The sequence below is a fragment of the Faecalibacterium sp. An77 genome (genome assembly GCF_002161315.1).
Lineage (GTDB): Bacteria > Bacillota > Clostridia > Oscillospirales > Ruminococcaceae > Faecalibacterium.
Genome location: NZ_NFHK01000012.1, coordinates 1 through 55,609 on the forward strand (window position 1 = coordinate 1; position 55,609 = coordinate 55,609).

52 protein-coding genes, 1 tRNA gene and 2 pseudogenes (1 of these 55 cut by a window edge) are annotated in these 55,609 nt (G+C 61.8%); 15 read left to right on the plus strand and 40 right to left on the minus strand.

The features are described 5' to 3' along the window. Positions 1 to 140: 140 nt before the first annotated feature. Both B5G28_RS05925 and B5G28_RS05930 read right to left on the minus strand, forming a co-directional pair. Complete coding sequence (locus B5G28_RS05925) at positions 141 to 2,657, minus strand: excinuclease ABC subunit UvrA (protein WP_087246838.1); 2,517 nt, start codon at positions 2,655 to 2,657, stop codon at positions 141 to 143. A 160-nt stretch (positions 2,658 to 2,817) separates the two neighbouring features. Continuing rightward, a complete protein-coding gene (locus tag B5G28_RS05930) occupies positions 2,818 to 4,812 on the minus strand; it encodes an FAD-dependent oxidoreductase (protein ID WP_087246840.1) in 1,995 nt (664 codons plus the stop codon). Between the two features lie 162 nt (positions 4,813 to 4,974). Here B5G28_RS05930 and B5G28_RS05935 point away from each other — a divergent pair, with 162 nt between their 5' ends. Then, complete coding sequence (locus B5G28_RS05935) at positions 4,975 to 5,802, plus strand: MerR family transcriptional regulator (RefSeq protein ID WP_087246842.1); 828 nt, start codon at positions 4,975 to 4,977, stop codon at positions 5,800 to 5,802. Positions 5,803 to 5,954: 152 nt separating this feature from the next. On the opposite strand, the gene B5G28_RS05940 is transcribed toward B5G28_RS05935, so the two are convergent. From B5G28_RS05940 to B5G28_RS05950, 3 genes are read right to left on the minus strand one after another with little or no spacing between them, the layout of a single operon-like run. Then, on the minus strand, positions 5,955 to 6,518 hold the full coding sequence (locus B5G28_RS05940; RefSeq protein ID WP_087246844.1) for a chromate transporter: 564 nt from the start codon (positions 6,516 to 6,518) through the stop codon (positions 5,955 to 5,957). After that, the gene (locus B5G28_RS05945; RefSeq protein WP_087246846.1) at positions 6,515 to 7,081 is read right to left on the minus strand and encodes a chromate transporter; all 567 of its coding nucleotides are present in this window, start codon (positions 7,079 to 7,081) and stop codon (positions 6,515 to 6,517) included. Before B5G28_RS05945 ends, B5G28_RS05940 begins: the two co-directional genes overlap by 4 nt. Then, complete coding sequence (locus tag B5G28_RS05950; protein ID WP_087246848.1) at positions 7,078 to 7,362, minus strand: hypothetical protein; 285 nt, start codon at positions 7,360 to 7,362, stop codon at positions 7,078 to 7,080. Before B5G28_RS05950 ends, B5G28_RS05945 begins: the two co-directional genes overlap by 4 nt. 285 nt (positions 7,363 to 7,647) lie before the next feature. Here B5G28_RS05950 and B5G28_RS05955 point away from each other — a divergent pair, with 285 nt between their 5' ends. Then, positions 7,648 to 8,601 (plus strand): pyruvate kinase, encoded by a 954-nt coding sequence (locus B5G28_RS05955; protein WP_087246850.1) that lies wholly within the window; start codon positions 7,648 to 7,650, stop codon positions 8,599 to 8,601. A 134-nt stretch (positions 8,602 to 8,735) separates the two neighbouring features. Here the strand turns inward: B5G28_RS05955 and B5G28_RS05960 are convergent, their stop codons facing one another. Further along, positions 8,736 to 9,689: a hypothetical protein gene (locus B5G28_RS05960; RefSeq protein WP_087246852.1), complete on the minus strand. Its 954-nt coding sequence runs from the start codon at positions 9,687 to 9,689 to the stop codon at positions 8,736 to 8,738. Between the two features lie 365 nt (positions 9,690 to 10,054). Between B5G28_RS05960 and B5G28_RS05965 the strand changes: the two genes are divergently transcribed. Further along, positions 10,055 to 11,197, plus strand: a complete 1,143-nt coding sequence (locus tag B5G28_RS05965) for a M20/M25/M40 family metallo-hydrolase (RefSeq protein WP_087246854.1) — start codon at positions 10,055 to 10,057, stop codon at positions 11,195 to 11,197. A gap of 118 nt (positions 11,198 to 11,315) precedes the next feature. Here the strand turns inward: B5G28_RS05965 and B5G28_RS05970 are convergent, their stop codons facing one another. From B5G28_RS05970 to B5G28_RS06020, 11 genes are all read right to left on the minus strand, one after another. Then, complete coding sequence (locus B5G28_RS05970; RefSeq protein WP_087246856.1) at positions 11,316 to 12,227, minus strand: MurR/RpiR family transcriptional regulator; 912 nt, start codon at positions 12,225 to 12,227, stop codon at positions 11,316 to 11,318. Positions 12,228 to 12,310: 83 nt separating this feature from the next. Beyond that, the gene (locus B5G28_RS05975; protein ID WP_087246858.1) at positions 12,311 to 13,753 is read right to left on the minus strand and encodes a 6-phospho-beta-glucosidase; all 1,443 of its coding nucleotides are present in this window, start codon (positions 13,751 to 13,753) and stop codon (positions 12,311 to 12,313) included. Position 13,754: 1 nt separating this feature from the next. Beyond that, on the minus strand, positions 13,755 to 15,134 hold the full coding sequence (locus B5G28_RS05980; RefSeq protein WP_087246860.1) for a PTS transporter subunit EIIC: 1,380 nt from the start codon (positions 15,132 to 15,134) through the stop codon (positions 13,755 to 13,757). Positions 15,135 to 15,434: 300 nt separating this feature from the next. Then, positions 15,435 to 16,358 carry an ROK family protein gene (locus B5G28_RS05985; protein WP_087246862.1) on the minus strand — a complete coding sequence of 308 codons (924 nt, stop codon included), beginning with the start codon at positions 16,356 to 16,358 and terminating at the stop codon, positions 15,435 to 15,437. A 2-nt stretch (positions 16,359 to 16,360) separates the two neighbouring features. After that, the gene (locus B5G28_RS05990; protein ID WP_087246864.1) at positions 16,361 to 17,062 is read right to left on the minus strand and encodes an N-acetylmannosamine-6-phosphate 2-epimerase; all 702 of its coding nucleotides are present in this window, start codon (positions 17,060 to 17,062) and stop codon (positions 16,361 to 16,363) included. A 27-nt stretch (positions 17,063 to 17,089) separates the two neighbouring features. Continuing rightward, complete coding sequence (locus B5G28_RS05995) at positions 17,090 to 17,542, minus strand: YhcH/YjgK/YiaL family protein (protein WP_087246866.1); 453 nt, start codon at positions 17,540 to 17,542, stop codon at positions 17,090 to 17,092. A 102-nt stretch (positions 17,543 to 17,644) separates the two neighbouring features. After that, entirely contained in the window at positions 17,645 to 18,583 is a 939-nt protein-coding gene (locus tag B5G28_RS06000) for a dihydrodipicolinate synthase family protein (protein WP_087246868.1), read from the minus strand. Between the two features lie 40 nt (positions 18,584 to 18,623). After that, positions 18,624 to 19,472, minus strand: a complete 849-nt coding sequence (locus B5G28_RS06005; RefSeq protein ID WP_087246870.1) for a carbohydrate ABC transporter permease — start codon at positions 19,470 to 19,472, stop codon at positions 18,624 to 18,626. A gap of 15 nt (positions 19,473 to 19,487) precedes the next feature. Next, positions 19,488 to 20,414, minus strand: a complete 927-nt coding sequence (locus B5G28_RS06010) for a sugar ABC transporter permease (protein ID WP_242962107.1) — start codon at positions 20,412 to 20,414, stop codon at positions 19,488 to 19,490. A gap of 164 nt (positions 20,415 to 20,578) precedes the next feature. Beyond that, positions 20,579 to 21,931, minus strand: coding sequence for an extracellular solute-binding protein (locus tag B5G28_RS06015; RefSeq protein WP_087246872.1), 1,353 nt, complete (start codon positions 21,929 to 21,931; stop codon positions 20,579 to 20,581). Between the two features lie 196 nt (positions 21,932 to 22,127). After that, positions 22,128 to 22,988, minus strand: a complete 861-nt coding sequence (locus B5G28_RS06020; RefSeq protein WP_087246874.1) for a MurR/RpiR family transcriptional regulator — start codon at positions 22,986 to 22,988, stop codon at positions 22,128 to 22,130. Positions 22,989 to 23,226: 238 nt separating this feature from the next. Between B5G28_RS06020 and B5G28_RS06025 the strand changes: the two genes are divergently transcribed. From B5G28_RS06025 to B5G28_RS06040, 4 genes are all read left to right on the plus strand, one after another. Further along, positions 23,227 to 23,904 carry a DUF624 domain-containing protein gene (locus tag B5G28_RS06025; RefSeq protein ID WP_087246876.1) on the plus strand — a complete coding sequence of 226 codons (678 nt, stop codon included), beginning with the start codon at positions 23,227 to 23,229 and terminating at the stop codon, positions 23,902 to 23,904. Positions 23,905 to 23,948: 44 nt separating this feature from the next. Beyond that, positions 23,949 to 25,040 carry a Xaa-Pro peptidase family protein gene (locus B5G28_RS06030; protein ID WP_087246878.1) on the plus strand — a complete coding sequence of 364 codons (1,092 nt, stop codon included), beginning with the start codon at positions 23,949 to 23,951 and terminating at the stop codon, positions 25,038 to 25,040. Positions 25,041 to 25,350: 310 nt separating this feature from the next. Then, on the plus strand, positions 25,351 to 25,794 hold the full coding sequence (locus tag B5G28_RS06035) for an OadG family transporter subunit (RefSeq protein WP_087246880.1): 444 nt from the start codon (positions 25,351 to 25,353) through the stop codon (positions 25,792 to 25,794). Positions 25,795 to 25,821: 27 nt separating this feature from the next. After that, positions 25,822 to 27,018 carry a sodium ion-translocating decarboxylase subunit beta gene (locus B5G28_RS06040; protein WP_087246882.1) on the plus strand — a complete coding sequence of 399 codons (1,197 nt, stop codon included), beginning with the start codon at positions 25,822 to 25,824 and terminating at the stop codon, positions 27,016 to 27,018. A 78-nt stretch (positions 27,019 to 27,096) separates the two neighbouring features. Here the strand turns inward: B5G28_RS06040 and B5G28_RS06045 are convergent, their stop codons facing one another. The 12 genes and pseudogenes from B5G28_RS06045 to B5G28_RS06095 all read right to left on the minus strand — a co-directional run bounded on the left by B5G28_RS06045 (position 27,097) and on the right by B5G28_RS06095 (position 36,789). Beyond that, a complete protein-coding gene (locus B5G28_RS06045; RefSeq protein ID WP_087246884.1) occupies positions 27,097 to 27,930 on the minus strand; it encodes a Cof-type HAD-IIB family hydrolase in 834 nt (277 codons plus the stop codon). 198 nt (positions 27,931 to 28,128) lie between these two features. Beyond that, positions 28,129 to 29,058, minus strand: coding sequence for a hypothetical protein (locus B5G28_RS06050; protein WP_087246886.1), 930 nt, complete (start codon positions 29,056 to 29,058; stop codon positions 28,129 to 28,131). Between the two features lie 35 nt (positions 29,059 to 29,093). Then, positions 29,094 to 29,285: a hypothetical protein gene (locus B5G28_RS06055; RefSeq protein WP_087246888.1), complete on the minus strand. Its 192-nt coding sequence runs from the start codon at positions 29,283 to 29,285 to the stop codon at positions 29,094 to 29,096. 2 nt (positions 29,286 to 29,287) lie between these two features. Beyond that, positions 29,288 to 29,734: a hypothetical protein gene (locus B5G28_RS06060; protein ID WP_242967474.1), complete on the minus strand. Its 447-nt coding sequence runs from the start codon at positions 29,732 to 29,734 to the stop codon at positions 29,288 to 29,290. A gap of 120 nt (positions 29,735 to 29,854) precedes the next feature. Then, complete coding sequence (locus B5G28_RS06065) at positions 29,855 to 30,631, minus strand: sulfite exporter TauE/SafE family protein (protein WP_087246892.1); 777 nt, start codon at positions 30,629 to 30,631, stop codon at positions 29,855 to 29,857. Beyond that, the gene (locus tag B5G28_RS06070) at positions 30,628 to 31,062 is read right to left on the minus strand and encodes a MarR family winged helix-turn-helix transcriptional regulator (protein ID WP_087246894.1); all 435 of its coding nucleotides are present in this window, start codon (positions 31,060 to 31,062) and stop codon (positions 30,628 to 30,630) included. The genes B5G28_RS06065 and B5G28_RS06070 overlap by 4 nt, the downstream gene beginning before the upstream one ends. A 164-nt stretch (positions 31,063 to 31,226) precedes the next feature. After that, positions 31,227 to 31,802, minus strand: coding sequence for a hypothetical protein (locus B5G28_RS06075; RefSeq protein ID WP_087246896.1), 576 nt, complete (start codon positions 31,800 to 31,802; stop codon positions 31,227 to 31,229). A gap of 415 nt (positions 31,803 to 32,217) precedes the next feature. Beyond that, positions 32,218 to 32,850, minus strand: coding sequence for a glycoside hydrolase family 25 protein (locus B5G28_RS06080; RefSeq protein ID WP_087246898.1), 633 nt, complete (start codon positions 32,848 to 32,850; stop codon positions 32,218 to 32,220). A gap of 190 nt (positions 32,851 to 33,040) precedes the next feature. After that, positions 33,041 to 33,661, minus strand: coding sequence for a cytidylate kinase-like family protein (locus tag B5G28_RS14985; RefSeq protein WP_242967480.1), 621 nt, complete (start codon positions 33,659 to 33,661; stop codon positions 33,041 to 33,043). Beyond that, positions 33,662 to 34,864: pseudogene (locus B5G28_RS06085) on the minus strand (cation:proton antiporter); the annotation flags it as partial. A 73-nt stretch (positions 34,865 to 34,937) separates the two neighbouring features. After that, the gene (locus tag B5G28_RS06090) at positions 34,938 to 35,576 is read right to left on the minus strand and encodes a TetR/AcrR family transcriptional regulator (RefSeq protein WP_087246902.1); all 639 of its coding nucleotides are present in this window, start codon (positions 35,574 to 35,576) and stop codon (positions 34,938 to 34,940) included. 184 nt (positions 35,577 to 35,760) lie between these two features. Next, positions 35,761 to 36,789 (minus strand): YeiH family protein, encoded by a 1,029-nt coding sequence (locus B5G28_RS06095; protein WP_087246904.1) that lies wholly within the window; start codon positions 36,787 to 36,789, stop codon positions 35,761 to 35,763. Positions 36,790 to 36,916: 127 nt separating this feature from the next. Between B5G28_RS06095 and B5G28_RS06100 the strand changes: the two genes are divergently transcribed. Beyond that, on the plus strand, positions 36,917 to 37,795 hold the full coding sequence (locus tag B5G28_RS06100) for a LysR family transcriptional regulator (protein ID WP_087246906.1): 879 nt from the start codon (positions 36,917 to 36,919) through the stop codon (positions 37,793 to 37,795). Positions 37,796 to 37,872: 77 nt separating this feature from the next. Here B5G28_RS06100 and B5G28_RS06105 read toward each other — a convergent pair whose 3' ends face one another. The 4 genes from B5G28_RS06105 to B5G28_RS06120 are packed head-to-tail and all read right to left on the minus strand — an operon-like array spanning position 37,873 to position 40,567. Then, positions 37,873 to 38,721 carry a DUF4097 family beta strand repeat-containing protein gene (locus tag B5G28_RS06105; RefSeq protein ID WP_158099586.1) on the minus strand — a complete coding sequence of 283 codons (849 nt, stop codon included), beginning with the start codon at positions 38,719 to 38,721 and terminating at the stop codon, positions 37,873 to 37,875. 20 nt (positions 38,722 to 38,741) lie between these two features. After that, entirely contained in the window at positions 38,742 to 39,506 is a 765-nt protein-coding gene (locus B5G28_RS06110; protein WP_087246909.1) for a hypothetical protein, read from the minus strand. Further along, positions 39,500 to 40,198 carry an ABC transporter ATP-binding protein gene (locus B5G28_RS06115; RefSeq protein ID WP_087246911.1) on the minus strand — a complete coding sequence of 233 codons (699 nt, stop codon included), beginning with the start codon at positions 40,196 to 40,198 and terminating at the stop codon, positions 39,500 to 39,502. The genes B5G28_RS06110 and B5G28_RS06115 overlap by 7 nt, the downstream gene beginning before the upstream one ends. Further along, positions 40,199 to 40,567 (minus strand): GntR family transcriptional regulator, encoded by a 369-nt coding sequence (locus B5G28_RS06120; protein WP_087246913.1) that lies wholly within the window; start codon positions 40,565 to 40,567, stop codon positions 40,199 to 40,201. A gap of 329 nt (positions 40,568 to 40,896) precedes the next feature. Here B5G28_RS06120 and B5G28_RS06125 point away from each other — a divergent pair, with 329 nt between their 5' ends. Beyond that, positions 40,897 to 41,325 carry a PPC domain-containing DNA-binding protein gene (locus tag B5G28_RS06125; RefSeq protein ID WP_087246915.1) on the plus strand — a complete coding sequence of 143 codons (429 nt, stop codon included), beginning with the start codon at positions 40,897 to 40,899 and terminating at the stop codon, positions 41,323 to 41,325. A gap of 234 nt (positions 41,326 to 41,559) precedes the next feature. On the opposite strand, the pseudogene B5G28_RS06130 reads toward B5G28_RS06125, so the two are convergent. Together B5G28_RS06130 and B5G28_RS06135 are read right to left on the minus strand one after the other, a co-directional pair. Then, positions 41,560 to 42,012 (minus strand): annotated as a pseudogene (locus tag B5G28_RS06130) (MATE family efflux transporter); the annotation flags it as partial. 85 nt (positions 42,013 to 42,097) lie between these two features. After that, the gene (locus tag B5G28_RS06135; RefSeq protein ID WP_087246917.1) at positions 42,098 to 42,337 is read right to left on the minus strand and encodes a hypothetical protein; all 240 of its coding nucleotides are present in this window, start codon (positions 42,335 to 42,337) and stop codon (positions 42,098 to 42,100) included. 467 nt (positions 42,338 to 42,804) lie between these two features. On the opposite strand from B5G28_RS06135, the gene B5G28_RS06140 reads away from it, so the two are divergent. Then, on the plus strand, positions 42,805 to 44,073 hold the full coding sequence (locus B5G28_RS06140; RefSeq protein ID WP_087246918.1) for an SLC13 family permease: 1,269 nt from the start codon (positions 42,805 to 42,807) through the stop codon (positions 44,071 to 44,073). Positions 44,074 to 44,352: 279 nt separating this feature from the next. Here the strand turns inward: B5G28_RS06140 and B5G28_RS06145 are convergent, their stop codons facing one another. From B5G28_RS06145 to B5G28_RS06155, 3 genes are all read right to left on the minus strand, one after another. Beyond that, positions 44,353 to 45,681 (minus strand): solute carrier family 23 protein, encoded by a 1,329-nt coding sequence (locus B5G28_RS06145; protein ID WP_087246920.1) that lies wholly within the window; start codon positions 45,679 to 45,681, stop codon positions 44,353 to 44,355. 338 nt (positions 45,682 to 46,019) lie between these two features. Beyond that, positions 46,020 to 47,114, minus strand: a complete 1,095-nt coding sequence (locus B5G28_RS06150; protein ID WP_158099587.1) for an NTP transferase domain-containing protein — start codon at positions 47,112 to 47,114, stop codon at positions 46,020 to 46,022. Continuing rightward, positions 47,056 to 47,397, minus strand: a complete 342-nt coding sequence (locus B5G28_RS06155; RefSeq protein WP_087246924.1) for a LysR family transcriptional regulator — start codon at positions 47,395 to 47,397, stop codon at positions 47,056 to 47,058. Before B5G28_RS06155 ends, B5G28_RS06150 begins: the two co-directional genes overlap by 59 nt. Positions 47,398 to 47,668: 271 nt before the next feature. Here B5G28_RS06155 and B5G28_RS06160 point away from each other — a divergent pair, with 271 nt between their 5' ends. The 5 genes from B5G28_RS06160 to B5G28_RS06180 all read left to right on the plus strand — a co-directional run bounded on the left by B5G28_RS06160 (position 47,669) and on the right by B5G28_RS06180 (position 53,633). After that, positions 47,669 to 48,457, plus strand: coding sequence for an FAD binding domain-containing protein (locus B5G28_RS06160; protein WP_087246926.1), 789 nt, complete (start codon positions 47,669 to 47,671; stop codon positions 48,455 to 48,457). Positions 48,458 to 48,460: 3 nt separating this feature from the next. Beyond that, the gene (locus B5G28_RS06165) at positions 48,461 to 48,940 is read left to right on the plus strand and encodes a (2Fe-2S)-binding protein (protein WP_087246928.1); all 480 of its coding nucleotides are present in this window, start codon (positions 48,461 to 48,463) and stop codon (positions 48,938 to 48,940) included. Beyond that, positions 48,930 to 51,218, plus strand: coding sequence for a molybdopterin cofactor-binding domain-containing protein (locus B5G28_RS06170; protein ID WP_087246930.1), 2,289 nt, complete (start codon positions 48,930 to 48,932; stop codon positions 51,216 to 51,218). Before B5G28_RS06165 ends, B5G28_RS06170 begins: the two co-directional genes overlap by 11 nt. A gap of 158 nt (positions 51,219 to 51,376) precedes the next feature. Further along, positions 51,377 to 51,452, plus strand: a tRNA-Ala gene (locus B5G28_RS06175). Between the two features lie 435 nt (positions 51,453 to 51,887). After that, entirely contained in the window at positions 51,888 to 53,633 is a 1,746-nt protein-coding gene (locus tag B5G28_RS06180; protein ID WP_158099588.1) for a YfjI family protein, read from the plus strand. Positions 53,634 to 53,901: 268 nt separating this feature from the next. Here B5G28_RS06180 and B5G28_RS06185 read toward each other — a convergent pair whose 3' ends face one another. Beyond that, positions 53,902 to 54,264 carry a hypothetical protein gene (locus B5G28_RS06185; RefSeq protein WP_087246934.1) on the minus strand — a complete coding sequence of 121 codons (363 nt, stop codon included), beginning with the start codon at positions 54,262 to 54,264 and terminating at the stop codon, positions 53,902 to 53,904. Positions 54,265 to 54,344: 80 nt separating this feature from the next. Continuing rightward, positions 54,345 to 55,609, minus strand: the 3' portion of a protein-coding gene (locus B5G28_RS15180) for a leucine-rich repeat domain-containing protein (protein ID WP_087246936.1). It continues 751 nt past the right edge of the window; 1,265 of the gene's 2,016 nt are visible here — the last part of the coding sequence; the start codon falls outside the window, past its right edge; it ends in the stop codon at positions 54,345 to 54,347.

Consider the following 55,609-nt stretch of genomic DNA (forward strand, 5'->3'; position numbering starts at 1 on the left):
GGCTCCAGACAAAGACTGGCCTGGCTCCGCTCTCGCTTCGCCAGGCCAGTCTTTAATTCGCTTGTTCTACCCCTTGCAGGCCTCTTTTTTGTACTGTCCGCACAATATGGGGCGGTTCACCTGCATCGGGCAGCTTTTTCTTATGCGTTTTCCAGACGGAGGCATTCTTTCAGATACTGACCGGTGCGGCTGGCCGGGTTTTGGGCCACCTGTTCGGGGGTGCCGGCGGCCACAATCCGCCCGCCAGCCTTTCCGCCGCCGGGCCCCATATCCACCACATAGTCGGCATTCAAAATCATATCCAGGTCGTGTTCGATGACAACCACCGTGGCCCCTGCCTTAATCAGCCGCTGGAACACCCCCAGCAGCACCCGCACATCCAGGGGATGCAGGCCGATGGTGGGTTCATCAAAGACAAACACGGCGTCGCCCTGGGCTTTGCCCATCTCGGCGGCCAGCTTGAGCCGCTGGGCCTCGCCGCCCGACAGGGCCGGCGTCGCTTCTCCCAGGGTCAGGTAGCCCAGGCCCAGATCGTCCAGCACCTGCAGCTTGTCCGTCACCTTTTTGTGGCCCGCCAGCCGCTCCAGGGCCTGCTTCACCGTCATTCCCATCAATTCAGGCAAAGAGACGCCGGGGTCGCTCCCAGCTGCCTTCTTGGGACGGCAGCGGACCGCAGAGGCGGCTTTTCCGTAGCGGCGGCCGCCGCAGTCGGGACAGACGATTTCCACATCCGGCAAAAACTGGACGTCCATGGTGATCTGGCCGGTGCCGTCGCAGCCGGGGCACCGGAGGGAACCGGTGTTGTAGGAGAAATCCCCTGCCTTGTACCCCCGGGCCTTTGCCTCGGGCGCGGCGGCAAACAGACGGCGCAGATCATCCAGCACTCCGCTGTAGGTGGCCACGGTGGACCGTACATTCACCCCGATGGGGGTGGCGTCGATGAGGTCGATCCGCTGGACGCCGGGGGCCTCTGCGGCTTCCACATGACCGGGCAGAGGCTGGCCGGCGGTCTTCGCTTTCAGGGCGGGGATCAGGCTCTCCAGAATCAGGGTGGTCTTGCCTGAGCCGGACACCCCCGTCACCGCAATCAGCCGCCCTTTGGGCAGATCCAGGTCCAGCGCCTGGACGGTATGAAGGGGCCGGGTGGACAGCCGGATATGCCCCTGATCGAACATTTCTTCCACAGATGCCCGCACCCGGGCCGTGGATTTCTCCTGCCCGTTCAGAAAACCGGCAATCAGGGACCCCGGCGTACTTCCCACCTGCTCCACAGTCCCCTGGGCCAGCACCCGGCCGCCGTATTCCCCCGCGCCGGGGCCCATCTCGATGACCCAGTCGGCGGCTTTCAGGACCCGGACGTCGTGGTCCACCAGAACCACCGAGTTTCCGTGGTCGATCAGGTCCTTCACCACCCCCAGCAGCCCGTCCACATTGGAGGGGTGCAGGCCGATGGAGGGCTCATCCAGCACATACAGTACCCCGGTGGTGCGGTTGCGCACCGCACGGGCCAGCTGGACCCGCTGCCGCTCGCCGGTGGACAGGGTGGCGCCCGCCCGGTCCAGGGACAGATGCCCCAGCCCCAGCTCCATCAGCCGCTGGGCGGTGTGGAGGAACTGGCGGCAGATGCTCCCCGCCATCTCCTGCATGGGCTGGGGCATGGCCGCCGGCACTGCCTCCACCCAGGGGATCAGCTCGTCCAGGGTCATGGCGGTGACCTCGGCCAGATTTTTGCCGCAGAGCAGGCTGGACCGGGCCTGTTCGCTCAGCCGGGTCCCGCCGCAGTCGGGGCAGTCGGATTGTTTCAGAAACCGTTCCACCCGCTTCATGCCCTTGTCATCCTTCACCTTGGCCAGGGCGTTTTCCACCGTATAGACCGCGTTGAAATAGGTGAAGTCCAACTCCCCCGCCGATGCGCCGTTCTTGGGCCGGTAGAAGATGTGTTTTTTCTCCGCCGGGCCGTGAAACACAATCTCCCGTTCCTTCGCAGTCAGTTGGGAGAAAGGCACATCGGTGCGGACCCCCATCTCCCGGCAGACGTCGGTCATCAGGGACCACATGAGGGAATTCCAGGGAGCCACAGCCCCCTCATCGATGGTGAGGGATTCGTCCGGCACCAGGGTGGACTCATCCACCGTCCGCACCACGCCGGTTCCCCCGCACCGCTTGCAGGCGCCCTCGCTGTTGAAGGAAAAACTCTCGGCGCTGGGACCGTCAAAGGACACCCCGCACACCGGGCAGACCAGCGGCCGGCCCGCCGCCACATTCAGAGAGGGCGGCACCCGATGGCCGTTTGGGCAGCAATGGCTCCCCAGGCGGGAGAACATCAGCCGCAGCGGGTTAAGCAGCTCGGTGGATGTGCCGAAGGTACTCCGGATGCCCGGCACCGCGGGCCGCTGATGGAGGGCCAGCGCCGCCGGGATGGATTCAATGGAATCAATGTTTGCCTCCGCCGCCTGGACCAGTCTCCGCCGGGTGTAGGCCGACAGGGCTTCCAGATAGCGGCGGGACCCCTCCGCATACAAAATCCCCAGCGCCAGTGAGGATTTGCCCGAGCCGGACACCCCCGCAATCCCCACCAGCTTGCCCAGAGGAATGTCCAGGTCGATGTTTTTCAGGTTGTGGACCCGCGCGCCCCGTATCTCAATATGATCTGCCATCTTCCAGCCTCCCTTATCCTGTATCGACCCTATTATAGCAGACTTTACCCCATAAAAACAGCACGGAAACCAGCCCGTGCAAAAGGCTCATTTCCGTGCTGTGCGGTTTTATGAAAGAAGGTTTCTCTGCAAAGGTTCAGTCCGGGACCGGCGGGGCAGATCAGATGCCGCTGGTGGCGGCGATCCGGCCTGCCCGGCGGCCAAAGGTCACGGTGCGGCCGCAGGCGGCGCCGGTGGACAGGTTGGGATAGGTGCCCGAGAAGTATGCGCCCGAGTCATTGCCCACCACGTACAGGCCGGGAATGGGCTGGTTGTTGGTATCCACAGCGTTCATGTTCTGGTCGATCTGGATGCCGTCCATGGTGCAGAGGATGTAGCCGGTGTTCTTTGCGCCGTAGAAAGGAGCCTTGCGGACGGCGCTCAGGCGGAAGGGCTCCTTGCCGAAGTCCTCGTCCACGCCCTTGTCGTACAGCTCATTGTAGCGCTCCACTGTGGCTTCCAGGGTGTCGGCGGGCAGGCCCAGCTTCTCGGCCAGCTCGGCGATGGTGTCACACTTGAACAGGAAGCCGTCCTCGATCAGGCCGGGCAGCATCCCTTCCACCACCTGATAGGTCATATTGGGGTCTGCGCCGTTGGGGAAGGCAAACATACGGCTGCAGCCGTGGGTCTTGAAGGACTGGATATAGGTTGTCCAGTCGGAGTCAAAAATGGTATAATGGCAGTGATCCTCGTTGAACTCGTCGGCGTGGAGGATGCCCTCATAGGTGCCCGACTCGTTGAAGAACCGCTCACCCTTGGAGTTGACCTTCAGGAAGGGCTGGCTGCCCATCCAGAAGAAGCCGCTCTCGCCGCCCTCGGTCTGGGCGCGGCCGGGCACAGCGTCCGGCTTGAGGGCTGCACGGTCAAACATCATCATGCTGTGGGTCTCGTCGAACTTGCCGCCGGCCCAGATGCAGGCTTTGATGCCGTCGCCGGTGCAGCCGGGAATGGAACCGTTGCGGCCCACAATGGCCAGGTTCTGGGGCTGCAGGGCATCCATCATCTCATAGTTCATGGAGTAGCCGCCGGTGCAGACGATGACGCCCTTGGAAGCGTTGATGCGGACGTAGTCCCCGTCCTCATTCTGGGCGATGACGCCGGTGACCCGGCCATCCTCCTTGGTCAGCTTGACCATGGGGGTGTTGTAGCGGAATTCCACGCCCAGGGTCTTGGCGTAGTCGGTCAGGACTTTGGCGCCGTCCAGCTCGTTCCCCTCGCCGTCGTCGCTGCCGGCCCAGCGGGGCGAGTGGCCGGTGGCAAAGTGGACGTACCGGGAACCCTCGTCGTCGCCGCCGGCCTCATGCCACAGCTCGACGCCGCGCTCGGCCAGACGGTCGCCGTACCAGTCGATGGCCTCGCCCGACTCCTCGGCCCACAGCTTGACCAGGCGCTGGTCCAGGCGGCCCGCTGCAATCTTGGTCATCTCGGTGATGTAATCAAACTTGTCGATCTTGGTGCCCCATTCCTTCTGGTAGCGGCTGTCGATGGCGCCCAGGTCGTCCCGGACGCCGCCCGAGGTCAGCTTGTCGATGACCAGGGTCTTGGCGCCGTTCTCCCCTGCGCTGCAGGCCGCGAACAGGCCGCCGGTGCCGCCGCCCACCACCAGGACCTCGGTGTCCAGGGTCTCGACGATGTCGCTGTCGGCGATCTCCGGCTCATGGCCCAGCCAGGCGGGAGTGCCATCGTCCACCACCGGCGTTTCCTCTTCCTCGGTGGCCAGGCCCATGGCCTGCTCGATGCAGCTGGCGGCCGCCTTCTTGACGGCGTTGGAGGTTATGGTGGCGCCCGAGACGGTGTCGATCTCGGAGCTCTGGGCGGCCATCAGGGCCTCCTGGAACTGCTCGGCCGAATCCACCGCCAGCTGGATGGTCTCCTTGGAGGTATCCACCTTTACCTCGGTGATGGCGCTGTCGCTGAAGGTCATGGTCACCGTCACGGCGCTGGTGCCGGTCTCGGTGGCCGAGTAGGTGCCGGGGGTGTAGATGCCGGCATTGCCGGCGGCAGAGGAGGCCGCGCCCTTGTCATTGGTGCAGGCGGCCAGAGCGCCGACGGTGGCTGCGCTCATGGCGGCGGCAGCCGTCGCCCGCAGAAAGCCCTTGCGGGAAATCTTTTCCATAGTTGTTGCTCCTTCGTTTTTTCGTGTTTCCTGTTCGGCCTGTGATCCAGGCCCGGACGGTTTGTTACTTCCTTAACCATCCATTCGCCCATTATTGTACACTTGACAGCAACCCGCAGGTCAAGAGCCTTGTCACCTTTTGCGCGCAGTCAGGAGGAAAACATGCATTCTGAGTCACATTCTCCCAAATACCGGATCGGCGAATTCGCCAAACGGATGGGTGTGTCGCCCCACTTCCTGAAATACTATGAAGAAACCGGCATCTTGAAGCCCGACACCCAGGAAAACCACTACCGCTTTTACAATTTGTGGGACGCCAGCGTCATTCTGGAGTGCAAGCGGATGAAAAACATGGGTTTCTCTGTGAAGGAAAGCCACAAGATCGTCACCGACAGCACCGCCGCCGACCTGGAGCAGATGCTCCAGATCCACCAGCAGGCCCTGACCGACGAGCTGAAGCAAAAGCAGCTGATCCTGGAAGCCCTACAAAACATGAGGGCAGACCTCAGGTTGTGCCAGGCCGGGGAATGGCAGATCCGCACCGTGCCGCCTGTATGGTTTCTGCCCCACACCCTGGAACAGCAATTTGTCAGCGACGCCGGCACATACACCCAGCTGGACCGATGGGTGGAGGCCATGCCGGTGGTGCATTCGGCCCAGCGGGTCACGCTGGACCAGCAAAATCACTGGCAGCCCGAGTGGGGATTCTCGGTCCCGGCGGACAAAGTCGAGGCCGCAGGGCTTATGCCTGAGCCTCCCGCCGTCCTGCTGCCCGCCGGCCGGGTTTTTGAGCAGTATCTTTCCTATCCGGTCCACCGCGAAACGGCCCAGGAGGAGCACAATCAACAGTACGCCCGGGCTCTGGAGCACATCCGCCGTCTGAACCTGATTCCCGGCCGCACCATCCTCAAAGAAATAGTCAGCTACACTTTGCAGAACCACATCCGCCAGTCCTATTGTATCCTCCGCGTCCCGGTGGAGGAGCCCTGACCTTTTGTACAGCAAAACAAACGCCCCTGCGCCTTGTTGTTCAGCGCAGGGGCGATCTTTTTATAGAGATTCAGCTCGCTCAGGTCATGGATGGTGAAGTCCTGCCGGGACTCCTTCAGGGACTGGTGCACCCGGACCGCAGCCAGGCCGGCTTAAAAACCCGCCAGTGCCGCCGCCAGCTTCAAAACGCCCGCCAGCACCATAACTGCAATGGCGTTCATCTTGCCCTTTTGGAGAAGGAAAACGCTGATCCCAAAGATAACCACCAAAACCCAGTTGGTGCTCGCCAGACGGATCACCGCTCCCGAGCCCCAAAAGGCAGAAATCAGAATCGAAATTCCCGCGGCGGCAATCATGGCCACCACCGCCGGGCGCAGGGAGGCCAGCACCCCCTGCAGCAGATCCAGGCTGCGGTATTTGAGGTATAACCGGGCAATCAGGGTGACGATGATGCAGGAAGGCAGAATGCAGCCAAAGGTGGCCGCCAGCGCGCCGGGAATCCCGGCGATTTTGATGCCCACAAAGGTGGCCGCATTGATGGCGATGGGGCCGGGGGTCATCTGGGAAATGGTGATGAGGTCGGTGAACTCCGACATGGCCAGCCAGGCGTGCTGGTCCACAATCTGGCTTTGAATCAGCGGGACGGCGGCGTATCCTCCGCCAAAGCTGAAGGCACCGATTTGCAGAAAGCTCCAAAACAGCTGCAGCAGAATCATTTGGACCCCTCCTTCCGGCCGAGCAACGTCCGCACCACGCCCAGCAGGGCGCAGACCAGAACCACAATCACCACATTCACTTCAAAGAAACAGGTGGCGGCAAAAGCGGCCATCATAATCAGGATGGAGGATGTATTTTTGCTCTTGACCACGTCGGCCCCCATCTCCCATACCACCGAGGCAATCACCGCACCCACGCCGGCCTGCATTCCTTCCAGCATCTGTCCGATGATGAAATTGGTGCGGAACAGATCATAAAAGACCGACACCGCCGAGATGATGACAAAGGGCGGGATGATGGTGGCCACAATGGCCACCAGAGCCCCCAGCATACCGTCCAGCTTGTAGCCCACCACAATGGCGCCATTCACCGCAATGGGACCCGGGGCCGACTGGGCGATGGCCACCAGATCCAGCATTTCGTCCTCCTCGATCCAGTGGTATTCGTCCACAAACTTTTTCTTCATCAGGGTGACGATGACATACCCGCCCCCAAAGGTAAATGCGCTCAGGTAGAGGGTGGAAACAAACAGCTTGGTGAGCACTTTGACCCGATCCTTCATGCCGTCCTCCTTTTGACCACAGGTTTGTATTTCAGCAGACCCATTATAATCATCCCGGCCCGGGCGGACAACCCCCAAAATGCGACGTTCTTTGCCCCTGGCGTTTTGGGGCGGATCCGTCGGCCGGCCCTTTCGCGTTGGGGCATCATGCCAATATCCGCCAAAATTCCCACAGCGCCATGCTTTTTGACCCGAACCACCATCAACGGCCCCTCTGCCCCGCCCGGACAAAACAACGCAGTGACGTTCTGTATCGCCGCTCCGGGAGTCAAATCGCTCATCCAGAGCTATCCCCATCGGCACCTCACGGGCGGTGATGCCGGGCCCGGCTCACACCGACCGGCGGATGGTTTTTTCACGATACCGGAGACTCACTTTTCTGAACGGTGCACACAAAGCCGTCCCCTTCCCCCGCCCTTGCAGTCTGCCCCCTTCTGGGCTATAATGAAATTTAAGCGAAACCCCGCCCAAAACAGCTTTGTCCGGATTCATTCCGGCCCGGGCCGTCTGCGGGCGGTACAGACCCAACGCATCCATCATCAACCAACCGAAAAGAGGGATTTTCTTTGGAATATTACGGCACCATCGGCCCGGCCTGCGCCGATTCCGATACTCTGCAGAATATGGTCGAAGCCGGCATGACCGGCATTCGGATGAATCTCTCCCACGGCTCTCTGGCCGAGCATGCCGACTGGCTGGAACTGATTCACCGGGCAGGCATCCCCGAGCTGCTGATCGACCTGCAGGGCCCTGAGCTGCGAATCGGCCGCCTGACCGAGCCGGTCTTTTTGAAGGCGGACGGTCCCCTTCTGCTGGGGGCGCAGGGGATTCCCTGCCCCACCGCTCTGGTGGAGGCGGCCGCGCCGGGCCAGGAACTTCTGCTGGACGATGGCCGGCTGCTGGCCCGGGTGGACGCCGTATCCGGCGGCACTTTGCACTGTACCGTCCTGCGGGGCGGGCTGCTGGAAAGCCGCAAGAGCATTGCCGCGCCGGGTTTGGAAATCCACTCCCCCACTCTCACCGCCGAGGACCTCCAGAATCTGGACATGGCTGTCTCCTGTGGGGTGACGGGGGTGATGCTGCCCTTTGTCCGCGGCACCGAGGATCTGCGCATCCTGCGCCAGGCTTTGAACCAGGACGGCGGCGAAAAAATCCGCATCTTTGCCAAAATTGAAAACATGGCCGGCGTCCAGGCGCTGCCCGAACTGCTGCCCCTGGCCGACCACATCGTGATTGCCCGCGGGGACCTGGGCAACGCCATGCCCCTCTGGGAGCTGCCCGCCTGTCAAAAGCGGCTGGCCGCTGCCTGCCGCCAGGCCGGAGTCCCCTTCATGGTGGTGACCCAGCTGCTGGACAGCATGTGCGCCCGGGCGGTGCCCACCCGCGCCGAGGTCTGCGACATCTACAACGCCGTTCTGGACGGGGCGTCCAGCCTGATGCTCACCGGCGAAACCGCAGCAGGCCGCTGCCCGGTGGAGGCCATGCAGTATCTGGTCCGGACCGCCCGCACTGCACTCTGAGTTTTTCGGCGGACAAGCCGGAGAACACAGTGTGTTTTCTCCCTTCTGCTCTACAACATCAAACGGCCGGGACCAGAAATCTGTCCCGACCGTTTTTCTTTTGATTTTGACTTGATGCCGGGGCAGAAAGCGGTTTATTCGGCCTGCTCCATCTCCCTTTTCCGCCAAATGACAATCCAGGCCCCCGCATACACCGCCAGATACGCCACCGACAGCCCCATGATGAGGGTATATTTCCGCTGCAGGCCTGCGGTGTAGCTCTCCGCGGTCTGATCGGCTTCCACCGTGATGTAGGCATCCTCCTCGGGGATGGACAGGACCCGCCGCTCCACCGGTCCCTCCTCATATTTCTGCTCTGCCAGCGTCCGAGCCGTGCTGCCTTCCACCTGCCACCGGTAGCCGGAGCCGTCGGTGGTCTTATAGTAAACCATGTAAACAATTTTGGTGGGATGGGTCCGCCCATACCGCCCGGTGGCGTTGTTTTTCACCGAAATGGGGAGGATATCGTAGGGCACAAAGGTATGCACCCCTTCGTCCACATAGCTGTCCGCCGGGCGGATGGAACCATAATCCCGGACCCCGACATAGAGACTGGCCGCCGCCAGAATCAGCAGCGGAATGCTGACCACTCTCCCGAGGTTTTTCGCCTTCTCCATCCAGGCAGCTGCCCGCTCCGGGCGAGCTGCGGGCACTTTTCCTTTCTCTTTGAGGGCGGCACTGCGGCGCCGGAACAGCTTCACGCAGAGGAATCCCACTCCTACAACGGCCCACACCACCGCCAGAACCATAGTCAGCGGAACCAGAAAAACCAGGATAAAACCATTGGAGAGCAAAACCGGGAAACAGGCCATCAGCAGTCCCCAGCCCGCCAGTCCGCCCAGCAGGTTCATTCCCAGCCACAAGTGCCAGCAGTTCAGCTGCAGCCGCCGGGAAAACAGATTCCCCGCCAGAACAAAATAGACCGCTGCCGCCGCAGGAAACCCATAGAGAAACCACCTCATATCGTTCCCCGCTGCGATCAGAAAACTCGCCAGCAGTGCGCCGGCATACAGCACAGCCGACCCCAAAACAGCCGCGGCTTTTTTCATCTTGTGTTCCTCCTTTTGTCCGCACCTTTTGCCCAAAATCCGCGCCCGTTACCCCGCGTCCGCCGGGCGGGCGCCCCACGGCCTGCCTTCATCAAAGAGCGGGCGCTTCGCGCCAATTGGAACCAATATCTGCTTTTGCAGTTATTATACCATGTCCGCCAAAGCGGACAAAAACCAATCCACGCGCAGCGTGCACCTCTGGGTCAAATAACCGCTTCTGCGGTTATTATACCATCGCTTTTCTGCATCGTCCATCCTGCGTTCCGTCCCCGGGCATGGAAACCGGCTTTTTCTATTCTTGCAGGACGGCGCCCCGACCGGTATAATGAACCTGAACACACCGACCCAAGATGGAGGAACCCACTATGACCCCTGCCCGTCAAACCCAAATCGAAGCCTATGCCCAGGCCTGCCGTCAGGAACAGGCCGACCTGCTGTGCACTCTGGGCCGGATTCCCTCCCCCTCCCGCAGGGAGGACCGTCGCGCCGTCTTCTGCCGGGACTGGCTGCAGGCCCAGGGCGCACAGGATGTCACCATTGATTCGGCCAAAAACGTCATCTGCCGTCTGGGCCCCAGAGACTGCGCCTCCTTTGTGGTCTTTGCCGCCCACACCGACATTGTTTTCCCTGACCTGGACCCCCTGCCCATGCAGGAGGAGAGCGGCAAACTCTTTGCCCCCGGCATCGGGGACGACACCGCCAACCTGGTCAATCTCCTGCTGGCCGTCCGGTATCTGATCCAACATCAGGTGCAGCTGCGCCAGGGCGTCCTGATTGTGGCCAACGCCTGCGAGGAAGGGCTGGGCAATCTGGACGGCACCAAAGCCCTGTTCGCCGCCTACGGCAACCGGATTGGGGCGTTCTATTCCTTTGACCTCTACATGCCTCTGTGCTGTGACACAGCCGTGGGCTCCTATCGCTACCGCATCACCTGCAAAACCCAGGGCGGGCACTCCTACGTCGATTTCGGGCGGCCCAGCGCCATCCAGCTGCTGTGCGGTCTGGTGGGAGAACTGTATCAGATCCAGCCCCCTGCCCAGGCCAAAACCACCTTCAACGTGGGCCGCATCGAGGGCGGCACCACCGTGAACTCCATTGCACAGGAGGCCTCCATGCTGTACGAGTTCCGCTCCACCGACCAGAGCTGTCTGGACCAGATGGAGCAGAAGTTCCGTCAGGCGGTTGCCCACTGGGAGGGCCGCGGCGGTGACTTCGAGGTGGAATTGCTGGGGGTGCGTCCCGGCAACGGGCCCCTGGACCATGAGGCTCTGGCCCGGTTCACCCGGCAGAGCGACGAGATCATCCGCACCTTCACCGGGCGGGAGCCGGTCCACACCCCCAACTCCACCGACAGCAACGTTCCCCTTTCTCTGGGCATCCCGGCCAACACCATCGGCACCGTGGACGGCGGGCTGCCCCACACCCGCCAGGAATGGGTAAACCTGGACAGTCTGCCCACCGGTCTCAAAATCGTCCTGGCTCTGATGCTGGAATACGCGCAGGAATGAGACTTTCCCGGGCCAGGCGGGCTGTCCCCTTCTGAATAAAAACGCGGAGGAATCGCGCTGCACCCAAGGGGCAGCCGGTTCTTCCGCGCTTTGTTTAGGACGGGACGGCGTCAGGCCGTCATCCGTGTTCCAGGTCTTTTTTCTGTTCCAACAGGGCCGGAATGGTGGTCCGCCGCTCCTGCTCCAGCAGCTGGCTGGTATGCAGTTTCCGGTCCAGATTGGCCTCGTAATCCCGGGCAAAATAGCAGGAAAACAGGACGTTCAAAATATAGAGAATCGAGTTCTCGGTGGCGAAGGTAGAAATCTTGCTGTACAGCCGCTCCCGGGAAGAGATGCTGAAGGTATACCGGGCCGCGCTGCGCAGCAAATTTTCCCCCGCGCTGGTGATGGCAATGATCGGCACCCCTGCCCCCTGCAGGATGGGCAGGATGGCCCCCGTCTCCTTGACGCCGCTGTTGCCCGAGTAGGAGATCACGATGGCGCAGTCGGTCTTTTGCAAGGCACTGGCCAGCAAGCCGAAGGTCCCCTGGACCGGGATATCCACCACCCGGCCGATGCTCAGCATTTTGCGGGCAAACAGCTCCCCCAGCAGGCTGTTGGGACTGATGCCGAACAGGCCGATCCGCCGGGAACGCTTCAACAGGTCCACCGCTTCGTCCAGCGGGGCATGATCCAGCAGGTCGGCTGTATCCAGGACGCTTTCCACCTGCAAAGAGCAGATCTGGTTGATGATATCCTGGCGGCTCGACTGGGCGGTAAAGGGAAAGTTGGGGTCGATGTCGGTGTAGTGGGATTCCTGGTATTTCTGTTCCTCCACAAAGGCCTTGAGAAAGGCCCGCCAGCCCGAAAACCCCAACTCTTTGGCAAAGCGGACCAGGGCCGCCTTGGAGGTATAGGTGGCGTCCGCGATCTCCTGGATGGAGTAGCGGTAGAGATGGGATTTCTCCTTTAAAATAAACTCGCCGATGTTCTTCCGGGTGCCGCCGCCATAGAGGACGGCTGCCTCCTCCACCCGCTGGATCAGATTCACACACAACACCTCCTGGCAGAAAGACCGCCCGTTCCGATACGCCTATTGTATCAGGTCCGGGCGGTCTTGTCGATTGGTTTTTCTCAGGCTTCTCCCAGGTCAGCTCCGTTGGTGGCAATCACCTGCTTGTACCAATAGAAACTCTTTTTGGGGATGCGGCGCTTGGTGCCGCGGCCTGCGTCGTCCATGTCCACATAGATAAAGCCGTATCGCTTGCTCATCTCGCCGGTGGAAGCAGACACCAGGTCAATGCAGCCCCAGCTGGTATAACCCAGCAGCTCGACGCCGTCCTCATTCACCGCCTTCTCCATGGCCTGGATATGGCGGCGCAGGTAGTCGATCCGGTAGTCGTCCTGAACGGTTCCGTCCGGCTCCAGGGCATCCCGGGCGCCCAGACCGTTTTCCACGATGAACAGCGGTTTCTGGTAGCGGTCGTAGAGGTTGTTCAGGACAATCCGCAGACCGGTGGGGTCGATCTGCCAGCCCCATTCGCTGGACTGCAGATGGGGATTGCGGAGGGTGGTGGCGGCGTTGGTGGTGACGGCGGCGCCTGTCCTGGACAGGTCGGCCGCGGTGCACCGGCTGGAATAATAGCTGAAGGAGACAAAATCCACCGTTCCCGCCGCCAGGGTTTCCAGATCCCCCGGCTCCATCCGGGGCGTCACGCCTAGGCGCTCCATTTTCTTGAGGGCATAGGGGGCATACCGGCCCCGGACCTGCACATCGCTGAAAAAGTAGTTGACGTGGTCCTGCTGGATGGCGGCCAGAACGTCCTCGGGGTCGCAGCTCCAGGGATAGTACGTGCCGCCGGCCAGCATGCAGCCGATCCTGGCCTCAGGGTCGATGGCGTGGCCCAGCTTCACCGCCCGGGCGCTGGCCACCAGTTCATGGTGGGCCACCTGGTATTTGACCCGGTCGGGGTCCTCCCCCGGCCCAAAGCAGACGCCTGCGCCTCCAAAGGGCAGGTGCATCAGCATATTGATTTCGTTGAAGGTGATCCAGTATTTCACCCGGCCCTTGAAGTGGCGGAACAGCACTTCGGCGTACCGGACAAAGGCGTCGATGGTCTTGCGGCTGCGCCAGCCGCCGTACTGGTTCAGCAGATACACCGGCAGCTCAAAGTGACAGATGGTGATGAGGGGTTCGATGCCGTATTTCCGCAGTTCATCCACCACCTTGTCGTAGAAGGCCAGGCCGGCAGGGTTGGGCTCGGCCTCCTCCCCGGTGGGGAAAAGGCGGGTCCAGCTGATGGAAAAACGGTAGCACTTGAAGCCCATCTCCGCAAAAAGGGCGATGTCCTCTTTCCAGTGGTGATAAAAGTCGATGGCCTCATGGCTGGGGTAATACTGTCCGGCCGGCAGGGTGCGGGGGTCCAGCAGGCCTTTGGAGACGGCGGCGCGGTCCGGTCCCCAGGGCACCAGGTCAATGATGCTGGGACCCCGGCCATCGGCATCGTAGCCGCCCTCGCACTGGTTGGCGGCGGTGGCGCCGCCCCAGAGGAATCCATCCGGGAATCGGTTTGCCATCTCAGTTTTCCTCCGTCTTTTCAAATTTCAGGGACAGGATATAGGTGACAATCGCCGTGACCACCGCAGTGATCACCAGCGCAATGATGATGTTGTAGAAATACATCATGGTATCGTCGCCGATGTACAGCAGAATGGCGGGCAGGCCGGAGGAACCGGTGGCGAAGCGGTGGGTGTGGGTCAGACCGGCGTAGAGGCCGCCGCAGGCGCCGCCGATCATGGCGGAGATCAGGGGGTACTTCTTGGGCAGATTGACGCCGTAAAGCACCGGCTCGGTGATGCCCATCAGGGCGGTGATGCCGCCGGACGTGGCCACCTGGCGCTCCTTGGTGTTTTTGGTGCGGAGGCTGACCACCAGGGCCGCCACGCCCTGGGCAATGTTGGAGCAGACGCAGCCGGGTCCAAAGATGCTGTCGTAGCCCAGCTCCGCCATCTGCATGACGCCCAGGGGGGCAACGCCGTTGTGGAGACCAAACATGACCATCAGGGGCAGCAGACCGCCGATCAGGACGGCAGGGGCCCAGCTGGCGTTTTCGGCCAGGAAGTTAAAGACCAGGGCCAGGTACTCGCCCACCACGCTGCCGATGGGGCCCAGAACCGCCAGGGCCAGGGTGCCCATCACCAGGAAGGTGAGCATGGGGACAAAGACCAGGTTGACCGATTTGGGAATGATCCGGTTGAGGGCCTTTTCCACATAGGCCTGCACAAACACCACCAGAATGATGGGGATGACGGTGCCGGTGTAGCTCACCAGGTGGAAAGGAATCAGGTCAAAGAATCGCACCGGCTCCCCTGCCGCCACCATGGCGCCCCAGTTGGGGTGCATCATGATGCCGGCCACAGCGGCGGCCAGAATCGGGTTGCACTTGAGCTTCTGGGCCTCGGTAAAGGCCAGCAGAATGGGCAGGAAGTAAAAGACCGCGTCGGCAAAGAAATTGAAGATGGCGTAGGTCTGGCTGGTGGAATCCACCAGCTTAAAGACCACCAGGAGAGCCAGCAGGGCTTTCAGCATGCCGGCGCCGGACAGGGCCGGGATGATGGGCTGGAACACGCCCGCCACAAAGTCGATCACCCGCTCAAAGGCGCTCTTTTTCTGGGCGGGGGCCCCGTCCGTCTGGGCGGCGGGGTGATCAGGCAGCAGCGGCTGGATGGCGTCGAACACTTCGGCCACGTCGGTACCGATGACCACCTGATAGACACCGCCGTTCAGAATCACCTTTTTGACGGCGTCCAGTTTTTCCAGGCCGTCCTTGTCCGCTTTGGATTCGTCCGCAAGGGTAAAGCGAAGGCGGGTCTGGCAGTGATAGAGATTCTTGATGTTTTCTGCGCCGCCGACGCCGGCCACGACGTCCTGGGCGATCTGCTTGTAATTTTTACTCATATGAAACTCCCTTCACATCTCGGTTGGCGGAAGGGATGCGCTCCGGATCGCTCCCTTGTTCTGGGGATATTATACCAAACAGCGCGTGATTTGAGCAATATTCAGACTTTCAGTCTGTTTCACGCCCTCCCCCGGCAGGCAGAAGGAACGGCGTTCTTTTTGAAACAAAGTTTCACTCCCCTGCAACTGCGCGCCCCGGGCGGCTTCGCCGGGCGTTTGCTGTTTGCACTGCGGCACAAAACAGGGCGCGTCCGCCGGAAAACCGGTTGGGGCACGCCCTGTTTTATAAAGGATAGAGATTCAGTGTTTGCTGTCCAGGAAATAGCGGACGGCACCCACCAGGCCTGCGTCGTTGGCCAGAGCCGCCGGACGGATCTCCAGGCCCTGGGCAAAGGCGGGCATCACCCGCGCCTTCACCTGCCGGGCCAGAGGCTCGATCAGGAGTTCCTGCTGGCTGCTGACGCCGCCGCCAATCAAAATCAGCTGGGGGTTGAACAGATGCACCAGGCCGGCCAGGCCCTCGGCAATCTCACCGATCCAGTCGTCCAGCAGCTGCTGCACCGCAGCATTTCCCTGCTGTGCCGCCGCAAAGATGGCGCGGCCGCTGTCCAGGGCCGGGTCCATCTTCACCGCCCGGCGCACCAGGGCCGAGGTGGAAGCGTGGCGCTCCCAGCAGCCCACTGCGCCGCAGGTGCAGGGTTCGCCGTGGGCCGCATGAATCCGCATATGGCCCAGTTCGCCGCCCAGGCCCCGGGCGCCTTCCAGCAGGCGGCCGCCGGTGATGACGCCGCCGCCCAGACCGGTGCCGATGGTGACGCCCAGCACGTCGGTGCAGCCCTTAGCCGCACCCACCCAGGCCTCGCCCAGGATCATGCAGTTGGCGTCGTTGGCCACCGTCACCGGCAGGCCCAGATCGGCCTCCAGCGCCGCCCGGATGGGGGCGCCGGGCCAGCCGGGCAGGCTCCCGCAGGTGCCTGCCACCACACCCTGGCTGTTGTCAATCTGACCGGTGGCCGAAACGCCCACGCCCGCCGGCTCATACCCTTCGGCGCGGCATTCTGCCAGCATCTGGGCGGCAGCTTTCCGCACCGTGTCCAGAATGGGGGTCTGGTAGTTATCAAAGCTGACGCTGGTTTCGGCCCGTTTCAGCACCTGGCCGTCCTCGGTCACCAGGCCCAGCTTGACCGCTGTGCCTCCAATATCGATTCCAAGATAGGTTTTCATGGTCACTTCAAATCCTCGATGGCCGCAGTAAAGCGGGCGGTGATCTCAGCGGGACGGGTGATGGCGCCGCCCACCACCAGAGCGAAAGCGCCGGCTTCCAGCGCCTTGCGGGCCTGCTCGGGGTAGTGGATATGTCCCTCAGCGATGACCTTGGCGGGGCAGTTTTTGGCCAGACGGGCGATGAAATCGAAGTCGGTCTCATTGATGCCCTGGGTCTCGGGGGTGTAGCCCCGCATGGTGGTGCCCACAAAGTCGGCCCCAGCCTCAGCGCAGGCCATGGCCTCCTCGTCGGTGGCGATGTCCGCCATCACCAGCTGCTGGGGGTACTTTGCCTTGATCTCACGGATGAACTCCGCCGAGGTCTTGCCGTCCGGACGCAGGGCGCTGGTGCCCTGCACCGCCAGAATATCCACACCGCAGGCCACCAGCTCGTCCACCTCTTTCATGGTGACGGTGATGTACATGGGGGTGCCGGGGTAATCCTTCTTGATGATGCCGATGACCGGCAGGTCCACCACCTCTTTGATCTGGGTGATATCCCGCACCGTATTGGCCCGGATGCCCACGGCGCCGCTCATGGCGGCAGCCTTGGCCATCAGGGGCATGACGCCGCCCTCCTTGGTGTACAGGGGCTCATGCTCCAGCGCCTGGCAGGAAACGATCAGGCCGTGCTGAATCTGCTTCAAAATTGCTTCTTTTTCCATCTGGATTTCCTCCTTCTGTGGGGCGGCTCAGCCGCCCATCCGGATCTTGACAACCGCCTTGCGCACCGAGCGGGACACCGGGCTGATGCAGCTGGGCTTGTGGTATTCTCCCGGCAGGAACAGGGCGAACCGTCCCTCCCCCAGCAGGCCGCTGGACTGTTCGGGGCCGGCGGCAAAACCGCAGTCCGCCTTTTCATCAAAGGCCCCGGTGGGCTCGGCCCGGGTGGTCCAGGCCCAGTACTCACTGCCGGTCAGGTCAATCTGCAAATCGGCATAGAGATGGTGGACCTCAAAGTCCGCCCCCTCCGCCGGGCGGAGGTCGGCGTCCATCACGTTGATGAACACGGTCTGGCCCTCCACCTCGGTGCGGCCGTTGGGCAGGCTGGCGAGGTCATGCTCCTCCAGCCAGCGGATGGCGATATCCAGCGCGGGGTGCAGGCCGCGGTAATGGCTCAGGCAGCTGAGGCTGTCGGTAATCATGGCGGGTCCTCCCTTTCGTTTCAGGCAGAACGCCCGGCGCTCCGTGCCCTTTGGGGCCGGCAGCCACCGGGCGTCTGGTTATGCAATGAAGGTATGCAGTTTTTACAGGGCAGCAGCCTTGGCGATGGCTTCGCGGATCATCCGCTCGGCCTCCACCACCACAGCCTCATCCTCGGGGATCAGGTTGGGCAGGGGTGCGCGGACACCACCCAGCTCCAGGCCGTACATCCGGCGCAGAATCTCCTTCTGGACGGCGTACAGGTTGCCGTGGGCCTCGCACATCTTATAAATGATGCGGTCGGCCTCATACTGGACTTTGCGGGCGGTGGGGATATCGCCCTTTTCGATCAGCTCGTTCATCTTGAGGAACAGCTCGGGCATGACGGCGTAGGTGCCGCCGATGCCGCCGTCGGCGCCCATGGCGCGGCCGGAGACAAACTGCTCATCGGGACCGTTGAACACCACGAATCCGTCCTCGCCCCGCGCGGCAATGCCGGCGTCCTTGAACATCTGGATGTCCTGGGTGGGCATGGAGGAGTTCTTGACCGCCACCACGTTGGGGTTCTTCAGCATGGTTTTCAGCAGGCTCATGGTCAGAGCGGTGCCGGCCAGCTGGGGAATGTTGTAAATCACAAACTCGGTGTTGGGGGCCGCGGCGCTCATGGCGTTCCAGTACTCGGCGATGGCGTACTCGGGCAGGTGGAAGTAGATGGGCGGGATGGCGGCGATGGCGTCCACGCCGCACTTTTCAGCGTGTGCAGCCAGCTCCACCGAGTCGGCGGTGTTGTTGCAGGCCACATGGGCGATGACGGTGATCTTGCCGCGGGCCTCGCTCATGACGGCTTCCAGCACGGCCTTGCGCTCATCGGGATGCTGATAGATGCACTCCCCCGAAGAACCGCCCACATACAGGCCCTTGACGCCCTTGTCGATCAGGTGACGGGTCAGGGCCTTGACACCCTCGACCGAGATGGTGCCGTCCTGATTGTAGCAGGCATAAAAAGCCGGGATAACGCCCTGGTATTTGGTACAATCTTTCATGATGAAAACACTCCAATCTCGTAGTGGGAAGCCGCCGGGCTCAGCCCTTGACAGCGCCCATGGTAATGCCCTGGGTGAAGTACTTCTGGAACATGAGGAAGACCGCCACGATGGGCACTGCGGCCAGGGCAGCGCCGGCCATGATGAGGCCGAAGTCCGAGGAGACTTCGCCCTGCAGGCGGGCGATACCGGTGGAAATGGTCAGAACCTCACGGCGCTGCAGCATGATCAACTGCAGGAAGTAGTCGTTCCAGGTGTTGACGAAGGTGAAGATGGCCAGGGCGCCTACGCCGGGTTTGACCATCGGGAACACGATGGAGACAAAGGTGCGCACCTCGCTGGCGCCGTCGATGCGGGCGGCCTCCAGCATTTCGGTGGGTATGGTCTCCGAGAACTGCTTCATCAGGAAGATGCCGAAGGGCCAGCCAACGGTGGGCAGGATAACTGCCAGCAGGTTGTTGTTCAGACCCAGGGCACTCATCTCCTGCAGCAGGGGGATGACGATAACCTGTTTGGGCAGAGCCATGGCGCAGACCAGCAGGCTGAACAGCACCGTCTGGCCGAAAAAGCGCTTTTTGGCCAGAGCGTAGCCGGCCAGCGCTGCCGTGATGCAGGTGAGCGCCATGGCGGCCACCGCGATGATGATGGTGTTGAGCAGCCACTGGATGGCGGGCTGCTTGAACAGCCGCACATAGTTGTCCAGGGTGGGGTTCAGGGGGAACCACTGGGGTTTCTGGGCGTTGATGGTGATGGCATCCTTCAGCGAACCGGTCAAAATCCAGTACAGGGGGAAGATGAAGAATACCGCCAGGAGCGCCAGCACGATGATTACAAAAATCTTATAACCGCGGGACTGGCCGTCCAGGCTTGATTTTGTCTTCTTGGACATCCCAATACCTCCCTTTTAACCGTTGTCCGTCTGCGCGACCTTGAACTGGATCGCGGAGAAGATGGCGATGAAGATGGCCAGCACGACGCCCATGGCGTTGGCGTAGCCGAACCGCTGATAGTTGTACGCCATATCGAAGATGTAGTACATCAGGGTGCTGGTGCTGCCCAGAGGGCCGCCGCGGGTCAGCAGCTGGATCAGTGCGAAGCACTGGAAGCTGTTGATGGTGGTGATGACCAGCACGTACAGGGTGGTGGGCATGATCTGGGCCCATTTGATCTTCCAGAAAATCTGCAGCCGGGTGGCGCCGTCGATGGCGGCGGCCTCTTCCAGGGAGCGGTCCACGTTGCCCAGGGCAGCCACGTACAGGACGATGGGCTGGCCGATGGAGGTGGTGAAGAGGATCATAATGATACACCAGATGGCGGTGCGGGTATCGCCCAGCCAGTCAAAGCCGACGGTACCGAAAATCTGGTTCAGCAGGCCGTTGTAGGGGTTGAACATCCACTTCCACACCACGGTGACGGCCACCGAGCCGGTAACCACCGGCAGGTAGAACACGCAGCGGAAGAAGGAGCGCATCTTGGAGCGCATGGGATAGATGGCAGAGCCAACCCACAGAGAGAAGGCGGTGACCAGGGGGACCGACACCACCACGATCAGGACGGTGTTCCAGAGCGAACGGATGAAGGTCTTATCCTGGAACATTTCGATATAGTTGCTCAAGCCGGCGAAGGTTGCGGCCGAGGTGTCGATGCCCATGTCCAAAAAGCTGTAGACCAGGCACATCCCCATCGGCACCAGCACGAATCCCACAAAGAAGATCAGACTGGGAAGCATGAACAGATAGGCGGAAATTGTCTCCCGCCGGGCCAGCACGCGGCTGGCGGGACGTCCCTTGGAACCATTTGCTTTTTGTTCCTTAACGGAAGTCTGAGCCACGTTGATTCCCTCCTTTCACAGTTTGCATAAGAGACGGCGATTCACATAAAACGCGCCTGCCCCTGTGGTGACCAGGCGGCAGGCGCGCCGTTTGTTCCTGTCAGGATCATCCGGCTGTCAGCGGCGCGCCGGGGGCGGGCCCTGTACAAGGCCGGAGATGTCCTTTACGGATTGCTTGCTGCGACGAAGGCGTCAGCGGCTTCCTGTGCGGGAGTGCCATTGACCATGATCTCCTGCAGCATGTTGAACCAGTTCTGGCGCTGAGCCGTCCAGTTGGGAGCCACGTTGTAGTAGTCGCCCAGGTACGGCATCAGAGATGCGAACTCGCCCATCTGCTCAGCCTGGTCGGTGCCCTCGTAGACATCGCCCAGAGACTCGCGGACCGGGAAGAAACCGGTCAGGCGGACGCTCTCAGCAGCCTGGCTGGCGTCGTCACAGACGAACTGGATGAAGGTCTTGGCGGCCTCGATGCGGGCGTCGTCGCCGCTGTTGAAGATGCCGAAGCCCCAGATGCCGCCGCACAGCTCGGGCACACCGTCATCGGAGGGGAATGCCATGGCGTACGGAGTGAAGGTGACCTGAGAGGCATACTGTGCCTTGTTGGAGGCGTTCCAGCAGAAGGTGACGGCGGCGGTGCCGTTGGCGAACTGCTGCAGCTCATCCGATGCCTGGAAGCCGGCGTTGGCGTTCAGGCTGCGGTTGTCCACCATGCTCTTGAGCAGCTCGAGAGCCTTGACGTTCTCGGGGCTGTTGGCGGTGTACTCGGTGTGGTCGGCGTTGGTATATGTACCGGAGTAGAGGTTGTTCACCAGTGCGCGGGTGCCCTGGTCGCCGCCCTGGCCGCCGCAGTAGATGATGCCGGGCACAGCGGCCAGGCCGGAATCACGGATGGTCTCCATGGCCTTGACAAAATCGTCGGTGGTCCAGGTGCGGGTCTCCTCGTCCAGATACTGGAGAGCGCCGGCCTTCTCAAAGACCTCGTAGTTGATGGCCATGCAGTGGGTGGTCATGCACAGGGGGTACTCATAGTAAGCACCGTTCAGCTGGCAGGCGCTGACCACGGAATCGCTGACTGCGGCGATGTCGTCCTCGGTGTCGGCCCACAGGTCGCTCAGATCCACCATCAGGTTGTTGGCGCCCCAGTTGGAAACCAGACGCTCGGGGCCTTCCATGATGATATCGGGGGTCTCCTTGGCGGTGATGGCCGAGGTGACCAGGTTGTCGCCGTTCTGGTAGTCCAGAGTCTCGTAAGTAACGGTGATCTCGGGATGGACTTTGTTGAAGGCTGCGATGATGTCGTCCAGCTTGGACTCGGTGCCGCCCCAGGAACCGATGGGGTAGGTCCACAGCGAAATCGACACGCCATCGCCGGAAGCGGTGGAAGCAGCGGTGGAGCTGGCGGTGGAAGCAGCGGTGCTGCTGGAATCCGAGCCGCCGCAGGCAGCAAGCAGGCCGGCTGCGCCAACGGCACCCGTGACCTTCAGAAAGTCCCGACGTGAAATTGCTCTCTTCTTCATAGTGTTCTCCTTTTGTCGTGCCGGTTATCAAGCCGGTTGCCCTACCGGTCGGCCAGTGTGCGCCTCCGGTTCTCTTGAGTCCATTTTACAAAGAAGACAAATAAAAGTCAATACATTTTGTGTATCTTTTTGAAAATTTTTTTCAGACGGATTTTTTTATGATTTACGATTTTCAAGCAGGGCTTTTGCTTTCCTTTCAGAGGTGCTTGGCCGCCAGCAGGTCGGCCAGGTTGCTGCGGACGTCCTCCACCGTATCTTCCTGGCGGCGGCAGACCTCGGTGAACAGGGCATCAATCAGGAACAGCTGGGCCATACGGGCCGGCACCGATCCCAGCTGCAGCGGGCCCTCGTTGGCGCCGCACTGCAGCACCACGTCGGCATAGGCACAGGCCGGCGACTTGGGGAAATGGGTCACCAGCACCACCGGCACCTTCCGCCGGTGGGCCAGCTCCAGCAGTTCCACCGCCTCCCGGGTGGCGCCGGAGTAGGAGAAAAAGAGAATGGCGTCCTGTTCGGTGAGGGTGGCGGTGTAGACAATCTGGGTGTGGGAATCACTCATGGCAAAAAAACTTTTGCCTGCCGTCGAAAAAATGTGGGCTGCCTCCTCCGCCATAATCATGGAACCGCCCTGGCCCATGCAGAACACCTTGTCGGCCCGGGTCAGCAGATCCGCCGCCCGGCGGATGTTGTCGGGCCGGATGAGGGTCAGGGTCTGGGAGATGGCCTCCACCTCGGCGCCGTACAGCTTATGGCACATTTCCTGAATGTCGTCCTCGGGGGTCACTTCGCCGCTGAGGAAGGGCATCCCCCGGCGGCTGCCCACAACATTGGCCAGGGCCAGCTTGAAAGCATTGTATCCCTTATAGTCCAGCTTGCGGCAAAAGCGGGTGATGGTGGCCTCCGCCACCCCGCAGGCCTCCGCCAGCTCGGAAATGGACAAATTCTGCGCCTCCTGCTGGTGGTCGTTGACGTAATCCGCCACCTTGCGCTCCGACGCGGTCAACTGGTAATATTCTGCACTGATCCGTTCCATCACGTTTCGCAGATTGGCAGGCATAGTGGTTTCCTCCTATCATCGCGTTAAAAATATCGGGTTCTGAGTGTATAGTATCATGTATGAAAAAAATTTTCAATCTTTGAAAAATCCCTCTGCTGCTTCCAAAAAAGGCCCCCGGCGGGCTGCGGGGGCAGATGACAACCGTCCCCGAATGTGCTATGATAACATCAGCCGAGGCGGGCCTGCCCTGTAAGGGCAGACGCCGCCTGTCCGACCCGTGTGAAAGGAGCCCTGTGCGATGTTTGGCAGCATATTCAACCCGGAAAACAAGTTCTGGCAGACGCTGGACCATCTGGCCGACCTTTTGATCCTGAGCCTGCTGTGGCTGCTGTGTTCCCTGCCGCTGGTGACGGCGGGCGCCGCCACCACCGCCCTCTACGACGCCGCGGCCCACTGTCTGCACGGCCCCGAGCCCATACCCTGGAAGCGGTTTGTGCAGACGTTCCGCCGGGAGCTGCTCCCCGCCAGTCTGGTGACGGTGGTGTGGGGCGCTGTGCTGCTGATGCTGGTGTACGCCCTGCAGATGACCGCCGCTGCGGCTTCCGCGGGCACCTCTGCCGCCTGGGCCGCCCTGATCTTCTGCCTGGTGGTGATGATTCTGCCGGTGGGGGCCGCCTGCTGGATGTTTCCCCTGCTGTCCCGGTTTGCGTTCCGGCCGGTGGATCTGATGCTCACCGCCCTGCGGCTGACGTTGGGCTGTCTGCCCCGCACCATCGGCCTGGTGGCCATTGTGGGGATTTCGGCCCTGCTGGTGCGGGTGCTGTTGATCCCCATCGTCATCCTGCCGGGGGCGGCGGCCTGGCTGTTCACCCTGCTGCTGGAGCCGGTATTCCGCCGCTACCAGCCCGACGACACCCCCGACGAACCCGTCTCCCCGGACGAGGAGGAGTCTGAAACCCAGGAGGAGGAAGTGTAATCCCCTCCCCCGTATCTTTTATAAATAGGAAGGAGTCTTTCCCTATGGACGAATCGACACAGCTTTACCAGGCCCGCCTGGAGCGGGTCATCCAGCGGATGACCGCCATGGGCCTGACCCAGCTTCTGGTCACCGACCCGGACAGCGTCTGGTATCTGACCGGCTACGACAACGACCCCATCGAGCGGATGCAGGTCTTTTGTGTGCGGCAGGACGGCCGTCACTGCTTTTTCCTGAACCGGCTGTTCCCTGCCCCCGCCGCTCCCTGGGAGCAGGTGTGGTTCACCGACACCGACGACGCCGTGGGCCTTCTGGCCGCCCGGCTGGACCCGGCCGCACCGGTGGGCATCGACAAGACCTGGACCGCCCGCTTCCTGCTGCCCCTGATGGAGCGGCTGCCCGGCGCCCGGCCCGTCCTGGCCTCCGACTGCGTGGACCACTGCCGCGCCTGCAAGGACGAGGCCGAACAGGAACTGATGCGGGCCGCTTCCCGGATCAACGACCAGGTCATGGAGGAAGTGGCCGGCTTCTTCCACGAGGGAGTCACCGAGCGGGAGGCTGCCCGGTTCATTGAGAGCCGGTACACCGCCCTGGGCTGCAGCAGCCCCTCCTTCCCCACCATTGTCTCCTTTGGCGCCCACGGGGCCGACCCGCACCACGAGCCGGACGACACCCCGCTGGCTCCCGGCGACTCCATCGTCATCGACATGGGCTGCCGCAAGGACCGCTACTGTTCCGACATGACCCGCACCTTCTTCTGGCAGGAGGCCAGCGAGGAGGCCCGGGCCGTCCACGATCTGGTACGGGAGGCCAACGAGCGGGCCGAGGCACTGGTCCGCCCCGGCGTCCCCCTCTGTGAGCTGGACAAGGCTGCCCGGGACCACATTGCCGCGGCAGGCTACGGCGAATACTTCACCCACCGCCTGGGCCATTTCATCGGCCAGCGGGACCATGAGCAGGGCGATGTCAGCAGCGCCAACACCGCTCTGGCCGAGCCGGGGATGATTTTCTCCATCGAGCCGGGGGTGTACCTGCCGGGCAAGTTCGGCGTCCGGGTGGAGGACCTGGTGCTGGTGACCGAGGATGGCTGCGAAATCCTCAACCATGTGGACAAGCACGGACGGATTCTGAAATAACCCTTTGGGCCGGGCCTTTTTGCGAGGGCCCGGCTCTTTCTGCGTCCGGCGGCCCGCGCCGGGGCAAAAGCGGTGGTTATGCGTGGATTTTATCCGGCGATGCCCGGGACAGCCCTTCCCGCAGGGCAGACGACCCGCGGGGACGCAGGGTCCGCATTTCCATAAAATTTGGCCATTATTGCAATAAAATACAAAAAGTTTTCCAAATTCACTGGCAAAAAATTAGACGTCATGTTATAATAGTGTCAATTCGGGTTTAGGTATTCTGCCCGGTCTGCACCGGGAAATTGCAAATGAAGGAGGGCCCGTCATGGATTATCTTTTACCGCTGGCTGCCGGCGGCCTGACCTTGTTCGACGCCTCGCTGGTGTCCACCAGTCTGGTGCTGGTGTTCGGACTTCTGGTCGCCCTGTGCCTGATTATCACGCTGGAAGGCAAGCTGTTTGACTCGTTCAACGACAAGGACAGCGCCCAAAAGCGTGCCAAAGCAATGGACGAACTCAACAAGAGCGCCCAGAAAAAGCCGGCTGCACCTGCTGCGCGCGCCGCTGTTTCTGCGCCGGCCGCCCCGGCCCCTGTGGTCGAGACCGGCATCCCGGGCGAAGTTGTGGCTGTGATCTCCGCCGCCATCTACTCGATGGAAGGCGGCCACGCTGTGGTCCGTGAGATCCGCCGTATGCCGCAGGCAGGCGGTTCCCGCCGCGGCGCATGGGGCGACGCCGGTGTGGTACAGAGCACCCGGCCCTTTATGTAACTTCATCGGGGAAGGAAGCGTGATACAATGGGCGCAATTATCAACAATCTTCAGGAAATTTTTGCCAATTCCGGCTACGCACAGATTTTCACGGCGGTGGGCGGCTACCGCTATGCGGTCATGCTGCTGGTAGCCTGCATTCTGATTTATCTGGCCATCGTGCATCAGTTTGAACCCCTTCTGCTGCTGCCGATCGGCTTCGGCATGCTGATGGCCAACCTGCCGCTGGATGGCATCATCCACATGGACATCTTCATCAATGAGACCGGCCATATCAACTGGCAGATGCTGGGCAGCTCAGGCGGTCTGGCGGACTATCTGTACTTAGGCGTCAAGCTGGGCATTTATCCGCCGCTGATCTTCCTGGGCATCGGCACCATGACCGACTTTGAGCCGCTGATCGCCCGTCCCTCCAGCCTGCTGCTGGGTGCGGCTGCGCAGCTGGGTATTTTCGTAGCTTACATCGGCGCCCGCATCCTGGGCTTCAGCCCCGCGGAAGCCGCTTCCATCGGCATCATCGGCGGCGCCGACGGCCCCACCGCGATTCTGACCACCTCCATCCTGGCTCCGGAACTGCTGGGCTCGGTTGCCGTGGCAGCCTACTGCTACATGGCTCTGGTGCCGGTCATTCAGCCCCCCATCATGCGGCTGCTCACCACTGAGAAAGAGCGCCAGATCATCATGGAGGCCCCCCGCAAGGTCAGCCACACCGAAAAGGTCCTGTTCCCCATCATTGTCACCATCCTGGTCAGCCTGCTGCTGCCGGATGCCGCCATCCTGATCGGCTGCCTGATGATGGGCAACCTGATGAAGGAGTGCGGCGTGGTGGAGCGCATCACCAAGACCGCCGGCAATGAGCTGATGAACATCATCACCATTTTCCTGGGCTTCTCGGTGGGCTGCACCACCAACGCAGAGACCTTCCTGAACATGCGGACCGTCATGGTCATCTTCCTGGGCGTCTTTGCCTTCGCCTTCGGCACCGCCGGCGGCGTCATCCTGGGCAAGATCATGTGCTTCGTCACCAAGGGCAAGATCAATCCTCTGATCGGCTCGGCCGGCGTTTCCGCCGTTCCCATGGCCGCCCGTGTCTCCCAGAAAGTGGGTCAGGAATTCAACCCCCGCAACTATCTGCTGATGCACGCCATGGGCCCCAACGTGGCCGGCGTTATCGGCAGCGCCGTGGCCGCTGGTATCCTCATCAACATGTGCCGCGGCCTGTAATCCCCAGCTTACCATAAAAACGGCAGACGGCCAGGCTTTTGAAGCCCGGCCGTCTTTTTGTGTGTATCGGGTTGGTTTTTACAGCAGGCCGAAGTGAACAAAGGCGTTGTACAGGCCGTCCTCCTCCACGGCGGTGGTCACATAGCCGGCCGCCGCCTTGGCTCCATCTCCGCCGCTGCCCATGCAGCAGCTCTGGGCGCAGACCTCAAACATGGGGATATCCACCGCCGCGTCTCCAAAGGCGATGGTGTCCTCCTGCCGGGCGTTCAGGTGTTTCAGCAGCACCTCCACGGCGTGGGCCTTGGTGATGCCCTTCACACCCAGGTCACCGAACAGGGCCGTCTCCCCTGCCCCGCCCCAGGTGCCGTTCTGCAGGTCGGGGAACTGCTCCCTGGCGTCCAGAAAGTCCTGATAGCTGTCCAGGATATAGCTGACCTTGTTCACATCGTCCCGGTAGAGGTCGGCCCCATAGATCATGGTTGGGAACACCGTGTCGGGGCTGGCCTGGTCGGCGTCTGCCTTGCCCTTGCGGCGGCAGTACTCCTTCATCACCGGAACCGCCCGCTGGCGGAAGTTCTCGCTGCCGTACAGGCCGCTGTTGCTCTCCAGGTAGAATTCCAGTTTCCGGCTGTGGAGCCAGTCCACAATCCGCCGGCACTGCTCCGGCGTGACCAGCTGGTGCATCACCACTTCCCCGTCCGACTCCACATAGCTGCCGTTGCCTCCAATGTAGCCGTCCAGGCCGATGTCCCAGATTTCCTGTTTGTTCTCGGCCTTGCTGCGGCCGCTGCACAGGTACACCCGGTGCCCTGCCGCCCGGGCCATCCGGATGGCTTTCACCGCCGAGGCGGGCAGGCGGTTTTCGTAATCCACCAGGGTGCCGTCGATGTCAATGAACAGAATCTTTCCCATGGGTGTTTCTCCTTCTTTCTGGCGTTTTGCGGCCGGGCCGCAGTCCTTTCGGCTTTCATGATACCAGATTTTCGGGGTTTGGTACAGCCTTTTTTGTCCCCCTCCAAACAAGAAGCTCCCCCGCAGAAGCCCGGCCGGGCCGCCGCAGGGGAGCTTGTTTCTTTCAGTGCAGATTTTCCCGGGGAAATGCAGGGCCGCTCACAGCTCTGCGCTGCGGGCAATCTGCTCCTGTTTTTCGCACTCGTCCTCCAGCTGGGCTTTCAAAGCGGAGTCCATCCGGTCCAGCTTGTCCAGCAGGCGGTGAATCTGACTTTGGGTCTTTTGGACCTGTTCCTGGGCCTCGACGATGTGGTCCCGCACCGCCCAGTCGGTGAAGAAATTGTCGAAGAAGAAATCCGCAAACCGCAAAAATCCATCCACTGTGACCTGCATCTCCGGGTTGATTTCCACATCCGCCAGCTCGGTCTTGAACCGCCGCAGCTCCATCTGAAGCCGTTCCGCCAGCTCCTGGGCCTGGTCCAGATGCTCATACTTGGCCAGGTCGCTGAGGACGCTCCCGCCCATCAGGTCTATGGTGCTCCATCCCTCGGCGTCGTCCAGGGATTCCTGCATCTGGCGGGCGGTTTCCAGCGCGGTGTGCCCCGCCTGGACCGCCTCCCGGATTTCCTTTTGGCGGAGTTTCATGGCCATGACGCGGGTCTCGCTCTCCACCAGTTCCTGGGCGGCAGGGCTGTTGGTGGCCTTGATCTCCTGCATCCGGGCCACCAGCGCCTCCTGATAGCGGCGGTCGCAGCCCGACAGCTCTTTCAGCTGGGCCTCCATGCGGCCCAGCTCCCGATCCAGGGCCGACAGTTCCCGGGCGGCGGCATCGTAGCGGACCCGGGCCGCATAAGCCTCCTGCCGCTCTTTGTCCAGCTTTTCCTCCATCCGGCCCGCCATCTGGTAGAAAAACGCCGCCAGGCCGCCCTTTTCCAGGCGGTCCACATCGGCCTGTTCCTCCGCCTTTGTCTTTTCCAGCTCTTTCAGCCGGGAGGCCACTTCCCCCCGCTGGGACTGCAGCTCATGGTACTTGGCCTGCACAATTTTCTGCTGGGCCACCTGCTGCCAAAGCCTTTTCAATTCCTCCATCTGCGGCTCCTTTCGGCCGGGCTAACCGCCGGCGGTCAATCCATCAGACCATACTTCTTATACCAGGCAAAAATCTGGCTGTAGATCAGCTTGTTGCCAAAATACTGGCGATAGGTGGCGGATTTTTCTTTTCCGGCCGCCTTCAGCTGCTCCATCTGCTGTTTTTCCGCCTCAGCCTGGCGGGTCAGGTCGGCCAGCATGGCCTCGAACGCCTCCAAACGATCCATCTTCACCCCTCCGTCCCGTCACAGATTTCCTTCAGGCGCTGCTTCAAAAGCTGATACCGCAGGCGCTTTTCCTCTTTGGCAAAGTGGACCTCCCGAAGCTGCCGGGGATTATCCTCATAACAGAGGGTTTCCCCGCCGAACTGTTCGCTGGTCAGGTCAAACACACGGCCATCCACCACGTTGTAGCAGTGGTAATTCCCGCGGGGGCGGAGAACGCCATACACCTCCCCGCCGAAGATATCCTGCGCCAGGAACGCCGTGATGGAGCACTGGCCCAGGGTCTTGTTTTCGGGGGTCCAGGCGGCCTGCAGCCGCGGCGCACAGGTCTCCCGGCACCACACCTGCGACAGTTTGTCGTACAAATCCAGCGGGGTGCGGATGCCCGGATAGCTTGTCTCCCGGGCCGGGACGTCCGCCTGTTCCCAGCCGTAAAAATGATATTGATCCATGGTGCGCCTCCTTTGTTTCATTGTAGCACACTTGCCCGGGGAAGAAAAGGACCAATCCCGCCCCGAACAAAAAGCGGCGAAGGGTCTCCCCCTCGCCGCCGTTGGATTCAGATATTTCCCTCAGCTGATGAAATTGAAGGACAGGATAACCACGCCCAGGGTCACCAGAATCACGCCGGTGGCCCGGTTGAGGGTCACGGGGTCCGCCTTGTTGGCAAAGACAGCGGCCACCCGCGCCCACAGGAAGGTAAACACCACGCACAGGGCGAACACCACCCAGTCCGGCTGGCTGCCGATGATAAAGTGAGACACCGCCCCTGTCAGAGCGGTGAAGGTCATGATAAACACACTGGTGCCCACAGCGGTTTTCAGCTCATACCCCCGCACCGAGGTAAGGATCAACAGCATCATCATGCCGCCGCCTGCGCCCATAAAGCCGCAGATAAAGCCGATGCCCACCCCGAACACCATGGACTGCACCGCCCGCTTGCGGGGGGAGACCGAATCCATGGACTCCTTGGTGGTCATCACCGGAATCACGATGAATTTGACGCCCAGCAGAAAGGTCATGATGACCGAGAAGTTCCCCATGGCGGCCGCCGGCATCAGGCTGGACACATAGCTGCCCACCACCGTAAAGGCCAGCACGCTGACCATCATAATCAGGCCGTTGCGGACATCCAGATTTTTGTTTTTCCCGTAGGTGTAGGCCGAGACGGCGCTGGCCAACACGTCGGAGGACAGGGCGATGCCCACCGCCATATAGGGGTCCATCCCCAGAAAGGTCACCAGCATGGGGGTGATGACGGCGGCGGCGCTCATGCCGGCAAAGCCGGTGCCCAGCCCCGCCCCCATGCCGGCAAAAAAGGTCACCAGCAGGATGACAAGTCCATTCATTTTGCAATTCCTTCTTTCGGCATCCGGGCGAGATTCTCCCGGACCTTTTTCATAACCCGGACAAAGACCGCCCGGTCCTCTTCCGGCACGTCCCGGAACAGCTTTTCCAGAAATTCCTGCTGGAACCGGCGGCCCCGCTCGATCACCGGCCGGGCCGACTCGGTACAGACCAGAATGGTCCGCCGCCGGTCCTCCTGATCGGGGCGGCGTTCCAGCAGCCCTTCCCGCACCAGCTTGTCCACGTTGACCGAGACCAGATTGGCTTTCAGGCCGCGCACCGCCACGATATCCCGGGCGGACCGGCAGGCCGGATGATTCGCCAGGAACATCAGGATATCAAACGCCGTCTGGGGCATCTGGATCTCCCTGCACAGGGGCTTGCAGGCCTCGGTGTAGGACTCCAGCAGCGCATGGGCAAAATCCATGCTCATTCGTTCCACTTGGTTTCCCTCCCTGATTCTTCATTCTTGAATTTTACAAATTTGAACTATCTTACCACGCAGCTCCCTGAAAGTCAACTGCCCCGCCAGGGTCCTCCCCTTCCCCGCCCAAACAAAAACGCCAGCCCGAAGGCTGGCATTCAACCGGGCTGACGTCAGGAACAGGTTATGTTTTTGATCCGGTCGGCGGAATATTCCGCCAGAAGGCCGCTGTAGATTTCCCGGCTGCCCGAAAGTTCCAGCAGCTCCATGGGCTTGACAATCTCCCCGAAGCTGTCGGGCCGGGTGACATCGTAGCGCACCAGCACGTCCTTCACAAATTCCGAGCAGTAGTAGCAGTTTTTCCGGCGATAGGCCAGGTTGAAAAAGGCCAGCACCAGCCCCAGATAATTGTAGTGGTAGCGCTGGCGGTCCTGATACATGTACTCCAGATGGCGCTTGATCTGCTCATACTGAGCCTGGGTCACCGGGACCCGCAGCACCTTGGCCCGGGTGCGGACAAACCGTCCGAAGGTCCCCGAGACGGGGCTTTCCTGGACAAAGCCGCCCCACACCGGGTTATAGGGGTGAAGCCGCCCAAAGGAATACAGGGTCTGGAGCGAAGCATCCACGCTGATGGATGCGTGATTATAGGCATCACCGGTCACCATGCGAAGAATCTGGGAGAGAATGGTGCCGGTCTGGGTAATGACAATAAAAACAGCTGGTCCGTTTTGGACAGTACGGGTCATGAGGGATGTTCCTTTCCTTCTTTGGGGTGAAGCCGCCCTCCGGCTGGCTCCGGAGGCCGCCCGGACTGGCGGGCAGGCCCCTGTCTTTTATACGAATCAGCGGGACCTTTCATCGCAAGGGAATCCCTGGCTGTGGGACGTTTCTTTTCCTCCGGGGGAGCTTTTTCCCATCCCCGCCGGCCGCCGGAGGCGCCCCCAGGGTGCCGCACACCCTGACCGGCTCCTCACAGAACCATGTCTTTCCACACACTTTTCCTCCTTCGCGCTGTTGGTAAACTCGATCTATTGTACCATGTTTCAGATGTCAAAACTGTGACAGATTCGGGAAAGTTTGGCCCCAAAATCAGGCCGGAACGGGATTTCCGGGCAGCAAAACAGCAGGGCCCCCAAGAGGGAGCCCTGCTTTCGGCGGGATTCACTTCAGCTGATTGAGGCCGGCGCGGCGGATGATGGCGGGATAATCCTTATAGGCAACATCCAGATCCACATTGCCGTTGATCCCCGGAATGCTGCCGGTGCTGCTGTACTGCCACATCCCATAGGGCAGCGGCAGCTTGCCCGGCGTCTTGGTGTAGGACGTGATCCAGAGATCGTAGGCTTTCAGCTGGCTGCTGTCCAGGTTGTTGATCAGCCAGTTGCGGCTGCAGTACAGCCCGGTGTAATATCCGGCCTTTTCCAGCGCCTCACAGAAGGTTTTGACGACATTGGTTCGCTGCTGGACGGTCATATTTTTGGTGGCGGGGTTGTATTCCTGGTCGAACCAGACGGGATACTCCAGCTTCTTGCCCCGGATTGCCGCCAGGCAGGCCCGGGCCTCGGCCTGGGCCGAAGCCGTATCGGAGGCGTAGCTGTACCAGTAGGCCCCCACCGGCAGGCCCACCGACTGACATCCGGCGTAATTGGTCCCGAAGGTGGGGTCCACCACGTCGCCGGAACGGCCCAGCCCTGCCCGCAGAATCACAAAGGACACCTGTCCTGAGGCTTTCACCTGCTGCCAGTTCACCCTCCCCTGCCATTTTGACACATCACAGCCCTTTTTGTTTGCCATAGGGCTCACCTCCTGATGGATTGGTGACGTAGTCTGCCCGGCAGACCGCACTTCTTTGCCCCATCCTATGCCGCCGGACTGCCCCGCGCCACACAAAAAGCCCCGGCCTGCTCCATACAGGCCGGGGAAAAGATGCCGTTTTCGAATATGTCGTTTGTCGGCGGGCGGATCTGCCGGAGCGCGGCGCGTCTTACGGCGCTTTATGGTTGTGGAAGGCGGAGCAGATGGCTTTCACGCATTCTTCCTCCCCCAGGGTGCCGCTGTTGAGGCACAAATCGTAGTTTTCGGCGTCGCCGAAACGCTTGCCGGTATAGTGTTTGTAGTAGGTACAGCGGTTTTTCTCCCGTTTTTCCAGGTCGCCGCCCGGCTCATGGTAGGTCCCCTCCACCCGCTTTCTGCGGGAATCGGCGTCGGCGTAGATATACACCCGGAGGGTCTGGTGATGGCCGTACAGGATGGCATCGGCACAGCGCCCCACCATCACGCAGCTGCCCTTGGCCGCCAGTTCCTCGATGATGCCCGCCTGCTGCAAAAACACCTTGTCCATGACAGGCTGGGCAAACTGCACCCCTGCGGTCAGGTCGCTGAGCAGGCTGGGAACATCTTTGGTCTCGCTGTTCTCAAACAAACGGATATCCATGGAGCTGTTTTGGGCCGCTCTCTCGATGATTTCCCGGTCGTAGAAGGGCAGGCCCAGCTGCTGGGCAACCTTTTTGCCGATTTCCCGGCCGCCGCTGCCATACTGCCGGCTGATGGTGACCACCAGCTGTTCCTGCTGCTCACCGGGCGCTTTGCCGCCGGAACCATTCATCTCGCCGGCCCACTCAAAGCCCTTTTTCGCCGCCAGGACTGCAATCAGCTCATTGATGACCGCGGCCGCCGCAATGGTGCCCTGGACAATCCGGGCGCATTCCGGCGCCGGTTTTGTCAGCACCGACACCGCAATTCCGGTGAACACCAGGGACACGCCCGAGTGGGGCAAAAGGGTCAGGCCCAGGTATTTTCTCACCGTTTCAGGGGATTTTGTAATGGCCGCGCCCAGGTAGGCGCCGCCGTATTTTCCGGCGGCACGGGCCAGAATATAGACGGCGGTGAACAGGCCGGCCCCCAGGATCAGGTGGTAATCCAGCGGCGCGCCCAGATTCAGGATCGTCACAATCATGGTCCCGCCCAGAAGGGGGCTGAAGCTCCCCATGATCTGTTCCAGCCGGGTTTCGGAGATCATATTGGAGAAGGTGGCCGAAAAGGACATGCCGATCAGCATAAAGTTCAAAACCGGCCGGGGCAGCATGGCATTGAACACAAAGCCCCCTGCGGCGGCCACCAGAATCATCCCGATCAAAAGCGCCAGGGTCTGGGGTTTGTCCCGCTCTTTTTTCAGCACCACGCCGGCCACCAGGCCGACGGCCACGCCGATCAGGATGGGGAGAACAATCACCAGGGCAATCATGGAGGCGGGCAGCGACCCGGCTGAGAGATTGCCTGCCACCAGGGCCATGACAATAAAGAACACCACACAGCCCACAATGTCGTCCAGGGCAGCCATGGGAATCAGGGTCTGGGTCACCGGTCCGCTGGTCTTGAATTCCCGGACGATGGACAGCGCCGGCGCCGGCGCTGTGGCCAGGGCGATGCCGCCGAACACCAGGGCCAGATACACCGGCACATCCGTGAACCAGAACACCACGCCGAACACCAGCGAAACCACCGCAAAGGTGCCCAGCGACTGGGTGAGGGTGGTGATGATGATGGCTTTGCCCGAGCGCTTGATTTTGTTCCAGACCAGCTCGGTGCCGATCATCAGGCCCACGCTGCACTCCAAAACATGGACCAGCGTCTCATACCATGCAGCGTCCAGCATCTCCTGGCTGACCAGGGACAGGGCGTGGGGGCCCAGAATCATGCCGGTGAGCAGCCAGCCCAGAATGGCCGGCAGTTTGATCCGGGCCACCAGCTTGCCCATAAAATAGGCGGTTCCTATGGTAAGTCCAAACCGCAGCAGCGTTAAAATCATTGCATTTCACCTGACCTTATAAGGCAGCCTCCAGGGGCTGTACCGACATTTTTCGCGGGGAATCCGGGGCTTTTCAGGTGCGGCGGCCTCCCGGCGGCTCCTTTGCAATGCCGTAGAGCATGATATCGAATATGGACGACAGTCTGCCCTCATGGTCCTGGATCAGCTCGCGGAAATCTCCGCCCTGCTCGGCCTTTTTCTGAAAATAGCCGTTGAACATTTCGCTGGTCATCAGGAAATATTCCAGCGCGGCCTCTTTGGTGATGCCGTCCCGCAGGGTCAGGCAGTCCAGCACGTCCAGGCAGCACTGGCTGAAGTAATCGTCCAGACCTTTGCGCATCTGGGCCAGCTCCCGCACCAGGTGCCGGGGAGGCTGGATGACGGTATTGAAAAAGATATTGGCGTAACAGGGATTCTCGGCCAGAAATTTCTGCCGCGCCATCAGAATCTGCTGCATCCCCTCTTTGGCGTCCTGAAATGCCAGGGCCTGACTTTTCAGGGAATCGGTCATGGCGTCGTAACAGATTTTCACGCAGTTCAGGTACAGGTCGTCCTTGCCCTTGAAATTGTGGTAGAGCAGGCCTTTGGGGATCTGCCCGGCCTCGCAGATGCTGTTGACCGAGGCGGCGTCGTAGCTCTTGCTGCCAAATTCCGCCAGGGCCGCGTGAAGAATCCGCTCCCGTGTCTTTTGGGTTTTCTCCTGCTGTTTCATGGTCCAGCCTCCTCAATATAGACTGTTTGGTCTATTATATGAAAAGTAGACCAATCAGTCAACAATAAAGTGTAAACTTTTTCTGAACAAGGCCGGGCTTTTCCGGCACAAAAAAGACCCCCTGCGGCAGAGCCTGCGCTCTGCTGCGGGAGGTCGGTGGAAGATTTGTTTTGTGGGAACGGCTTTACCAGATGCCGATGACCTGCTGCATTCCCAGGCTGACCACGGCAATGGCCACCCAGCAGCACAGGCCCATCAGAATGGGCTTGCCGCCGGTGCGGACCAGCTTGACCAGGTCGGTATTGAGGCCGATGGCCCCCATGGCCATGATGATGAAGAACTTGGACAGCTCCTTAAAGGGCTGGAACACCGAGGCATCCACCCCGGCGGTGGTGGCGACGGTGGTAATCACCGAGGCCAGCACAAAGAACAGGATGAAGAAGGGGAACACCTTTTTCAGGGAGAAGCTGCTGCCCTGGTTGCCGCCGGCCCGCTTGGCCTTGGCGGTGCGCCAGACGGCCAGCGCCAGGGTGATGGGGATGATGGCCAGGGTGCGGGTCAGTTTGACGATGGTGGCCTGGTCCAGGGTATTGGCGCCGGGATGCATTCCGTCCCAGGCGGCGGCGGTGGCGGTGACCGACGAAGTATCGTTGACGGCGGTGCCGGCAAACAGGCCGAATCCCTCGTTGGACAGGCCCAGCACGCTGCCCAAAGTGGGGAAGGTCAGGGCCGCAATGATATTGAACAGGAAAATCACCGAGATGGCCTGGGCGATTTCATCGTCGTCGGCGTCGATGACGGGGGCGGTGGCGGCGATGGCCGAGCCGCCGCAGATGGAGGAGCCCACGCCCACCAGGGTGGAGATATTGGTGGGAATGTGCATCAGCTTGTGCAGGACAAACGAGACAATCAGGGAGGTGGAGATGGTAGCCAGGATGACGGGCAGCGAGGTGGCGCCCACCCGGGCAATCTCGGACAGGTTCAGGCCGAAGCCCAGCAAAATCACCGCATACTGCAAAATTTTCTTGGATGTATAGGCAATGCCCGCCTGGGTGGCCGCCTTGTTGCGGTAAAACAGAGCGATGACCATGCCCAGCAGGATGGCGAACACCGAGCCGCCCACCACCGGGAATGCTTTGCCCAGCAGCCAGCAGGGCACCGCCAGGGCCAGGCAGAGAAGTACGCCGGGGGCCAGTTCTTTCGTTTTTGTCATAAGATTCCTTCCTTTCCAATCAATCACACAACAGCACCAATATACTCCCAATTCAGCATTATGTAAAATGATGCTTCTTTATTTTTCGATAACGTTTTGTTATAATTGATCCAAAGGAGGCTGTACCATGCTGGATTTCCGCGTCGAGACCTTTCTGACGGTCTGCGAAACCATGAACTTCACCCGGGCCGCCCAGCTGCTCCACATCACCCAGCCGGCGGTATCCCAACACATCCACGCCCTGGAGACCCAGTACGGCACCCGGCTGTTTCTCTACGAGGGCAAGCAGCTGCGGCTGACCGAGGCGGGCCAGCTGTTTTTGCAGACCGCCGCCACCATGCGCCACGATGTCCGCCGCCTGCAGGAAGCCCTGCACCAGATGGATTCCCGGCGGCATCTGCGGTTCGGGGCCACCCTCAGCATCGGGGAATACCTGCTGCCCTCTCCCCTGCTGCGGCTGCTGACCGACGATCCCACCCTGCAGCTGCGGATGATTACCGCCAACACCCAGGAACTGCTCCGGCTGATGGACCAGGGCGAGCTGGATTTCGCCATTGTGGAGGGCAGCTTTGACCAGCAGGTCTACGAGGGCCTGGTTTACTGCGCCCAGCGGTTCATCCCGGTGGCGGCGCCGGATTATCCGTTCCCGGGGCCGGTGCGCCGGATGGCCGATCTGCTGGACGCCCGGCTTCTGGTGCGGGAGCCGGGCTCCGGCACCCGCGGCGTCCTGGAACAGGCTCTGGAAGCCCGCAACCTCACGGTGCACAGCTTCCGCTATCTCACCGAGCTGGGCAGCCTCAATCTCATCAAGTCCCTGGTCTGCGCCGGGGCCGGCATCTCCTTCTTTTACCAGCCGGTGGTCCAGGCCGAGCTGGACCGGGGCGATCTGGTGGAAATCCCCCTGGAGGACGGGGAAATCCGCCACGACTTCACTTTTCTGTGGCGGCGGGGCAGCGCCTTCGCCCCCTATTACCGGGAGGTATTCCGCCTGCTGCACCAGGACTGAAACAAAACAATCCCCCATCTCTGCCAAGCGCAGGGACGGGGGATTTTTGAATAACAGGGCGCAGTCAACCCGGAAGGTCAACCCGCAAACTGGACTTTGATGCTTCCGTTGTCCACATGGAACTCAATGGACTTGCCGGCGCCGGTCTTTGTACTGCTGGGCAGGTTGTTGCTGCCCATCCCCACCGAGGTGCGGATGTTGTAGTCCTCTTCCCGGCCGGCCAGGGTCCCGCTGATGGTGCCGTTGGACACCTCGCACTCGTAGTCGTCGGCCTGGGCGTTGTCAAAGGCAATGCTACCGTTGCTCAGCTCCAGCTCGATCTTCCGGGCAGAGGTATCCGACACCTTGACGCCGCCGTTTTTCACTTCGCCCGACAATTCTCCCACCGTCAGGCCGCTGAGGCTGACGCTGCTGTTGCTGTTTTCCAGCTCCAGGCTCTGCACCTCCACATCCTGGATCTTGACGCCGCTGTTGGTGCCGCGGATCTCGATTTCCTGGTACGCACCAGCCGGCAGGGTGATCTTCATGGACGTCTCCACCTCCGAGCGGTTGCCGTTGCTCTGGCCCCGCTTTTCGATCTTGAGGGTGGAACCCTCCACCCAGAACCGGTACAAGGTCTGGTCCGACGGTTCCACATATTCCACTTCCACCTGGCTGACGTCCGCCGTCTCGATGCGGATGGCGGCATCCTGACTCTCCACGTCCAGCCCGGTGATATTCTGGCTGGCGGTGTAGGTCCGGCGGGTCAGGCCGGAAATCTGAACCTCCTGGGATGCCTGGATGGAGTCGGCTATATCCTCCAGATCTTGCCCGATGACCTGGTTGCTCTCGTCCAGCACCTTGCTGGCAATCTGGAAAGGCACACAGCTGCACAGCAGCGCCGCCGCCAAAGCCGCCGAACCGGCCGACAACAGGATTTGTTTCATAGGAATTTTCCTCCTTTTCATCAGCTGAGATTGAGGCGGTGTTCGAGGAAATAGACGGTGATGCCATAATAGATGGCTCCCACCACGGCGGTGCAGCCCGAAATCACCCAGAGGGCCAGATGAAAGGTCGCCACCCAGTTGCGGTGGAACTCCACCTCGGGAACAGGCATGGCCTCGGTCAAAACGGTGGTGGCCATGCTGAGGAGCACAAAGCAAACCACCGACAGGGCCATTTTATGGCTGCTGAAGCTGTGGCCCGCGGCCAGGGCGGCGTAAAACTGGAGGCAGAGGGTGCAGCCCGCCACAAACCCCAGCACGGCCAGTTCCAGCAGGAACAGTCCATTGTCCGGGAAGGACACCGCCACCCCGTGGACACTCACCAGATGAAACCCCACCTGGATTCCACCGGCCCCCATGGTAAAGTCGGTGCTGTCCGCCAGAATGCACAGGGATACCAGGCTCATGACCAGCGTCGCGGCAAGCCATGCCACCGCCGCCACCAGCTTGGCCCACAGGTGCTGATGCACCGTCACCGGCAGGGTAAGCATCAGGTAGCCCTCGTCTCCCAGCAGGTTCTGCTTGAACCGCAAAATCATGGCCGCCACATTCACCAGGATGCAGGCCACCACCGCCAGGGCGCACAGGGCTGTCAGCAGGTCGCCCAGGTCGCCCAGGTCATCGAAGAAAAACCGGGCTCCCACGGCCAGGGCCAGCATCACCAGATACATGGGAATCATCATCCAGGCGGTGGCCCGGAACTCCTGTTTCATCAGTTTGATCAGCATTTGAACACCTCCCGGAACAGCCCGTCCACGCTCATGCCATGTTCTTCCCGCAGCTGGTCCACCTCCGACTGGAGGGCCACCTGCCCGTTTTTCAGAAAAATCACCTGATCCAGCAGTTTCTCCACGTCGGCGATGAGGTGGGTGGAGATAATCACCGCCGCCTCGGGATTGTAGTTGCCGATGATGGTGGAGAGGATGTAGTCCCGGGTGGCGGGGTCCACCCCGCCGATGGGCTCGTCCAGCAGATACAGCATGGCCGCCCGGCTCATCACCAGAATCAGCTGGACTTTTTCCCGGTTGCCCTTGCTCATCTCCCGCACCCGCAGGGCCGGGTCAATGTGCAGGTCGGACAGCATCTGCAGGGCGGCATCCTGGCGGAAGTCTGCATAAAAATCCTGATAAAACTGCAGAAGATCCCGCACCGACATCCAGGCCGGCACCGCCATTCGCTCGGGCAGATAACTGATCTGGGCATGGCTGGCGGGCTGGCCCGGCTTCAGCCCGCAGGTCTGAATTTCCCCCGAGGTGGGGGTCAGCAGGCCGCAGGCCAGCTTGATGAGGGTGGTTTTGCCGCTGCCGTTGGGCCCCAAAAGCCCCACAATCCGCCCCGGCTCCACCGTCAGGCTGACATCCTCCAGGGCCACCACCCCGCCGTATCGCTTAGTCACATTGGTACACTCCAAAACAGCCATTCAGCTCTCTCCTTTCGTTTCCTGCTCCACCAGCCGGAGGATTTCCTCCCGGCTGTAGCCCAGCTGCTCCATCCCTTCCACAAAGGTCTGGATCTGCCGCCGGGCGCATTGATGGCGCGCCTGCTCGATCCGGGCGCGGTCCTCGGTCACAAACCGCCCCGCCGTCCGCTGACTGTACACCAGGCCCTCCCGCTCCAGCTCGGTCATGGCCCGCTGCATGGTATTGGGGTTGACCCCGGCCTCGGCGGCCAGGTCCCGCACCGAGGGCAATCGCTCCCCCGGCGGCAGGCCCCCCGACACAATCGACGTCTGAATCTGCGCGATCAGCTGCGCATAAATCGGCGCGTCACTGGAAAACTGCCATTTCATATGCCGCCTCCCTTTCGCTTCGTGTTGTTGTATTAATATAATAATACAGTTTTCGTCCTTTGTCAACAGGCAAAACAAGCTTTTTTCAGCTCGCAAAAAGCAGCTTGCAGACGTGATTTTTGCACCTATTGCAGGCAGGCTATGCGGCCGGCGGCTTTTCCGGGTGTATGCGCCGGATCATACAGACCGCACACCTCATACAGGAGTGATACGCTGTTTGCCGGGCCGGCCGGTTTGGGCTGTGCCCTTGATTTTTCCCGCCCGATGGCCTATCATGGGAGCAGACCGGCGGGCGCTGCCCCCACACCACAGAAAAGAGGTACCTGCACATGGAATACCGCAAATTTGACAACACCTATTTTCTCCGCATCGACCGCGGGGAGGAAATTCTGGCCAGCCTGGCCGCCCTCTGCGAAAAGGAGCAGATCACCCTGGGCACCATCACCGGCATCGGTGCGGTGGGCGAGGTGACCCTGGGGGTCTTTGACCGCCAGCAGTTCGCCTATCAGTCCCAGACCTACACCGGCGACTTTGAAATCGCCTCCTGCACCGGCACCGTCACCACCATGGAGGGCAAACCTTATTTCCACCTCCACATGGTGGTGGGCAACCCCACTCTGGATGTCTGCCACGGCGGCCATCTGAACCGGGGCGTCATCAGCCTCACGGGAGAATTCGTCCTGACGGCTCTGTCCGGCCAGGTGGAGCGGAAATACAGCCCTGAAGTGGGCCTGAATCTGTTCCAGTTCGTGGACTGAGCCCCTGCCTTCCCCATCACCGCCGCCGGCTTCTTCCGCCGGGCGGCGGCTTTTTTTCGTCTGGACCCAAAAAGAGGGCGGCAGCCTTTCCGGCTGCCGCCCTGCGCTCCCTCCAGACCCGCTGGTTCTCAATACAGCATTTTCAGCACCTCTACACAGGCATCGATCCCCAGCAGGCCGCTGTCCAGCGAAATCTGATCGTTTTTTGCATAGCCCCATTTCATATCGGTATAAAAAGGGAATGCCCAGACTGATATAGAAGAAATACTCCTGCGAATATTGAAAGGTCTCCTCATTGACCGTGCCGCCGAACAACGCGATGATCTGGTTTTGCAGCAGCAGATACACCGCTGTCAGCACCAGACTTCCGGCCACACTCATGACCACAGCATTCCCCACACTGCGTTTGGCCGCGGCCTGGTCCCCCTGACCCAGGCTGATGCTCACAAAGGCGCAGCAGCCGTCTCCGATCATCACGGCAATGGCCAGCGCCACCACCGTCAGAGGAAAAACCACCGTGTTCGCAGCATTGCCATAGGACCCCAGATAGCTGGCATTGGCGATGAAAATCTGGTCGACGATGTTGTACAATGCGCCTACCAGCAGAGAAATGATGCACGGAACCGCGTACCGTCTCATCAGACGGCCCACCGGTTCGGTGCCCAGAAATTGACTGTTCTGTTCCATAAAGCGTTTCCCTCTTCCTCACAAAAAGCGCGCAGCCCTCTGTCGCTGGATTTACGCCATAGGCTACGCGCTGGTTCCGTCTATTTCAGTCCAGATAGTTTCCCACCGGGCTGGCATTGTACTGCCGGATGATTTTGACCAGGATGGACCCATCCGGCTGTTCCTGCTCCTCCACGATCCTGTGGAGAATATGGTATCGCTCCAGGTTTTTCTTGTATTGTTCCACTTCCTGCCGCACCAGGACCGCCGACTCGCTGCGGTTCCAGCCCTCCTTCGGCAAAAAGCGCAGCGTCTGGCAGATACAGGCCGCCTGCACACGTTTCATTGAATGACCCTCTCTTTCCAAAAAATAAAACGCGCAGCCTCCACGCAACCGGAATTACGCATGGAAGCTACACGTTGTATCTGTTATTATAGGTCATTCCATCCAAGAAATCAAAGGGATTTTTGTACAAAGAATCCGCTGTCTCTTTTGGAAAAAGTGTCCTGATCCGCCCGGATTCCCCCGCTTGTCCCCTTTCGGATTTCCCTCCGGCTGCGGTGTTCCAAATCAAAACGACGCTGTCATGCCGCAAAAACAGGCGCCATCCCATTTTGTCCATTTCTGAATCATTCCGCCCCTCATTTCGTTTGACTTTTCGCGGGTTTCATTGTACCATATTCACTGACGTTTCCGTGGCGCAAAGCAGCCGCTGCGCGCCGGATGAAGGCCCCGTATTCCTTTGGGATATGGCGCCACGACCAAGCACATTGCGAGGCCCGCCGGGCCGGAAAGAGAGAGTTGGTATTCCCATGATCTACGCCTTGATCCTATTCGCCGTCACCTATGCGCTGATGCTGATGTTCAGCGCATACCGGCCCTATATTGCCGTGGGGTCGGCCGTCATTTTCATCGCCACCGGCATGCTGCCCTTCAACGAGATTGTGGGCGCCATCGACTTCAATGTCCTGCTGATGATCGCCGGCACCATGGGCCTGGTGCAGCTGTTCATTGACAGCAAGATGCCCGCCCTGCTGGCCGACCTCATTATGGAAAAGGTCCCCAACGTCCAGATGGCTGCCGTGGCGCTGGCTCTGTTCGCCGGCGTTATCTCGGCCTTCGTGGACAACGTGGCCACCGTCCTGATGGTGGCCCCCATCGCCATGGAGATCTGCAAGAGGCTCAAGACCAATCCCGTCCCCTTCATCATCGGCGTGGCGGTGTCCTCCAACCTGCAGGGTGCGGCCACCCTGGTGGGCGACACCACCGCCATCATGCTGGGCTCCTACGCCAACATGAACTTCCTGGACTTTTTCTTCTACCGCGGCCGTCCCAGCATCTTCTGGTCCGTGGAGCTGGGCGCCCTGGCCTCTGCCCTGATTCTGGCCTGGCTGTTCCGCAAGGAAAAGAACCCCATCCCCAAGGCTCCCACCCGCACCAAGGTCACCGACTTTGTCCCCACCTATCTGCTGGTGATCATGCTGGCTCTGCTGATCTCGGCCTCCTTCATCCCCAACAAGCCCGACATCACCAACGGTCTGATCTGCACCTCCCTGCTGGTGGTGGGCATAATCTACACCCTGTTCAAGACCCGGGACTTCTCGGTGGCCATCAGCCCCGTCAAGGCCATCGACTTTGAGACCATCGGCCTGCTGTTCGGCCTGTTCCTGGTCATCGGCGGCATCACCCACATGGGCGTGGTGGACGCTGTGGCCAACCTGCTGGCCCAGATGGGCGGCGGCAGCCTGTTCGTCATCTACACCGTCATTGTCTGGGCGTCGATGCTGTTCTCGGCTTTCATCGACAACATCCCCTATGTGGCCACCATGCTGCCGGTGGTCACCGGCCTGGCCGCTGCCCTGAACGTGGACCCCACCGTCCTCTACTTCGGCCTGCTGTCGGGCGCTACGCTGGGCGGCAACTGCACCCCCATCGGCGCTTCCGCCAACATCACCGGCACCGGCATCCTGCGCCGCGCCGGCTACGAGGTCAAGAGCAGCGACTTCTTCCGCATCGGCATCCCCTTCACCCTGGCCGCTATCATCCCCGCCTACATCTACATCTGGGTGATGTTCCACTGATTCATAGCCCAACGGCACAAAGAGCGCAGACCTTTTCAGGGCCTGCGCTCTTTTCTTATGCGTTGATTCGCCGGGACGCCCGGCCCCTTCCGGGGCGGGCCCATGGATGCTGTGCGCGTGCCGGCGGGCCCCGGCCGGAGGCGTCTGCACCCGGGCGGCCCCCAGGCCATCCAGCCCCCTGCAGAGGGGATCGCATCACCCGGCGGGCGCTTTTCCGCCATCGGCACCCGGCAAAAAAAGCGCAGGCCCCGCAAAAGGCCTGCGCTCTGGAAATACTCTTTAGTCCTCGGGGGTGTCGTCCTTGGGGATGATGATGTTCAGCACGAACACAATCAGGAAGGACACCACCAGGCTGCTGCCGAAGATGTTGCGCAGCAGCTGGGGCACAAACTGGAGGATATCGGGGGCGGCGTCAATGCCCAGGCCCAGGGCCAGGGCAATGCCCACGATCATCCGGTTGCGGTAGTTCAGGGGCTGCTCATTCAGCAGCTGGATGCCCGACATGGTGATGGCGGCAAAGACGGTGACGGTGGCGCCGCCCAGAACCGGCTGGGGAATGGTAGCCATCAGGCCGCTGAACTTGGGGAAGATGCCGGCGGCCAGCATGATGACGCCGACCATGGCAAAAACCCGGCGGGCCACCACCTTGGTGGTGCAGATCAGGCCCACGTTCTGGCTGTACGGGTCGGTGGGCAGACCGCCGATGCAGGCGCCGATCATGCCGCAGATGCCCTGGCCCTTGATGGCGCCGCCCAGCTCCTGGTCGGTGCACTGACGGCCAAAGCCGCCGATGGCGGTGGAGGACACATCGCCGATGGTCTGGACCGCCTGGACCATGTACATCAGAATCATCATGATGATGGCGTCCACGTGGAACTCCAGGCCAAAGTAGAAGGGACGGGGCAGTGCAAACCAGGACGCGGTCTGCAGGTCGGTGAAGCTGACCACGCCGCCCATGGCCAGGGCCGCAATGTAGCCCACCACAATGCCGATCAGCATGCCGGAAGCCTTGATGAGGCCCTTGCCGAAGAAGTTGCAGGCCAGGGTCACCACCAGGGTCAGGAGGGCCAGGAACCAGAACTTGCCCGAGCCGAAGGTGCCGTTGGCCTGGGCCGCGCTGCCGCCGCCAATGTAGCTGATGGCGGTCTTATACAGGGACAGGCCGATGCTCATAACCACCGTGCCGCTGACGATGGGTGGGAAGAAGCGCCGGATTTTGCCGATGAACGCGCCCACAAAGATGGACACGAAACCTGCCACCAGCTGGGAGCCGAAGATGGCCGCAATGCCGTACTGCTGGCCGATGATGGTCAGGATGGGCATATAGGCGAAGGCCACGCCCATGACGTTGGGCATCTTCATGCCGAAGCCGAACACCGGGAACAGCTGCAGCAGGGTGGTGATGCCGCCGATGATCATGGCGGCCTGGGTCAGCATAATCTTCTCCTCGGCGGACAGCCCGCAGGTGCCTGCAATCAGCATGGGCGGGGTGATGTTGCCGATCAGCATGGCCAGCACATGCTGCATGGCCTGCGGGAACGCCGCACCCCAGGAGGGTTTGCCGTCGAATTTCATCAGTTCGGCGTTGGTTTGAGTGGAACTGCTCATTTGATATCCTCACTTTCCAAAGTTACTCCAAAAATACCAACAGTGGACAGTATATCCGAAAATACGCAGGAAAGCAAGGCCAAAATAGGTCATACCTATGAGTCATACTTTTCCAGATCCTGCCAATTCCCGCCTGCCGGGCCGGTTTTCCCCGGGGCGGCGGGGCCGGGATGTATCCCAGTTTTTTTCAAAAAAGCCCCGTTCCCCTCCGGTTCCCGGCCCGTCCAAAGGCCGGCACGGAAAAAACACGCTGCAAAATCAATTCCCTTCCGGCTGGGTTTTCAGCCAAAAAAATCCGCCCGTTCCGGCCGGAGACGGCACAGACAGGCGGACTCGTTTCAGATTGGGTCGGGTTCGGGGCAGCCCTTCCCCAGGGCCCGGAGCATCTCCAGATCCTCGGGACGGTCCACGTCGGCCAGTTCCTGCGGGCTGCGGGCCGGAACCAGCCGCACACGGTCAGGGTACCTCTGGATCACCGCCCCGCCCCCCTTGCCCTGGGGCAGGTGCATCAGGTCCTCGAAGGCCCAGGCCGGGAACAAAACCGGAGCCCCTGGTTTCTCCTGCCAGGCGGCCCGCCAGATGGGGCCGGGGGCGCAGGCCCCGCAAAGGGCCAGGGAGAGCACCGTTTCCCGGGTGAGAAGGGGCTGGTCTCCCGGGCAGAACAGGCAGCCGTCCAGGCCGGAACCGGCGTTCAGGGCTTCCAGACCCAGGCGCACCGTGTCGCTGCGGTGGGGCTGGCTGTGCAGAACCACCGGGACTCCCTGGGCCCGGCAGAGGTCTGCCACATCGGCGTGGCGGGTCACCACCACCCGCCGGGCAAAGAGGCCGCCGGTGACGTCCAGGGCGTACTGGACCAGAGGTTTGCCCTCCAGACCGGCCAGCAGCTTATTGCCGCCGAACCGCCGGCCCAGCCCCGAGGCCATGACCACGCAGCCCAGCTGCCCCAGGGGCTGATCCAGGTCCAGGCAGAACACATCCGGCCGGCGGCAGAGCTCCTGCAGCAGGGGCAGCTCCTGCCGGCGAACCACCGCCAGCACCCGCTTTTGATCCAGCAGAGCCCGCAGGGCGTCACAGTAGGCGGGGGACCCGGTTTCCAGATACCCCACCTCGTCCACCGAGACCCATTCCCCCGGCGCCTGTCCGGCCCGGGCCAGGGCCGCCGCCCCAAAGCCATTCAGGGCGTCCGGGTCAGGGCGCAGCCCCTCCGGGGCAACGCGCCCGATCTGCACCGTTTCACCGGCGGCGTTTTCCTTTAAAAATACCCCCTGTCCCCGCTGGACCCAGGTGGTCACCCCCGGCAGCCCCTCCGGGGCCAGGGCGTGCAGCAGGGTGGTTTTGCCGATGCCCCGGCTGCCGGTGAGGATCAGGTGGCGTTTACCGCTGCTGCGGAAAGAATTCCAGATACAGCTGGCGGTTTGCACGGATGCAGGCATCCCGATACGCTTCATACTGGGTCAGCCACTCCTTTCCTTCGGGGGTCAGGCAGCTGCCGCCGCCTGCCCGGCCGCCCGCCGTCCGGGCCGTCAGGGCAAAACCCAAGGCCTTCTCGGCGTGCTGGATCAGTTTCAGGGCCTTGGTGTAGGCCATCCCCATGGACTGGGCCGCACCCCGCAGAGACCCCGTCTCCTCCACCGCGTGGAGCAGGCGGCAGGGCCCTTCCCCAAAGAATTTCTCTCCGTCCTCATCCAGAAACAGAATCCGCGTCACCGCTCGCATGGCTGCCTCCCTTTCGCCGGCCCGCCGCCCCAAAAAGCACCGCACAGGGTCAAAATCACCCCCGGGCCGCCGGCTTTGCCGGGGGATCGCCCTCCCTGCGGGAAGGGCGCAGGCCCCGCGCCGTTGTTGTTTCAAAACTACAGCGAAATTATAACAATATCCCTTTCCAAAAGCAAGGCTTACTGTTATAATAAATGAGTATGATCGCTGAAAAACGGCTGTTTTGTCGAAAAATCGTCAGCCGTCCGTGAAAGATAAGGGAAACTGCATCATGATGAACATTCAAAACTACGTCCAGGCCCAAAGCCTGGAGGAGGCCTATCAGCTCAACCAGAAGCGGAACGCCCGCATTCTGGGCGGGATGCTCTGGACCAAGATGGAGACCGGCAATGTGGGCACCGCCATCGACCTGTGCGGTCTGGGGCTGGATGCCATCCAGGAGACCGGGGACCAGTTTTCCATCGGGGCCATGGTCACCCTGCGGCAGATCGAGCAGCACCCCGGCCTGAACGCCTACACCCACGGCATGGCCGCCCGGGCTGTTCAGGACATTGTGGGGGTCCAGTTCCGCAATATGGCCACGGTGGGCGGCAGCGTCTGGGGCCGGTTCGGCTTTTCGGACGTGCTGACTTTGCTGCTGGCCATGGACACCTCGGTGGAGCTGTACAAGGGGGGCGTCGTCCCGCTGGAAACCTTTGCCGCCATGCCCTATGACCGGGATCTGCTGGTGCGGGTCATCATCCGGAAAGCGCCGCTGGCCCTGTCGTATCAGGCCATGCGGATACAGCGCACCGACCTGCCCGTTTTGAACTGCGCTGTGGCAAACGTGAACGGAGCATACCGGGCCGTCATCGGGGCCCGCCCCGGCAAGGCCATGGTCCTGCGGGATGAAACCGGTCTGCTGGCCGGGGGCATCACTGAGGACAGCGCCCGGGCCTTTGGGGCATGGGCCGCCGAACAGGTCCCCACCGGCAGCAATGCCCGGGGCAGCGCGGCCTATCGGACCCATCTTGTCAACGTATTGGTCCGGCGCGGGGCGCTGGAGCTGGGAGGTATGTAAGGCATGGAAATCAAACTGACCCTGAACGGCCGGCCCGTCACCGGCTCCATCGACCCCGACTGCCTGCTGATCGATTTTCTGCGGGATCACGGCTGTCTGAGCGTCAAGCGGGGGTGCGACACCTCCAACTGCGGCCTGTGCACCGTCCTGATGGACGGCAAGCCCATCCTCTCCTGCTCGATGCTGGCGGCCCGGGCCGCCGGCCACAGCGTCCAGACCCTGGAGGGCCTGCAGGAGGAGGCCGCCGATTTTGTGGGCTTCATCGCCGACCAGGGCGCCGACCAGTGCGGCTTTTGCAACCCGGGCCTGGTGATGAACACCATCGCCCTGCTGCGGGAAAACCCCGACCCCACCGACGACGAGATCCGCGCCTTTCTGGCCGGCAATCTCTGCCGCTGCTCCGGCTACGACGGGCAGCTGCGGGGCATCCGCAGTTATCTGGACAGCCGCAGGGAAAAAGGAGACAGCCGCCATGGAGCATAAAGAATATCATTCCATCCACCAGCCCGTCCGCAAAAAGGACGCCATGCAGCTTTTGCTGGGCAAGCCGGTCTACACCGACGACGTCACCCCCCGGGACGCCCTGGTGGTGAAAATCCTCCGCTCGCCCCACGCCAACGCCATCGTTCAGGAGATCGACACCGCCGCCGCCCTGAAAGTGCCCGGCGTGGTGGCCATCTACACCTGGCAGGATGTGCCCCACAACCGCTTTACCATCGCGGGCCAGACCTATCCCGAGCCCTCCCCCTATGACCGCCTGATTCTGGACCGGCACGTCCGGTTCGTAGGGGATGCGGTGGCCATCGTGGCCGCCGAGACCGAGAAGGCCGCCCTGCGGGCCATGAAGATCATCAAGGTGCAGTATGAGGTCCTGGAGGCGGTGCTGGACCCCCACACCGCCCTGGACAACCCCGTCCTGGTTCACCCCGAGGAGGACTGGGTGGCCCCCTGTCCGGTGGGCGGCGACAACCGCCGCAACCTGATCGCCAGCGACACCAACAGCTCGGGCGACATCGACGCGGTGCTGGCCGGCTGCGACATCGTGCTGGACCGCACCTATCACACCAAGGCCTACAGCCAGGCCATGATGGAGACCTTCCGCACCTACACCGAGATGGACGCCTACGGGCGGCTCCACGTGGTTTCCTCCACCCAGATCGTGTTCCATGTGCGCCGGATTCTCTCCCGGGCACTGGGCCTGCCCAAGAGCCGCATCCGGGTGGAAAAGCCCCGCATCGGCGGCGGCTTCGGCGCCAAGCAGACCGCCGTCTGTGAGGTCTACCCTGCCTTTGTCACCCTCAAGACCGGCCGGCCCGCCAAGCTGATCTATACCCGTGAGGAAGCCCAGATCGCCGGCAGCCCCCGGCACGAAATGGAGATCCACGTCCGGCTGGGCGCCGACAAGGACGGCCGCATCCGCGGCATCGACCTGTATACCCTGTCCAACTCAGGCGCCTACGGCGAGCACGGCCCCACCACCGTGGGCCTGTCGGGCCACAAGTCCATCCCCCTCTACACCGGCAGCCTGGAGGCCTACCGCTTCAGCTACGACGTGGTCTACACCAACCTGCAGGCCGCGGGCGCTTACCGCGGCTACGGCGCAACCCAGGGCATCTACGCCCTGGAAACCACCGTCAACGAGCTGGCCGAGCGGCTGGGCATCGACCCCACCGTCCTGCGGGACCGGAACATGGTGCGGGAAGGGATGCAGATGCCCGCCTACTACAACGAGACCGCCAGCGCCTGCGCCCTGGACCGCTGCATGGAGCATTGCCGCCAGATCTTCCACTGGGACGAAAAGTACCCGGTGCGGGATATGGGCAACGGCAAAGTCCGGGCGGCGGGCGTCGCCATGGCCATGCAGGGCTCCTGCATCTCCAACGTGGACGTGGGTTCCGCCACCCTCAAGCTGAGCGAGGACGGCACCTATAACCTGATCATCGGCGCGGCCGACATGGGCACCGGCTGCGACACCATTCTGGCCCAGATGGCCGCTGAGTGCATGGACTGCAGCGTGGACGACATCGCCGTCTTTGGCGCCGACACCGACGCATCCCCCTATGACTCGGGCTCCTACGCCTCCTCCACCACCTACATCACCGGCAAGGCCGTGGAACAGGCCTGCGCCCAGCTCAAAACCAAAATTTGCGCCATCGCCGCCGAAATGATGGGCTGCGACGCCGGCGAGATCGTCTTTGAGGGCAAACAGGTGCGCCGCCTCTCCACCGGCCAGACCCTGACTCTGGAGGAAATCGGCTATAAGTCCCAGGTGTTCAACACCCAGGCCGCCGAGGTCACCGCCACCCATTCCTCCCCCGTCTCGCCCCCACCCTATATGGTGGGCATGGTGGAGATCGAGCTGGACAAGGAGACCGGCCAGGTCACCATCCTGGACTACATGGCGGTGGTGGACTGCGGCATCCCCATCAACCCGGCCCTGGCCCGCATCCAGACCGAGGGCGGCATCGTCCAGAGCATCGGCCACACCCTGATGGAGGACGTCCAGTACGACCACAACGGCCGGCCCATCGGCTCCTCCTTCCTGCAGTACAAGGTGCCCACCCGTCTGGACATGGGCCATCTGCGGGTGGAGTTTGAGCACAGCTATGAGCCCACCGGCCCCTTCGGCGCCAAGTCCATCGGCGAAATCGTCATCAACACCCCCGCCCCTGCTCTGACCCACGCCATCTACCGGGCCACCGGGGTCTGGCACCGGGAAATCCCCATCAGCCCCGAGAAAATCGCTCTCGGACTGGAATAACCCACCCTCAGGCCGGAAGCCGGACGACGGTTTCCGGCCTTTCTGCGTCTGTTTTTTGTTTCTCCACTTTTTTCAAAAAAGTGCTTGACAAATCACCCCCATCTCTGCTATAATAACTGACGTCGCCGGTGCACAGCACCCAAGACCGTCAAGAATATGGGGGTATAGCTCAGCTGGGAGAGCGCTTGAATGGCATTCAAGAGGTCAGCGGTTCGATCCCGCTTATCTCCACCAAGACACCTGCTTCAATCGAAGCGGGTGTTTTTTTGTTTGTGCCGCCCGCGGCGGGCGGGAATTCCCCGCCGGGCGGGAGACTTTTCCCGCCGGGCAAACCCGGCTTTTATGCGTTCGATCGCGCAAAGTCAGGGCAAATTCCCTGTTTCCCAAATTCCTGGCCCGCTTTTCCTGCGGCGCCCATCCCATGGCGAGGGGCCAACGGGAAACCTTCTGCCCTCCGCCCGGCCGCGGCGGCGTCCAGGGCCAAACCAGCCGCCGGTGCGGGGCAGAAAGCTCCAGCGGCCCCTGCGCCCCTTCACGCCTGCGCCTCTGCAAGGCCGGAAAAAAGCGCAGAAAATTCCCGCCAAAAGGACACACTTTCTCCCCCCGGCGGGCAGTGGTATCCTGAAGCCAACACATCGCGGCCCCGAGCCGCCTGAAAGGAGAGGTTTCATGGATATCACCTACATGAACGACCCACAGTATCTGCTGTGGATGGAATCCACCACCCCCGACAACGTACTGTCGGCCGAGAGCTTTTTCTATGCGCTGCAGGCTCCCGACCCGGTGATGGAACAGCGCATCCAGATGATGCGTGCCGCCGCTTTGGACCGGCACCATCTGTCCGAGGCTGATTTCAGCCGGGCTCTGCAGGACAGCCAGATTTACGCCTGCCGCTGGAGCCGCATCTCGCCCCAGCTGGCCCAGAAGATGGGGTTTGAACCCCTGGACCCCATGGAATCCCCGGACAAAAACCAGGGGCTGCCGGTCTTTCCCACCGGGGCGCTGCCGCCGGTATTGGGGGAGTATGTGCGGGCGGTGGCGGCCAGCATCCAGGTGGCGGAGGACATGGTTGCCTCCGCGGTGCTGGGGGTGTGTGCGGCGGCGGTCCAGGGGCGCTGGACGCTGGAGGTCAAGCCCGACTGGACCGAGCCGCTGAATCTCTATCTGCTGACGGTGGCCCGGCCCTCGGAGCGGAAAAGCCCCGTCCTGCGGGAGGTCACCGCCCCGCTGTACGCCTTTGAGCGGGCGGAACAGGCCCGCCGCGCCCCCGTCCTTCAGGAGGCGCAGACCCGCCGGGCGGTGCTGGAAAAGCGGATCGCCTTTCTCAGCGACAAGCTGAGCCGTGCCGCCGACCCGTCCAAGCCCTCCCCTGAGGCGGCCCAGCTGGCCCAGGCCCGGGCCCAGCTGAACGACATCCAGGAGGAGGTTCCCTATCGCCTGTTGGCCGACGACACCACCCCCGAGGCCTTTCTGTCCCTGCTGGCCCGCCACGGGGGCCGCATGGCCCTGTTCAGCGCCGAGGGCGGGCTGTTTCAGATTTTGGCGGGGCTGTATGCCTCGGGCCAGGGGGCCAACCTGGACGGCTTTTTGAAGGCCTATTCGGGGGACCCCATCCGGGTGGACCGCAAGGGCCGTTCCTCCGAACAGATCGACCATCCCGCCGCCACCCTGATGCTGATGGTTCAGCCCCAGGTGCTCCAGCAGGTCTCCCAAAACAAGGTATTCAGCGAGCGGGGCCTGCTGGCCCGGTTTCTGTACAGCCTGCCGGCATCCCTGGTGGGGCAGCGGGCTTTCGATACCCCGGGCGTCCCGCCCCAGGTGCGCCAGCGGTATGCCGGCTGCATCACCCGGCTGCTGGAGCTGTCGGTCAGCCCCGACCCTGCCCCGTCCGTCATCCGGCTGGGGGACCAGGCCCTGGCCCAAAGCCAGGCCTTCTACCACAAACTGGAACACGCCATCCCCGGCCGCCTGGCGGATATCGAATCCTGGGCGGGCAAGTTCCACGGGCAGGTGATGCGGATCGCCGGCATCCTCCACTGCGTAACCTGCCGGGAGGACGCCGCCGCTGAACTGGTATCCGGGTCCGCCATGGCGTCGGCCATCCAGATCGGGCGGTACTTTCTGGCCCACTCCATGTGGGGGCTCACCGCGGCGGGCGCCGTCAAAAGCCCCCTTTTGCTGGACGCCGGCTACGTCTGGCAGCATCTGGCCGCCGGCCGCCAGGGCAGCTACACCAAGTCGGAGGTGCTGCGGCTGTGCCGCCGGCTGAACTCAGAGCAGATCACCGCCCCCCTGGAAGAACTGATCCGCCGGGGCTATCTGCGCAGGGCGGTGGAGCCTCCCCTGACCGGAACCCGGCCGGTCACCCGCTACTGGCTCAATCCCGAGGCCCTCTGGCCTTCCGCCGGGGCCTGACCCCCGGAATGGGCGGAATCAGGGAATGACGCCCCGTTTCACACGCCATATCGTCCAAAATCCGCTTCCGCTCCCCCGGAAAGAACCCGGGAACAGAGGGAATTTCCCGCCGCCGGCATACAAAAAAACTGCTGCACAGCGTTTGCCATGCAGCAGCTTTTTTTATGAAAAGACAAGAGAGAGTATCATCAACCGCGTTTTATGCCTGCATGAAAACCGCACGCATTGCTTTGAACCCAAAGCCGTCCACAGGGGCAGCCTTGTCTCCTTACATGAACAGACGCACCAGGGCACTGAAAATGCCGCCAAGGTTGAAGTTGGCGCCCCAGTTAAAGTATTCGCCTCTCGAAACAGTATCCACGTTGGAATGGGCTGCGGTGGATGCCACCGTAGTCATCACGCCGCCGCGGCCGCTGGAAGCGCTGGTGGATGCCTGGGAGGCAACCGCCACCGTGTCGGTGTTGACGTGGTTGTTGCCCGAGCCAAAGGAAACACTCAGGCCGCTGAGCATATAGGAAATGAAGTTCAGCAGGCTCCAGGTGGTCACAGCGCCGCCCTCGATCTGCTGCATTTCGTTCTCCCCGATGACCATGTAGTGATCGGGCATCATGATTCCATCATTCTTTTTCATCTGAAAAACTCCCTTTTCTTGCAGTTATTTTGTGTTTTTTACGGTTTTGCGATATTTTCTCTTGAACTTAACACCAATCTTTACTGCAGGCCCTCCAGCAGCTGCTGGGCATAGGCCTCTGCGTCCTGCATCATGTCCTGCAGGTCTCCCTGTCCTGTAATATCCGGGATGGCCGGCATGGTCTGCTGCGACGGAGCCGCCGGCGCGGGCGCGGCCGGGGTCTGAGCCGGCGTACTCTGCTGGGCCGGAGCCGTCGGAGCAGTGGAAGAACTGCCGCCGCTGGCCTTGCTGCCGGCGCTGCCGGAGCTGGATTTGCTGGCGGCCTTGCTGCTGGCGCTGCCGCCGGAGGAACCGGTGCTGCTGGCGCTGTCCCCGGTCTGCTGGGTTTCTGTCTCGGGCATCTCTCCCGCCGCCGGCTGTTCCTGCTGATAGGCAATGCCATCCATGGCCACGCCATGGCCTGCAGGCTGTGTGTCATACCAATAGGTTCCATCCACCCAGGCAAACGCATACTGTGTATCCGAGAGTTTCTGCAGGGTGGCGCGGGTGCCCCGCTCCGCGGTATAGGCTACGCTCTGAACGCTGTCCCCCTCGTGGATGATCAAGGTCATGGCTCCGTCTTCGTAGCCGTCTGCATAGGCGCCCGCAAATTCCAGGATTCTCCCGTCGTCCAGCGGTTTGTAGTAGCTGCCGGCGCCGTTGGGCCGGTCATTGGCCCAGCTGCCGCGATACCAGCTGTTGCTTTCGGGCAGATACTGGGTTCCCTGGCCGGAGCGCTGATCCGCTTTCATCTGGCCGCAGTACACGCCGTCTGCATCCGAAACGATTCGCACGGCATCCTCGGGCAGGGCGTTCCGGATTTCTTCCCAGCCGCTGCCCAGGTCCATCAACCATCCGTTGGCGTACAGCACATCTTCGCCCGCTGCGTATTCCTGCAGGGCCACCTCGATGGTGTCGAAGTCATCCTCCTCGAACCACTCCATGATGGAGTCGTACAGTTCCACCGTGTTTTTCTGCTGCTCCACGAAACCGGGGACATCTTCAACCTGCTCCCCTGCCACCGACAGCTCCTGCAGGGCGTCCAGGCCGCCGATCACCCCTGCCTGACACCGCTCCACTGCCAGGCTGCGCAGATTGGAGCAGCCAGACAGGGGCGTATAATCCAGAACCTCGTTGCCGGACAGATCCAGCTCGGTCAGGTCCGGGTATTTGTTCAGGAAGGTCAAGTCCTGGATGTCATTGCCTGCCAGATCCAGGGCGGTCAGGTTGTCCAGCTCGGGCAGTCCGGCGCACTGGGCGCTGTCCAGGCCCGCATTCCGAATCGCCAGGACCTCCAGATTTTCCA

Excerpts from the sequence above, each read along its gene's own strand:
- B5G28_RS06105 (WP_158099586.1), bottom strand. The coding sequence starts at position 38,721 with ATGAAACAAATCCTGTTGTCGGCCGGTTCGGCGGCTTTGGCGGCGGCG.
- B5G28_RS06090 (WP_087246902.1), bottom strand. The coding sequence starts at position 35,576 with ATGAAACAGCAGGAGAAAACCCAAAAGACACGGGAGCGGATTCTTCAC.
- B5G28_RS06020 (WP_087246874.1), bottom strand. The coding sequence starts at position 22,988 with ATGCCTGCCAATCTGCGAAACGTGATGGAACGGATCAGTGCAGAATAT.
- B5G28_RS05980 (WP_087246860.1), bottom strand. The coding sequence starts at position 15,134 with ATGAGTAAAAATTACAAGCAGATCGCCCAGGACGTCGTGGCCGGCGTC.
- B5G28_RS06100 (WP_087246906.1), top strand. The coding sequence starts at position 36,917 with ATGCTGGATTTCCGCGTCGAGACCTTTCTGACGGTCTGCGAAACCATG.
- B5G28_RS06095 (WP_087246904.1), bottom strand. The coding sequence starts at position 36,789 with ATGACAAAAACGAAAGAACTGGCCCCCGGCGTACTTCTCTGCCTGGCC.
- B5G28_RS06140 (WP_087246918.1), top strand. The coding sequence starts at position 42,805 with ATGATCTACGCCTTGATCCTATTCGCCGTCACCTATGCGCTGATGCTG.
- B5G28_RS06045 (WP_087246884.1), bottom strand. The coding sequence starts at position 27,930 with ATGGGAAAGATTCTGTTCATTGACATCGACGGCACCCTGGTGGATTAC.
- B5G28_RS06135 (WP_087246917.1), bottom strand. The coding sequence starts at position 42,337 with ATGAAACGTGTGCAGGCGGCCTGTATCTGCCAGACGCTGCGCTTTTTG.
- B5G28_RS06170 (WP_087246930.1), top strand. The coding sequence starts at position 48,930 with ATGGAGCATAAAGAATATCATTCCATCCACCAGCCCGTCCGCAAAAAG.
- B5G28_RS14985 (WP_242967480.1), bottom strand. The coding sequence starts at position 33,661 with ATGAATGGTTCCGGCGGCAAAGCGCCCGGTGAGCAGCAGGAACAGCTG.
- B5G28_RS05965 (WP_087246854.1), top strand. The coding sequence starts at position 10,055 with ATGACCCCTGCCCGTCAAACCCAAATCGAAGCCTATGCCCAGGCCTGC.
- B5G28_RS06120 (WP_087246913.1), bottom strand. The coding sequence starts at position 40,567 with ATGAAATGGCAGTTTTCCAGTGACGCGCCGATTTATGCGCAGCTGATC.
- B5G28_RS05940 (WP_087246844.1), bottom strand. The coding sequence starts at position 6,518 with ATGATTCTGCTGCAGCTGTTTTGGAGCTTTCTGCAAATCGGTGCCTTC.
- B5G28_RS06025 (WP_087246876.1), top strand. The coding sequence starts at position 23,227 with ATGTTTGGCAGCATATTCAACCCGGAAAACAAGTTCTGGCAGACGCTG.
- B5G28_RS06070 (WP_087246894.1), bottom strand. The coding sequence starts at position 31,062 with ATGAGCATGGATTTTGCCCATGCGCTGCTGGAGTCCTACACCGAGGCC.
- B5G28_RS06185 (WP_087246934.1), bottom strand. The coding sequence starts at position 54,264 with ATGAAAAAGAATGATGGAATCATGATGCCCGATCACTACATGGTCATC.
- B5G28_RS06000 (WP_087246868.1), bottom strand. The coding sequence starts at position 18,583 with ATGAAAGATTGTACCAAATACCAGGGCGTTATCCCGGCTTTTTATGCC.
- B5G28_RS06180 (WP_158099588.1), top strand. The coding sequence starts at position 51,888 with ATGGATATCACCTACATGAACGACCCACAGTATCTGCTGTGGATGGAA.
- B5G28_RS06055 (WP_087246888.1), bottom strand. The coding sequence starts at position 29,285 with ATGGATCGTTTGGAGGCGTTCGAGGCCATGCTGGCCGACCTGACCCGC.
- B5G28_RS06035 (WP_087246880.1), top strand. The coding sequence starts at position 25,351 with ATGGATTATCTTTTACCGCTGGCTGCCGGCGGCCTGACCTTGTTCGAC.
- B5G28_RS06050 (WP_087246886.1), bottom strand. The coding sequence starts at position 29,058 with ATGGAGGAATTGAAAAGGCTTTGGCAGCAGGTGGCCCAGCAGAAAATT.
- B5G28_RS06155 (WP_087246924.1), bottom strand. The coding sequence starts at position 47,397 with ATGCGAGCGGTGACGCGGATTCTGTTTCTGGATGAGGACGGAGAGAAA.
- B5G28_RS05995 (WP_087246866.1), bottom strand. The coding sequence starts at position 17,542 with ATGATTACCGACAGCCTCAGCTGCCTGAGCCATTACCGCGGCCTGCAC.
- B5G28_RS05930 (WP_087246840.1), bottom strand. The coding sequence starts at position 4,812 with ATGGAAAAGATTTCCCGCAAGGGCTTTCTGCGGGCGACGGCTGCCGCC.
- B5G28_RS05945 (WP_087246846.1), bottom strand. The coding sequence starts at position 7,081 with ATGAAGGATCGGGTCAAAGTGCTCACCAAGCTGTTTGTTTCCACCCTC.
- B5G28_RS06150 (WP_158099587.1), bottom strand. The coding sequence starts at position 47,114 with ATGCCTGCATCCGTGCAAACCGCCAGCTGTATCTGGAATTCTTTCCGC.
- B5G28_RS06125 (WP_087246915.1), top strand. The coding sequence starts at position 40,897 with ATGGAATACCGCAAATTTGACAACACCTATTTTCTCCGCATCGACCGC.
- B5G28_RS05975 (WP_087246858.1), bottom strand. The coding sequence starts at position 13,753 with ATGGCAAACCGATTCCCGGATGGATTCCTCTGGGGCGGCGCCACCGCC.
- B5G28_RS06115 (WP_087246911.1), bottom strand. The coding sequence starts at position 40,198 with ATGGCTGTTTTGGAGTGTACCAATGTGACTAAGCGATACGGCGGGGTG.
- B5G28_RS06060 (WP_242967474.1), bottom strand. The coding sequence starts at position 29,734 with ATGGATCAATATCATTTTTACGGCTGGGAACAGGCGGACGTCCCGGCC.
- B5G28_RS06030 (WP_087246878.1), top strand. The coding sequence starts at position 23,949 with ATGGACGAATCGACACAGCTTTACCAGGCCCGCCTGGAGCGGGTCATC.
- B5G28_RS05935 (WP_087246842.1), top strand. The coding sequence starts at position 4,975 with ATGCATTCTGAGTCACATTCTCCCAAATACCGGATCGGCGAATTCGCC.
- B5G28_RS06145 (WP_087246920.1), bottom strand. The coding sequence starts at position 45,681 with ATGAGCAGTTCCACTCAAACCAACGCCGAACTGATGAAATTCGACGGC.
- B5G28_RS06110 (WP_087246909.1), bottom strand. The coding sequence starts at position 39,506 with ATGCTGATCAAACTGATGAAACAGGAGTTCCGGGCCACCGCCTGGATG.
- B5G28_RS05925 (WP_087246838.1), bottom strand. The coding sequence starts at position 2,657 with ATGGCAGATCATATTGAGATACGGGGCGCGCGGGTCCACAACCTGAAA.
- B5G28_RS06015 (WP_087246872.1), bottom strand. The coding sequence starts at position 21,931 with ATGAAGAAGAGAGCAATTTCACGTCGGGACTTTCTGAAGGTCACGGGT.
- B5G28_RS05990 (WP_087246864.1), bottom strand. The coding sequence starts at position 17,062 with ATGGAAAAAGAAGCAATTTTGAAGCAGATTCAGCACGGCCTGATCGTT.
- B5G28_RS06040 (WP_087246882.1), top strand. The coding sequence starts at position 25,822 with ATGGGCGCAATTATCAACAATCTTCAGGAAATTTTTGCCAATTCCGGC.
- B5G28_RS06080 (WP_087246898.1), bottom strand. The coding sequence starts at position 32,850 with ATGGCAAACAAAAAGGGCTGTGATGTGTCAAAATGGCAGGGGAGGGTG.
- B5G28_RS06065 (WP_087246892.1), bottom strand. The coding sequence starts at position 30,631 with ATGAATGGACTTGTCATCCTGCTGGTGACCTTTTTTGCCGGCATGGGG.
- B5G28_RS06165 (WP_087246928.1), top strand. The coding sequence starts at position 48,461 with ATGGAAATCAAACTGACCCTGAACGGCCGGCCCGTCACCGGCTCCATC.
- B5G28_RS06160 (WP_087246926.1), top strand. The coding sequence starts at position 47,669 with ATGATGAACATTCAAAACTACGTCCAGGCCCAAAGCCTGGAGGAGGCC.
- B5G28_RS06005 (WP_087246870.1), bottom strand. The coding sequence starts at position 19,472 with ATGTCCAAGAAGACAAAATCAAGCCTGGACGGCCAGTCCCGCGGTTAT.
- B5G28_RS05985 (WP_087246862.1), bottom strand. The coding sequence starts at position 16,358 with ATGAAAACCTATCTTGGAATCGATATTGGAGGCACAGCGGTCAAGCTG.
- B5G28_RS05960 (WP_087246852.1), bottom strand. The coding sequence starts at position 9,689 with ATGAAAAAAGCCGCGGCTGTTTTGGGGTCGGCTGTGCTGTATGCCGGC.
- B5G28_RS06075 (WP_087246896.1), bottom strand. The coding sequence starts at position 31,802 with ATGACCCGTACTGTCCAAAACGGACCAGCTGTTTTTATTGTCATTACC.
- B5G28_RS05950 (WP_087246848.1), bottom strand. The coding sequence starts at position 7,362 with ATGAGCGATTTGACTCCCGGAGCGGCGATACAGAACGTCACTGCGTTG.